The organism is Psychrobacter fozii (assembly GCF_003217155.1).
Lineage (GTDB): Bacteria > Pseudomonadota > Gammaproteobacteria > Pseudomonadales > Moraxellaceae > Psychrobacter > Psychrobacter fozii.
On record NZ_QJSU01000003.1, the window covers coordinates 288,357 to 346,027 of the forward strand.

47 protein-coding genes and 1 tRNA gene (2 of these 48 cut by a window edge) are annotated in these 57,671 nt (G+C 41.9%); 33 read left to right on the plus strand and 15 right to left on the minus strand.

Annotation, left to right across the window (positions count from 1 at the left end; all coding sequences use genetic code 11):
* The 6 genes from yghU to DFP82_RS05825 all read right to left on the minus strand — a co-directional run.
* Positions 1 to 597, minus strand: the 5' portion of a protein-coding gene (gene yghU, locus DFP82_RS05800) for a glutathione-dependent disulfide-bond oxidoreductase (protein ID WP_110922782.1). 261 nt of this gene lie to the left of the window's left edge; 597 of the gene's 858 nt are visible here — the first part of the coding sequence; it begins with the start codon at positions 595 to 597; the stop codon falls past the left edge of the window.
* Between the two features lie 20 nt (positions 598 to 617).
* Complete coding sequence (locus tag DFP82_RS05805) at positions 618 to 1,298, minus strand: glutathione S-transferase family protein (protein WP_110922783.1); 681 nt, start codon at positions 1,296 to 1,298, stop codon at positions 618 to 620.
* A 168-nt stretch (positions 1,299 to 1,466) separates the two neighbouring features.
* On the minus strand, positions 1,467 to 2,747 hold the full coding sequence (locus DFP82_RS05810) for an MFS transporter (RefSeq protein WP_110922784.1): 1,281 nt from the start codon (positions 2,745 to 2,747) through the stop codon (positions 1,467 to 1,469).
* 330 nt (positions 2,748 to 3,077) lie between these two features.
* Complete coding sequence (locus tag DFP82_RS05815) at positions 3,078 to 4,277, minus strand: sugar transporter (RefSeq protein WP_110922785.1); 1,200 nt, start codon at positions 4,275 to 4,277, stop codon at positions 3,078 to 3,080.
* A gap of 223 nt (positions 4,278 to 4,500) precedes the next feature.
* Positions 4,501 to 7,164 (minus strand): DUF2357 domain-containing protein, encoded by a 2,664-nt coding sequence (locus DFP82_RS05820; protein ID WP_110922786.1) that lies wholly within the window; start codon positions 7,162 to 7,164, stop codon positions 4,501 to 4,503.
* A 31-nt stretch (positions 7,165 to 7,195) separates the two neighbouring features.
* Entirely contained in the window at positions 7,196 to 9,136 is a 1,941-nt protein-coding gene (locus DFP82_RS05825) for an MrcB family domain-containing protein (RefSeq protein ID WP_220034718.1), read from the minus strand.
* Between the two features lie 354 nt (positions 9,137 to 9,490).
* Here DFP82_RS05825 and DFP82_RS05830 point away from each other — a divergent pair, with 354 nt between their 5' ends.
* From DFP82_RS05830 to DFP82_RS05855, 7 genes are all read left to right on the plus strand, one after another.
* A complete protein-coding gene (locus tag DFP82_RS05830) occupies positions 9,491 to 10,093 on the plus strand; it encodes a hypothetical protein (RefSeq protein WP_110922787.1) in 603 nt (200 codons plus the stop codon).
* Positions 10,094 to 10,640: 547 nt separating this feature from the next.
* Positions 10,641 to 11,555, plus strand: a complete 915-nt coding sequence (locus DFP82_RS05835; protein WP_110922788.1) for a hypothetical protein — start codon at positions 10,641 to 10,643, stop codon at positions 11,553 to 11,555.
* Between the two features lie 55 nt (positions 11,556 to 11,610).
* Positions 11,611 to 12,195 carry an alpha/beta hydrolase gene (locus DFP82_RS05840; protein WP_110922789.1) on the plus strand — a complete coding sequence of 195 codons (585 nt, stop codon included), beginning with the start codon at positions 11,611 to 11,613 and terminating at the stop codon, positions 12,193 to 12,195.
* Positions 12,196 to 12,306: 111 nt separating this feature from the next.
* The gene (acuR, locus tag DFP82_RS05845; RefSeq protein WP_245905651.1) at positions 12,307 to 12,933 is read left to right on the plus strand and encodes an acrylate utilization transcriptional regulator AcuR; all 627 of its coding nucleotides are present in this window, start codon (positions 12,307 to 12,309) and stop codon (positions 12,931 to 12,933) included.
* Positions 12,934 to 13,013: 80 nt separating this feature from the next.
* Positions 13,014 to 13,838, plus strand: a complete 825-nt coding sequence (gene acuI / locus DFP82_RS05850) for an acrylyl-CoA reductase (NADPH) (RefSeq protein ID WP_281269545.1) — start codon at positions 13,014 to 13,016, stop codon at positions 13,836 to 13,838.
* A complete protein-coding gene (locus DFP82_RS14870) occupies positions 13,835 to 14,011 on the plus strand; it encodes a hypothetical protein (protein ID WP_281269546.1) in 177 nt (58 codons plus the stop codon). Before acuI ends, DFP82_RS14870 begins: the two co-directional genes overlap by 4 nt.
* Before the next feature lie 395 nt (positions 14,012 to 14,406).
* Positions 14,407 to 15,039 (plus strand): hypothetical protein, encoded by a 633-nt coding sequence (locus tag DFP82_RS05855; RefSeq protein WP_110922791.1) that lies wholly within the window; start codon positions 14,407 to 14,409, stop codon positions 15,037 to 15,039.
* Positions 15,040 to 15,173: 134 nt separating this feature from the next.
* Here DFP82_RS05855 and DFP82_RS05860 read toward each other — a convergent pair whose 3' ends face one another.
* Together DFP82_RS05860 and DFP82_RS05865 are read right to left on the minus strand one after the other, a co-directional pair.
* Positions 15,174 to 17,459 (minus strand): TonB-dependent receptor, encoded by a 2,286-nt coding sequence (locus DFP82_RS05860; RefSeq protein ID WP_220034719.1) that lies wholly within the window; start codon positions 17,457 to 17,459, stop codon positions 15,174 to 15,176.
* Between the two features lie 443 nt (positions 17,460 to 17,902).
* Positions 17,903 to 19,777, minus strand: a complete 1,875-nt coding sequence (locus DFP82_RS05865) for an autotransporter domain-containing protein (RefSeq protein WP_110922792.1) — start codon at positions 19,775 to 19,777, stop codon at positions 17,903 to 17,905.
* 388 nt (positions 19,778 to 20,165) lie between these two features.
* Between DFP82_RS05865 and arfB the strand changes: the two genes are divergently transcribed.
* Both arfB and DFP82_RS05875 read left to right on the plus strand, forming a co-directional pair.
* Entirely contained in the window at positions 20,166 to 20,579 is a 414-nt protein-coding gene (gene arfB, locus DFP82_RS05870; RefSeq protein ID WP_110922793.1) for an alternative ribosome rescue aminoacyl-tRNA hydrolase ArfB, read from the plus strand.
* Between the two features lie 182 nt (positions 20,580 to 20,761).
* Positions 20,762 to 21,466 carry a hypothetical protein gene (locus DFP82_RS05875; protein ID WP_110922794.1) on the plus strand — a complete coding sequence of 235 codons (705 nt, stop codon included), beginning with the start codon at positions 20,762 to 20,764 and terminating at the stop codon, positions 21,464 to 21,466.
* Positions 21,467 to 21,650: 184 nt separating this feature from the next.
* Here DFP82_RS05875 and DFP82_RS05880 read toward each other — a convergent pair whose 3' ends face one another.
* Entirely contained in the window at positions 21,651 to 22,199 is a 549-nt protein-coding gene (locus DFP82_RS05880) for an RNA 2'-phosphotransferase (protein WP_110922795.1), read from the minus strand.
* Between the two features lie 608 nt (positions 22,200 to 22,807).
* Between DFP82_RS05880 and DFP82_RS05885 the strand changes: the two genes are divergently transcribed.
* The 10 genes from DFP82_RS05885 to DFP82_RS05930 all read left to right on the plus strand — a co-directional run bounded on the left by DFP82_RS05885 (position 22,808) and on the right by DFP82_RS05930 (position 36,644).
* On the plus strand, positions 22,808 to 23,716 hold the full coding sequence (locus DFP82_RS05885; RefSeq protein ID WP_110922796.1) for a LysR substrate-binding domain-containing protein: 909 nt from the start codon (positions 22,808 to 22,810) through the stop codon (positions 23,714 to 23,716).
* 214 nt (positions 23,717 to 23,930) lie between these two features.
* Positions 23,931 to 25,208 carry a 2-aminoadipate transaminase gene (locus DFP82_RS05890; protein ID WP_110922797.1) on the plus strand — a complete coding sequence of 426 codons (1,278 nt, stop codon included), beginning with the start codon at positions 23,931 to 23,933 and terminating at the stop codon, positions 25,206 to 25,208.
* 63 nt (positions 25,209 to 25,271) lie between these two features.
* A complete protein-coding gene (hglS, locus tag DFP82_RS05895; protein ID WP_110922798.1) occupies positions 25,272 to 26,720 on the plus strand; it encodes a 2-oxoadipate dioxygenase/decarboxylase HglS in 1,449 nt (482 codons plus the stop codon).
* Between the two features lie 148 nt (positions 26,721 to 26,868).
* Positions 26,869 to 28,359 carry an L-piperidine-6-carboxylate dehydrogenase gene (gene amaB, locus DFP82_RS05900; protein WP_110922799.1) on the plus strand — a complete coding sequence of 497 codons (1,491 nt, stop codon included), beginning with the start codon at positions 26,869 to 26,871 and terminating at the stop codon, positions 28,357 to 28,359.
* A gap of 106 nt (positions 28,360 to 28,465) precedes the next feature.
* The gene (nhaC, locus tag DFP82_RS05905; protein WP_110922800.1) at positions 28,466 to 29,923 is read left to right on the plus strand and encodes a Na+/H+ antiporter NhaC; all 1,458 of its coding nucleotides are present in this window, start codon (positions 28,466 to 28,468) and stop codon (positions 29,921 to 29,923) included.
* A gap of 17 nt (positions 29,924 to 29,940) precedes the next feature.
* Positions 29,941 to 31,227 (plus strand): L-pipecolate oxidase, encoded by a 1,287-nt coding sequence (gene amaA, locus DFP82_RS05910; protein WP_110922801.1) that lies wholly within the window; start codon positions 29,941 to 29,943, stop codon positions 31,225 to 31,227.
* Between the two features lie 167 nt (positions 31,228 to 31,394).
* Positions 31,395 to 32,792, plus strand: a complete 1,398-nt coding sequence (locus tag DFP82_RS05915; RefSeq protein WP_197100182.1) for an FAD-binding oxidoreductase — start codon at positions 31,395 to 31,397, stop codon at positions 32,790 to 32,792.
* A 93-nt stretch (positions 32,793 to 32,885) separates the two neighbouring features.
* Positions 32,886 to 33,914 (plus strand): ornithine cyclodeaminase family protein, encoded by a 1,029-nt coding sequence (locus DFP82_RS05920; RefSeq protein WP_110922803.1) that lies wholly within the window; start codon positions 32,886 to 32,888, stop codon positions 33,912 to 33,914.
* Between the two features lie 96 nt (positions 33,915 to 34,010).
* Positions 34,011 to 35,264, plus strand: a complete 1,254-nt coding sequence (locus DFP82_RS05925; protein WP_110922804.1) for an NAD(P)/FAD-dependent oxidoreductase — start codon at positions 34,011 to 34,013, stop codon at positions 35,262 to 35,264.
* Positions 35,265 to 35,765: 501 nt separating this feature from the next.
* The gene (locus DFP82_RS05930) at positions 35,766 to 36,644 is read left to right on the plus strand and encodes a DMT family transporter (protein ID WP_110922805.1); all 879 of its coding nucleotides are present in this window, start codon (positions 35,766 to 35,768) and stop codon (positions 36,642 to 36,644) included.
* Positions 36,645 to 36,870: 226 nt separating this feature from the next.
* On the opposite strand, the gene DFP82_RS05935 is transcribed toward DFP82_RS05930, so the two are convergent.
* Positions 36,871 to 37,560: a Crp/Fnr family transcriptional regulator gene (locus DFP82_RS05935; protein WP_181416253.1), complete on the minus strand. Its 690-nt coding sequence runs from the start codon at positions 37,558 to 37,560 to the stop codon at positions 36,871 to 36,873.
* 85 nt (positions 37,561 to 37,645) lie between these two features.
* Here DFP82_RS05935 and DFP82_RS05940 point away from each other — a divergent pair, with 85 nt between their 5' ends.
* The 4 genes from DFP82_RS05940 to DFP82_RS05955 all read left to right on the plus strand — a co-directional run bounded on the left by DFP82_RS05940 (position 37,646) and on the right by DFP82_RS05955 (position 41,276).
* Positions 37,646 to 38,437 carry a class II aldolase/adducin family protein gene (locus DFP82_RS05940; protein ID WP_227680804.1) on the plus strand — a complete coding sequence of 264 codons (792 nt, stop codon included), beginning with the start codon at positions 37,646 to 37,648 and terminating at the stop codon, positions 38,435 to 38,437.
* A gap of 7 nt (positions 38,438 to 38,444) precedes the next feature.
* Positions 38,445 to 39,317 carry an alpha/beta fold hydrolase gene (locus tag DFP82_RS05945; protein ID WP_110922807.1) on the plus strand — a complete coding sequence of 291 codons (873 nt, stop codon included), beginning with the start codon at positions 38,445 to 38,447 and terminating at the stop codon, positions 39,315 to 39,317.
* A 410-nt stretch (positions 39,318 to 39,727) separates the two neighbouring features.
* Entirely contained in the window at positions 39,728 to 40,732 is a 1,005-nt protein-coding gene (gene rluF, locus DFP82_RS05950) for a 23S rRNA pseudouridine(2604) synthase RluF (RefSeq protein ID WP_110922808.1), read from the plus strand.
* A 100-nt stretch (positions 40,733 to 40,832) separates the two neighbouring features.
* On the plus strand, positions 40,833 to 41,276 hold the full coding sequence (locus DFP82_RS05955) for an SRPBCC family protein (RefSeq protein ID WP_110922809.1): 444 nt from the start codon (positions 40,833 to 40,835) through the stop codon (positions 41,274 to 41,276).
* Positions 41,277 to 41,523: 247 nt separating this feature from the next.
* Here DFP82_RS05955 and DFP82_RS05960 read toward each other — a convergent pair whose 3' ends face one another.
* The 3 genes from DFP82_RS05960 to DFP82_RS05970 all read right to left on the minus strand — a co-directional run bounded on the left by DFP82_RS05960 (position 41,524) and on the right by DFP82_RS05970 (position 44,713).
* Positions 41,524 to 41,835 carry a DUF1244 domain-containing protein gene (locus DFP82_RS05960; protein WP_110922810.1) on the minus strand — a complete coding sequence of 104 codons (312 nt, stop codon included), beginning with the start codon at positions 41,833 to 41,835 and terminating at the stop codon, positions 41,524 to 41,526.
* Between the two features lie 224 nt (positions 41,836 to 42,059).
* Positions 42,060 to 43,346 (minus strand): aminotransferase class V-fold PLP-dependent enzyme, encoded by a 1,287-nt coding sequence (locus DFP82_RS05965; RefSeq protein WP_110922811.1) that lies wholly within the window; start codon positions 43,344 to 43,346, stop codon positions 42,060 to 42,062.
* A 122-nt stretch (positions 43,347 to 43,468) separates the two neighbouring features.
* Positions 43,469 to 44,713 carry a dicarboxylate/amino acid:cation symporter gene (locus DFP82_RS05970; RefSeq protein WP_110922812.1) on the minus strand — a complete coding sequence of 415 codons (1,245 nt, stop codon included), beginning with the start codon at positions 44,711 to 44,713 and terminating at the stop codon, positions 43,469 to 43,471.
* A gap of 194 nt (positions 44,714 to 44,907) precedes the next feature.
* On the opposite strand from DFP82_RS05970, the gene DFP82_RS05975 reads away from it, so the two are divergent.
* On the plus strand, positions 44,908 to 45,840 hold the full coding sequence (locus DFP82_RS05975; RefSeq protein WP_110922813.1) for a LysR family transcriptional regulator: 933 nt from the start codon (positions 44,908 to 44,910) through the stop codon (positions 45,838 to 45,840).
* Between the two features lie 363 nt (positions 45,841 to 46,203).
* On the opposite strand, the gene DFP82_RS05980 is transcribed toward DFP82_RS05975, so the two are convergent.
* Positions 46,204 to 46,278, minus strand: a tRNA-Gly gene (locus tag DFP82_RS05980).
* Positions 46,279 to 46,537: 259 nt separating this feature from the next.
* Here DFP82_RS05980 and DFP82_RS05985 point away from each other — a divergent pair.
* The 3 genes from DFP82_RS05985 to DFP82_RS05995 all read left to right on the plus strand — a co-directional run bounded on the left by DFP82_RS05985 (position 46,538) and on the right by DFP82_RS05995 (position 50,923).
* Positions 46,538 to 48,202, plus strand: a complete 1,665-nt coding sequence (locus tag DFP82_RS05985; protein ID WP_110922814.1) for an alpha-keto acid decarboxylase family protein — start codon at positions 46,538 to 46,540, stop codon at positions 48,200 to 48,202.
* Positions 48,203 to 48,404: 202 nt separating this feature from the next.
* A complete protein-coding gene (locus tag DFP82_RS05990) occupies positions 48,405 to 48,740 on the plus strand; it encodes a GlpM family protein (RefSeq protein ID WP_110922815.1) in 336 nt (111 codons plus the stop codon).
* 392 nt (positions 48,741 to 49,132) lie between these two features.
* Positions 49,133 to 50,923 carry a potassium/proton antiporter gene (locus tag DFP82_RS05995; RefSeq protein ID WP_110922816.1) on the plus strand — a complete coding sequence of 597 codons (1,791 nt, stop codon included), beginning with the start codon at positions 49,133 to 49,135 and terminating at the stop codon, positions 50,921 to 50,923.
* A 17-nt stretch (positions 50,924 to 50,940) separates the two neighbouring features.
* On the opposite strand, the gene DFP82_RS06000 is transcribed toward DFP82_RS05995, so the two are convergent.
* The gene (locus tag DFP82_RS06000) at positions 50,941 to 51,843 is read right to left on the minus strand and encodes a LysR family transcriptional regulator (protein ID WP_227680805.1); all 903 of its coding nucleotides are present in this window, start codon (positions 51,841 to 51,843) and stop codon (positions 50,941 to 50,943) included.
* A gap of 185 nt (positions 51,844 to 52,028) precedes the next feature.
* Here DFP82_RS06000 and speB point away from each other — a divergent pair, with 185 nt between their 5' ends.
* The 6 genes from speB to DFP82_RS06030 form a co-directional block, all read left to right on the plus strand.
* Complete coding sequence (speB, locus tag DFP82_RS06005) at positions 52,029 to 52,985, plus strand: agmatinase (protein ID WP_110922817.1); 957 nt, start codon at positions 52,029 to 52,031, stop codon at positions 52,983 to 52,985.
* Between the two features lie 184 nt (positions 52,986 to 53,169).
* The gene (locus DFP82_RS06010) at positions 53,170 to 54,516 is read left to right on the plus strand and encodes a purine-cytosine permease family protein (RefSeq protein WP_110922818.1); all 1,347 of its coding nucleotides are present in this window, start codon (positions 53,170 to 53,172) and stop codon (positions 54,514 to 54,516) included.
* Entirely contained in the window at positions 54,513 to 55,100 is a 588-nt protein-coding gene (locus DFP82_RS06015) for a carbon-nitrogen hydrolase family protein (protein ID WP_110922819.1), read from the plus strand. Before DFP82_RS06010 ends, DFP82_RS06015 begins: the two co-directional genes overlap by 4 nt.
* Before the next feature lie 11 nt (positions 55,101 to 55,111).
* Positions 55,112 to 55,315 (plus strand): carbon-nitrogen hydrolase family protein, encoded by a 204-nt coding sequence (locus DFP82_RS14875; RefSeq protein WP_281269547.1) that lies wholly within the window; start codon positions 55,112 to 55,114, stop codon positions 55,313 to 55,315.
* On the plus strand, positions 55,312 to 56,055 hold the full coding sequence (locus tag DFP82_RS06025; protein ID WP_110922821.1) for an MBL fold metallo-hydrolase: 744 nt from the start codon (positions 55,312 to 55,314) through the stop codon (positions 56,053 to 56,055). Before DFP82_RS14875 ends, DFP82_RS06025 begins: the two co-directional genes overlap by 4 nt.
* A gap of 91 nt (positions 56,056 to 56,146) precedes the next feature.
* Positions 56,147 to 57,671: the 5' portion of a 5-guanidino-2-oxopentanoate decarboxylase gene (locus DFP82_RS06030; RefSeq protein WP_110922822.1), read on the plus strand. The gene runs 197 nt beyond the window's last position; the window shows 1,525 of its 1,722 coding nt (coding positions 1-1,525); it begins with the start codon at positions 56,147 to 56,149; its stop codon lies off the right edge, out of view.

Below are 57,671 nucleotides of genomic sequence, written 5' to 3' on the forward strand. Positions count from 1 at the left end.
AGCGATAAACTCATTTTTTGCCAGTTGTTTATCTAGTACATCCAACTGACGCTTGGTTTCCATCGTAAAGCGATTGATCGCATATTCGAATTTTTCAGGCGCGTAAGCATAAAAGTGACCGAAACCACCACCCAAATATGGTGCAGAACCATGTAACCAAAATAACCAGTTAAAAACCTTGGTACGTTCGCTACCTTTTTCCGGCAGTAGTACCCCAAATTTTTCAGCAAGATATACTAAAATAGATGCGGATTCAAATACAGCTTCAGAATCTTCACCACTTTGATAAACTAGGGCCGGAATTTTCGAGTTAGGGTTAACATCTACAAACCCCGATCCAAACTGGTCGCCTTCGCCAATCTGAATCATATGGGCATCATACTCTGCCGCTTTGCCCAGTGCCAGTAACTCTTCTAACATAATCGTTACTTTCTGGCCATTAGGGGTGGCGATAGAATACAGTTGTAGCTCATGCTCGCCCACTGGTAGCGCTTGCTCATGAGTAGCGCCTGAAACGGGACGATTGACAATGGCCCATTTGCCGCCACTTTCTGCGTCATGTGTCCAGACTTTTGGTGGTACGTATTGGTCTGTCATTTTTATAACTCCTAGCGCAATTATGCGTCTTTTGCGAAGTTTTGTGGATATAGTGCACGTGCAGCGACTTCATCAAAGTCAGACTTGAACTCAACGCCTTTAGCGATATTTCGTGCTTTTTCTACGGCAGGGCGAGCGTTAATGCTAGCAAACCAACGTTTCAGATTAGGGTAGTTATCTAAGCCTGGTTCGCCTAATATAAACGCGGCCTTATCAACCCAGCCCCATGCTGAAATATCAGCGATAGAGTAGTCGTCACCAACCAAATACTCACGACCTTCCATGTGTTTATCTAGCACTTCGTAATGACGCTCTGCTTCGCGAAGATAGCGATTGATAGCATAAGGGATTTTTTCTGGTGCTTTATGACTAAAGTGTACTGATTGACCAGAGAAAGGACCTAAACCTGTCGCTACAAACATGAGCCATGACAACATCTCACCGCGATCTTCTGGTGCGCCTGCTAGCTGACCTGTTTTTTCGGCCAAGTACATCAATATAGCCGTTGAATCAAAGACACGTTTGCCATCATCTTCGAGAGCAGGGGCTTTACCATTAGGATTGATAGCGCGGTATTCAGGCGTATGCTGTTCACCTTTTAGCGTATCTACTGGTACTAACTCGTATGGTAAGCCTGTCTCCATAAGATATAGAGCGACTTTCAGAGGGTTGGGGGTCTGGTGAAAATAGAACTTAAGCATTATCTTATCCTTATGATATTGAAGTATGGGTCGTAGATCTGAACGGGTTTAGATTATATAAATATCGTTTTGTTAGAGCTACTATAAACAAAAATGAACGACCGTTCAAGTTTATTTGTAGTTGTTCGTTATCTTACAGCTTAGAGTAAGGTTAAAAATGGGTCTTCATTAAGCTGATTTCTGTGGACGTAATAATAAGGCAAGTCCAAGCGCGACAAAAGCGGCGATGCCAGATACCATATAGCTGATACTAAAATCTCCAGTGATTTCTGCGAGATAGCCTGCTGCCACTGGCCCGAGAGCCTGTCCACCTGAAAAGGCAAAAGTCAGCGCCGCGAGTGCACTTGCTGCTGCTTCAGGCCCGAAATAATCGCCCGCCGAGGCAGCCATAATGACAGGCACACTCCACACCACTAAGCCAAACAAGATAATGGACAAATACAGTCCTGAATGCCAATCAGTTAATCCGACCAAGAGATAAGCGATGGCAAGGAAGACAAAAGCCAAAGCAAGACCAAGACGTCTGCCAATGTGGTCAGAAATCCAGCCAAACAACATACCTGAGAAGACGCTAAGCAGTCCAATCCATGCCCAAACACCACCCGCAGTCGCTTCACTCAGTTGATATGCTCCAACCATGCTAGTGACGATAAAGGTGACGTAAACCATATAAGTAGCACCATAAATGGCAAAGATAATACCCAAATGTACGAGCAATTTAATGTTGCTGCGTTCTAGCTTTTTCTTATTTTTAATAGGTAGAGTAGGTGCGCGCCCAAAAGGATTTTGACTGACATCGTCTGGATGATTGCGAATCAACGTAAAAGTAAGACAAGCCACCACGATGTTAATCACAGCAAAAATTAGCCAACCTGTCTGCCAAGACAGTAGATTAGAGATGGGTAAGAGTTTGGGTACGACAAAGCCCGATAGAATAATGCCAAACCCAGGACCAGCCATGACCAGTCCTAAAGCAAGCCCACGGTGAGAAGGGAAAAACCAATGCGACATGACACTCATCATCGGTAAGACCACACCGCCGCTACCGATACCTGTTAGCACGTAGAGTGCGCAGAGTATTGGAAAACTGGTGGTAAAAGCCATGCCGAACATCGAGACAGCAATTAAGAGAAGACTGCCCGTCGCAGTAGCTCGAGTACCAAACCGAGGTAGAATGAACGGACTTAGAAGTACCGCAACGAGATAGCCTATCAGGTTAGTGAATCCCAATATTCCGCTTTGAGTATAATTTAATCCCAAAGAAGATGACATAGACGGCAGTAACATACCGAATGCGAATCTTCCCAACCCAAGTCCACAGAACATTGCCACAGAACCTGTCGCAGCGACTATCCAAGCATAATGTAACTTGCCTAGCTTGAGAGGTGCGGTGCTATCCTGATTTTCTCGATCTTCATTGTCTTGTTGAATCATTTCATCAGCCATCATGAACCTCCAACAAGTCGAAAGTTCTTGATAGCCATCGTAGCTGTATTTAGACCGAAGACGACTTCCTTGTTTTGAATATTATCCATTTCACACGCATCCTTTTGTGCTTAATCCCTGTCAGTATTTCATCGACTATGTTTATGGCCTAACCATATTGATAGTCTAAGCATACTTATGTCCAATAAAAATCAGTATAGCCTTACCTGAACGTTCGTTCAATAGGTGTTTAAGCAAATAGCTAAAATGATTTTGTAGACCACATTAAAGAAAATGCCAGCTCACTTATGTGGCTGGCATTTTAACTGCTATTTTTTGACATCGTCTGCTTAGCTAGCCGAGTCTTTTACTCAGTTCAGGAAAGCGCTTGATCATAAACAGCATCAGTAGCAGCGCTACAACGGCGATAGCTGCACCGACATATCCGACACTTGATAGTGAAATATGAGTCACGGCATAGCCACCGAATAGCGCACCCGTACCAATGCCTAAGTTGATAATGCCGGAAAACATCGACATTAACATGTCTTGCGCATTGATATCGACCATAATTACTTTGGCTTGCATCGAGATAATAAGCAGCATGAGCGCTGCGCCCCAAAGTAAGGCAATAAAGCTGAGCGCCCATACGGATGTTACTGCTAGCAATAGTGTGAGCATAGACACGAGCATCAGTATCGTCGATATCAGCATCAATCTGGTATTGAACCTATCGCCCCAGCGACTAAATATCACGCTGCCGATAATCCCTGCTATACCGAATAGCAGCAATACAAGCGTTGCGGAGTTTTCACTGATTGAGCCAACGTGGCGCATGAAAGGTTCAATATACGAATAAGCCGTATAGTGCGCGGTGAAAACAAGCAATATGAGCAAGTATAAGCAAACCAATAAGGGATTTTTGAGCAGCTCTGGAATCTTTCTAAAAGACCCTTCAAACATACTAGGCAGCGTTGGTAATAGTCTAGCTTGTAGTACAAATACAATAAAAGCAATCACGCCAATACCACCAAATGTCGCTCGCCAACCAAACCATTGGCCGACCAAGCGCCCTAAAGGCACCCCTAATACCATCGCTAACGACGTACCAGTCGCCAGCACGCTAAGCGCCAAGGCCTTTTTGCCTTCAGGTGCCACGCGTATAGCGATTGCCGCTGTGATGGACCAAAATATCGCATGCGATAGCGCAATCCCGACTCGGCTGATGAGCAGTACATCAAAGCTCCATGCAAATACGGAAAGCACATGACTGGCAATGAACACCGCGAAAAGCCCCAAGAGCAAACGTTTACGCTCAAAACGACTGGTCAGCAGCATCAGTGGTAATGACATGGCCGCGACAATCCAAGCATAGAGTGTCAGCATCCAGCCAGTCTCTGCTGTAGTGATAGAGAAGTCTTGGGCAATATCACTCAACAAGGCGACAGGGACGAATTCGGTGGTATTCATAATAAAGGCACTGACGCCCATCAAGAATACTTGAAAATACTGAGTCCGGCGAGCATCAGAGCTCGCCTCAAGGTTGTATTTCATAAGATCCAATATAAAGCAGATGTTGGTACGATGTGTGATAGGTCAAAGTGGGGGCAGACGTTCTTAGAATAAAAGGGTCGCGGGGCAAGATAGCAAGTCACAGTCATTAGATAAAGGGCTTTTTTGCTAATGATTGTTAATTAGCTGTTCATTCGAAGGGTTTGAAGCACATGATGTCCGTCTTTATAGTCCGTCTGTAAGTAATACTTAAGTCTAGGCCTGGTTAGATTAATGCTTGTTGATAGACAGTCTGCAGCCCACTAAAATTGGCTGCTTGTTGTAAGTGCTCTAGAGTGGTGAGCTTCATTGAATTTTTGAAATCACGCAAGGGTACGTTATCAATCTTATCTTTTATGGTTAGGGGCTTGCCTAGCTTAAATAAGTAGTATAATTTCGTATCATTAGCGCTCTTACCAGCTTGTTCAGCAGTTATCACGCTTCTAGGGACAAGAATAACACTCTCAATTGGCCATAATTTGCTTATTTGTTTACTCGTTGGCTGAGCATCATTGGTCGTAGCAATGGCTAAATAGCGTATTTCATTGACGATATGTTGTTTGTATTTATCTAAAAACGTAGTTTGGGGTAAGTGATACCACTGAGCGGTACTGTGTTCAAAACCATCAATATACTCTTTATGACGTCCTGCTTTTGGCGCTAGTGCAATGGTCAAGGTCAAATCTGGATAGAGTATTTGCTCCATACCTGAATATGGTATGCGTGCGGCTTCTTGCAAATACAAACGCTCTTCGAGCTGATGATTATGCTTAGTAACTTTATCAACTTGATAGTTATTAGCTTGATAAGCGACAGCCTTGCTGTTCACCTCGTTCTTTCTTAACTTATTATTTGTCAACTCGATAGTGGTTGATTGGGTATTATTAGATTGAGGTCTGATGCCTGTACCAATCTGTTGGCGAAGAAAATCTAATAGCCAATAATGTCCATTGCTGATTTTTGAGTCCGGCTGTAGGGGGCTTGGTAATAGAGCAAATGCACCGATACTGACTTCGTCAATAGAGTTGAGATAAGGGTTATTGGTATTTACTTGATCAAAATAACCTGGATATAGAGCAAAAGCGCCAAATATTGGACGGCTTTTTTGCGTTCTAGCTGTTTCTTTATTGGTGATTTCTTCATTAAGAGCGTTTTTATCTCGTTCAATACGAATCAGCGCATCACGATAACGATGCATTTGATTAATCGCATCATCCGGCACAAAATCCATAGTATCAATATTTTGTTCAGGGTCATCATAGCGACTTTTAAGTGTCTTAATACGGTATTTGGCATCGAATAACCAAATAAAGCGTTTGTTGTTTGGCAGGATAACTTCTAAGACAATATCAGGCTTTTGGCTAACCGAGTAAGTCCGAATGTTTTTGGTGGTTTTATTAAATGGTGGTTCGTGTGCTAGCCTTGCTGTAATACCATCATTACGTTCAAACTCAAATGCTCCAGCGAAGCCATCTTGGAGCTGATATTCAAAAAAGTCTTTAAGCTTTAACGTTTGCTTGTTAGCCGATAGCTCTTTAAAGCCCAACTCATCTATCAAGATGTTTCTGAGGGTCAAAAAGCACCAAACTTCATAAATTTCTGCGACAGACTTCATAGAGATGCTAGATTGGTTGTCAAAGACATCTAGGTAAAGCTTTAACTCTTGCCAAATGCGATATACGGAGCTGTAGCCGACTTTCTGCTGCAATACCAATGATTCACGGTTGCGACCATTATAATCACCCACATCGGTCATGAAGCTTTGTTTCAACGTTTTTTGTAGTGGCTGTTGCCATTGATGCAGCTCATCTAAGAATGTATCAGATAGCCGTTGCTTATCTGGCGCTGCATTGCTTTGCCTAAGTTTATATTCAAAGTCAGCCAGTCGTTTCTTAGCGGTAGAGACCACCATTTTAATAAAGCGGTTCTCTGGAGTATCGACACTTAGCTGCTTTTTGGTGACCTGATAACGCTGCTCATGTAGACCATTTGCAAAGTCCTCTTTTATTTTTGCACCCAGTCGCGCAGGGACCTTACCTTTTAGCCGTGTTGCTTTGTTATAAGAGGTATGAGCCTGCAATCGGCTATGCGGTGTTTGATTAATGACTTTTAGCGCATGGGTCAGTTGGTTGCGTAAATGACTAAAGTTAGCGAGCCAAAGGAGGGGGAACTGATGGCGTTGTTTGGTTTGTGCACTGTTCTGTTCGGTTTTTTCGACTAGACTAAAGCGCCATAGCGGAAATACGGTATCAATCGCTTGATACATCGCTGGCAAGTCATCGTGTAGACTCATCTTGGTGGGCAGTACTTCAAAAGCGATGTTGCTTTTATAGGTTTGGTTTGATTTGACGTAATTGAGTGGCAGGCGCAGCCAACCAACATCATTTGCGGTATTGATAGTGCCTGTCAGATGCGCAGGCATTCGAGAGCGAGACTGGCTAAACCGGAAGTTTTCATTAATTAAATGGCTACGATGGGTTAGATAAGCTTGCTCAACGTCACTAATATTATTGATACTGTCCGTAGCTTGGCTTCCAATTGCTTGATTAGACTCATCTACGCCAGTTTCATTAAGGCGTTTATTATTCAAAAAAATCCATTCAAAGTGGTATTGGATATTTTCAAAGAAAATAAAATCACCCAACTCAAGCGCTTCTACCAATCCAGAATGAGTGACGATGCCTTTTATCTCTATGGGCTGATCCATAAAGGTAGCTTCAGTAATGGCTAAGGGCGGAGAGAAACGTATCATAGGCTGCCCAGCGCTGTGATGGCTGATGGCCTGACGCTTAGCTAAGGTCGCTTCATAAGTCGCTTGGCGTTTGCTGACATCGTTACACCAAATCGACAGCTCAAAATCAGCGGTTTGTATCCTTAATAGATCTGGCATTACCACTCCATTCGTTCAGCTATGTCTATTTTTAAGGCCAAAAACTGGTGAAACCTGAACGCTCTAGACGCTGCTGCATCCAAGCCAATTTAGCCTTGCTACGACAAGCAATATTCAACGCATTACCTTCTTTATTTTTGCGGTATAAGTCAGGACGCTGTTTATTCGTATCATTCGTGGTAGACCAAATATCAGATAGCGCTTGCTGTAAGATAACGGCTAATTCTGTGAGTAATGATTGCTCATTGCTGCTAATGGCTTTATTGATAATTGCTAACTTGTCGTAATCGCCCTCAATACGCGGCAATACCTTGCACATTAAAAAGTCATCCCAAACCGCTTGTAGCTGTCGCTCATCTGTAGGTTGGGTGCTAATAACAGCTAGTAGTAGCTCGTTGAGCGCTCTAAAAGCCAGTTTAAATGGGGTATTATCCAATACTTTATTGATTGATTTTAGAAAATTAATGCTCTTACTGCCATCACTATCTATATCTATTGCTGATAAGTTCTCAATAGTGGCTTGAGAGTCAATAGGGTAGCTCAAGGCGTTATGAGTGACCGTCGGTTCAAAGAAGTCATCAAATTCATTGGGAAAAAAATCGCCAAAGTCAAAACTCAAAGCACGATCGATAACTTTACGTGAGAAGCCATGGGTAGTTTCATCCATGTTCACCGTACCAGCGACGACTAAGTTAAAAGGCAGGCTTAAACCATGCTTGCAGAATAACTCCCACTCTCTGTCGTATTTACCATCTGCAAAACCTAACGCATTACGCAACTCGTTTTTATTTTTGTCTTTTAGCTGTCCAATAGTTGCTGACTTCAAAAGCGGATCACAGCGATAATCAAAACTTTCATTATCATGCCATTGCCACTCACGAGTTTCTAAAATGGATAGATAATCAGCAAAGTATTGCTCGACAGGGGCCAAGTTCATTTCATCCAAACATAGCCAATAAGGTCGCACTTTATTAAGCTCGTCTTTATTTCCCGTTACGGTGAGGGGACAGTCGTCATCAACTGTTAGCTCAAGCTTTGCATCAATAATTTCTCGCCAGGCTTTGGCAATGAATTGCAGCACATCAGTGGTGATGTATTCGGCGTTACCATCTCCACCCAAGCGTGATATATAACCAAGTATGTCACTAGGTTCATGCCAGTCAGGACGTACGGAAGTGAGGCAGTAGGTATCGCTAAGGCTACCTGTGGCTTTGGCTTGCTCACGGACAAAACGAGTTTTACCAGTACCAGAGATACCAGCTAACAGTAGGAAAGGTTTTGATAGGGGAGTTATATCATCAGGAAGAGATTTTTTCATAACAGCGCTGGCATTAAGTTGCGTCTGTAGTTTTGGCTGCGAGTCAAAATCAGTTGTTTTTAACTCTTTATAAATTGGTTGTATTTGCTTATAAATATTTAAAAGTTCTAAAAAGTCATTTTTAAGTTGAGTACTATTTAGGTCTGTACTTATATCATAATATTTTGCAACTATATTATATGTTTCATACGACTTACCTAAGGCTGTGTCCGCATATAAATCTATTTTTTTCTGCCCCCAAACATTAAGCTTTGGCAACTGAGTAAGGAGATATTGTTTAATCGACTCAGCTCTACGTTCTGCTTTGGCTTTTCCTAACTCTTTGGTAGGTATTGTTGTTCCTTGATTTAATGACAAATAAAAACCTGAACCATCTGCTCTAAATAAATAAACTGGATAAATACCATCTTGGGTGCTGGTTGTGATTTCAGGATTAAGTATTGATATCCAAGGAATATTTGCCCAGTTCCCAGCTCCAGCGCTGGCATTTATCCCATAAGTTTTATCAAACTTTTTAACAATAGTTGCTATTTCTTCTTTTAAGTCGTTTCTCAAAAAATTGGCGGTAGGGTGACTTGTAAAAGGCTCTTTAGTTGCTTGAACCCAATTAGAAGTAAATTCTATTAATTTTTCTGCGAGGTTCATATCAGTCATTAACTCATTCATCCAAAATTCAACAAATTATTAGCTCAAGTTTATGCGCCAGTCTACACAATACGTATGGATTAGGCTAGATGAGGGAAGAGAAGGTATATTATAAAGAGAAGCGTAAAAACAACTACTATAAGCGACATTAACTGTCGTATTATATCAACATCCATCTATACAGACAGTATCACCCTTGCTACTATATAAGCACATCGTGGGTTTAACGCTACTTCCAGCACGATGAAAAACAACCACTGGTAAAACGCACAACACCTTATTACTCTGCAACTTTCAGCAAAGTAACTGTGCTTTTACCTTTATCGGCACAGTTAAATACGCCAGAGTATAAGGACACCTCCCATGACTCATTCTAGTCAGTATACAAACACATTGCAGGCTTTAATCCTACAGCGCATTGACCAAAAAAACTTATCATACGCTCAAATTGTCCAGTCTATGGGCTATCAGAAAATGGTTAAAACCCAAACTAAAGCTATAAAGCGTCTAGAGCATGTCTTATCGTCGACAGAGTTAGGGCTAACCAAAACCGATTATGATTTTAAATACTCATCCACTGAGTTTGTTTACGCGCTCTGCCGCGTATTGGATATTGAAAAAAGTGACTATTTGGCACACGTACAACAGTTGGAGCGGTACGCTCACAAGGTGCTCAGTGCTACTACGCCCATCGTCCATGCGGATGTGATTTTTAGTGATGATTTCCACCCTTCGTTTATGAGTATGATGGCGGTTTCTAAGTTTACGAGAATAGGGTTGGACGATAAGGTGCGCCTACTTGATAGTTGCCAACAGCGACAAGTGATTGACCAGTTGATTAGAGCGCATTATATGACTATGACAGGAAACATCCCATTTGATGGGATTATCAATGGCTATCGAGTGTCGTTTAACAATGATGATGGTCAGCAGGAGTATTTTTATATTCCTGCTGATTTTTCTTAGCGGCTCTCACGGTAGACAAGTATAAGCTCAGAGTATGGTGAGTAACTGTTAAGCGAAGCTAGGCGACATCAGTTGTCGCAAACGATAGCAAAACCCTTTATTTTTAGATAGGTTTATATTATAGTTATTGAGTCAGGCAAAAATAACAGGGCAAACAGTTAACCCTCGGGGCGCAACGCTTCACTTCTTAACTGAGCTGTCTTTAACACACTATTTTAGTTATGTTATTTTCGTTAAATTCTATGCTTCTTCGCCTGTATAAACTCTACAAACCATCATTGTTAATACACAAAAAACCGAACCGTAAAAATGCCCGTTGATATGCTAATGCTATTGGCAATACGACAATGAAAAACTGTGGCTAAAAACCAATTAAAACTAAAAACTACTGCCCAACCAAATCGACTAATTTACTTAAATTTATAGATAATGACGTCATCTAGACAATGGCGAATAGACTCGGCTGGCTTAAAATTGGTATTCAGAATAAAGCAAAAATGAAAAGCTGCAGCTAAACAATCGAAATCAAAATAATAAGGACATGACAATGACCAAGTTAACGTATCAATTTGAGCAAAAACGTATAGATAGTTTTAAGTGGTCGGGTGGATCAAAGCTATCTGGCATAACGGCGCTGGCAAATGATGAGAAAGGCCGAATACGAAAACAGCCATTGTTTTACCTCGAAACGGTTTCTATAGACAGTTATGAAGATGACATTTACTTTGTAAACAATACTGATGAGACGCTCAGATGGGTAGCGCCGTTTAAACCGTATCGAAACATAGAGGAAGCAAGGGCCACGTTGGGTGATGTCAGTGATGAAAATTTGAATAAAGTAAAGCTTTATAGTGATGACATGGATCGTTTATATACGAACGTACTACCCAATCAGGGGGTGCGGATTGGTAGTACTCATATCATGTATGACAGTGATGCGATGATGCAGTGGTGGATACATTTGCCTTATAAAGGGCTAGACACGCATTATGCCATTTGGCGTTTTAATGTGGTAGAAAAGGGTGTGATTAGTGGGACTTATCCATTGCTGTGGGAAGATTTTAGTAAGCCTTCACACATGGTCAGTGCTGATTGTTTGTTTGAGCGAGCTGATATGCCGATAGAGGTTAGCGTTTATGAGGAACGCTGTGAGGTGCTGGAGAGTCTTATTGGCTTATATGGTGTATCAAATGCCATATTCGTATTGGCCATTAATGATGTGCTGTATCGTTATTGTGTGGGCTGGAGCGCGCCCTATAGCGAGTCGGATATACAGGCAAAAGAGATTGCGATAAAGTTAGAAGCATTAAAGCCAAAAGATACTGAAGCAGTGAAAAATATTATCCAAGCTGTTTACTATTTTTGGTTTGGCAAAGGTTTTGCAAAAAATATCTCAATGCAAGCTTGTGGGGAGATTTTAAGCTTTTACCAAGCGCAGATTGCCAATCAAAGCGCACTCTAAATCACAAATAAGCCAGTAGAATAAAACCAAACAATAATTAAAAAAGGATTGCCTTATGATGTTTCCTATCGAAAATAATGACACATTTTTACTATTTTTTCACGGCCTTGATTCAAGTAATGAGACCAGTAAATACACCTGTATCACGCGTGAGCCAAAATACTGTCAAACGGTCAATTATCGAGAAAATTTTGCAGAAATATTTGAGATCTACGATGCCTTAATCCGCGAAAAAATGACAGACTATCCTCGAGTGGTATTGGCAGGGCATTCGCTTGGTGGTTGGTTTGCCAATCATTTTGCTCATAAATATCACTTGCGGGCGCTATTGATTGCGCCTTGTATCTATCCTAGTGAAGTGTTGGCCGATCGTATTCCAGTAGTGGCTGATATGAAGCTGTCGTTCCCCACATCTAACACTGAGATGGTGCGGGTCATGGTAGAAGTTGATGATGAAAGTCTCGATGTGGCAGTTGCTAGACGAACTTTAGTGGATTTACCTGAAAGCTGGGAAGTCGATTATTTCGAAGGAGGCCATCATCGTATCGCCCGTAGCAGTGATATCTGGTATCACTTAACTCATTTGTGCGAAGATCCCATCGTTTGGATGGATGAGGCGACGTATCATGGTGAAGACTGATAGCGATGCGATGACAGTCAAAAAAAAATTAGAGCGGCTGATGGGTAAATAAACCACTAAAAATAATTGATTGACATTAAAGACGATCGGTCATAATATCTATGCATGACAATGACTAAGCCAAAAGCCCGACGAGGGCGTCCACCCAATGTTGAACGAGAGTTTACGGATACCCGTGAAGCTCTGTTGAGATCTGGGATGGAGATGCTAACAGAGCAAGGTTTTGCGACTACTGGTATCAATGCCATACTCAAACGTATCAATGTACCTAAGGGTTCCTTCTACAATTATTTCAAAAACAAAGAAGCATTTGGACAGGAAGTGTTGCAGCAGTACGCGTTATATTTCGCTCGTAAGCTAGATCATTGTTTTTTGAATGAGCAAGTGTCTCCTATGCAGCGTATTAGTGACTTTGTTGAAGATGCTAAGTCGGGCATGATTAAGCATGAATTTCGGCGCGGCTGCTTAGTAGGCAACTTAGGTCAAGAGATTGTCGTGTTGCCTGACAGTTTTCGTTGTGAGTTAGAAAACATATTGCTTGATTGGCAGGAGCGTTTAGCGGCTTGCTTGCGTCTTGCAGTACAACAAGGACAAATACCTTCTAATAGTGATTGTGATGAGCTTGCTGCTTTCTTTTGGATTGGTTGGGAAGGTGCTGTTTTGCGTGCTAAGTTGACGCAAGATGTCAGTCCGTTAGATACTTTTTTCCGAGGATTTTCGGCAGGGGTACAGAAGTAATTTTTTTATCTATATTTTTAGACGACCGGTCTAAATTATTTTTACTCATTTATAGACGATTGGTCTAAATAGGAGCTGTTATGTTTAAAGCAATATTAATTGAAAAAAATGACGATGTTTATCAGTCTAGTCTGACTGAGATACAGGACACGCAATTGCCTGAGGGTGATGTCACGGTTCGTGTGGCATTTAGCACGCTCAATTACAAGGACGGATTAGCCATTACTGGCCGTAGTCCTGTGGTACGCACATTCCCCATGGTTCCAGGTATAGATTTAGCGGGCACCGTCGAAACAAGCAGCCATCCTCGCTACAAAGCTGGTGACAAGGTACTGTTGAATGGTTGGAGCGTGGGCGAGAAGTATTGGGGCGGTCTGTCACAAAAAGCGCGATTAAACGGTGACTGGCTTATCCCGCTCCCTGAGTCGATGACTGAACGTCAGGCGATGGCAATTGGCACAGCAGGATATACCGCGATGCTTTGTCTAATTGCATTAGAGCGTCACGGACTCACACCAGAGCGCGGTGAAGTATTGGTGACGGGTGCTAATGGCGGCGTTGGTAGTTTTGCCATCGCACTTTTAGCAAACCAAGGTTACTCTGTCACAGCCTCTACGGGACGTCTAGAGGAAGCAAAATACTTAAAAAGCCTTGGTGCAACGACGATCATTGACCGAGCGGAGTTAAGTAGTCCGGGACGCGCACTTGGTAAAGAGAAATGGGCCGCTGCAATTGATTCTGTTGGCAGTCATACGCTTGCCAATGTTTGTGCCAGTACCTGTGAGGATGGTGTAGTCGCTACCTGTGGACTGGCTCAAGGCATGGATTTCCCAGCTACTGTTGCGCCATTTATTTTGCGCCATTTATTTTGCGCGGTGTTAGTTTGCTTGGTATCAATAGCGTGACGCGACCTTATGATGAGCGTATAGAAGCTTGGAAGCGCTTGAGTACGAGTCTGGATATGACACAGTTGGATGCAATCACGAGAGAGATTGGCCTAAGCGAAGTCATTCCGACAGCAAGCGAGTTGTTAGATGGCAAAATTCGTGGTCGAATAGTCGTTGATGTAAATCGTTAGGACATAGGTGATATGCTTCAAAACCTTAATACTGCAACATCTGCTTCGTACTAGCATATGAACAAGTGACGTATAGAAATACCGAAAACTGAGTGTTTAAAGTGAAAAACAATTATTCACACACAGGCACACACATCGGTATTTATTTTTTATCATTTAATATGCTATCATTATTGCGTTGTCCATCGTGGGTTTAACAGTTTTGTCATCATCGACTATTCTTGTAATAGCAGTGGTGTGCAAACCTTGCAACTTCCAGCACGATATAAAAAAACTCTGGTAAAGCGCATGAGCCTGTACTCCGACATCCTCATTTGTGCCTGATTTTATTTGCCCATATGGGCTTATATCATACTTTTTTGTCGGAGTTACAGGAGTCTAAGGTGTTTAATCTCATGAGCCACGTTGCCAACCAATCCAAATATACCCGTCGTTATCATCCACATCATCTTTTAGCGCAATACGTGATCAATCAAATAGACACGCTTGAGCTGCGTTCGCAAGATATTATCAAAAAGATGGGTTATCCGCTAAAGCATACTATTCCTGCGTGTGAGCGCCTGCGTCATGTATTGTCGAGCAAATTTCTTGGGCTAGATGGCAGCTATATTGATAAATATTTTACCGCTGACGAATTTTTAGCGACGCTATTTTCAGTGCTTGATATCCCTTATGAACCCTTTGCAGATGATATTGCTCAAATCAAACACGACTTAGTCAATCCTCCAAAGTCCTTATGTACATATAGTTTACGAGCAGAGATAGATTTTGAGTTTGTGAATGCGAATTGGATGGTTCGTTGCGGAGTATCGCGTTTGGCTCATATACGTCTACCCAATGATTTTGCTGAAATGAATAAAGCAAAACGGACATCGATCATAAAAAATGCTATCTATGATCATTATCAGCAGTATGTGAGTGGTTTGCCCTATGATGGTGTGATCAAGGGCTATCAACTAATTGCTGAGCAGAACAATGAGGTGATTGAGACCATAGCGTATGGATTGCCAAAATCTAGCAATGTTTAAGCATGAAGGTTTTGATGGAACGAGAGTTAACGATTAGCAAGTATTAGATGTTGTAAAACAAAAAAGTCCCTATTCACATGAATAGGGACTTTTTTTGGTCTACATTATCTATATGATATAAACTGACCTATCACTTAAAAACGATGGGTATAGCCAACCGTATAAGTACGTCCTAGACCTTTGTAATCAAATGCTGATGCAGGTGCGTAGCTACCATAATATATTTGCGCTTGTTGCCCCCAAACGGTGGTGTAATCTTTGTCCAATAGGTTTTGAACACCTAGACTAAACTCACCTGAAGGTAAGAAGTAAGTGTAATCAAGGTCAACCGTAGTATAGCCATCTAGCTCTTGAGTAGAGTCGCTACTTGAATCATAACCTGAGACGTCACGCATCATATTTGCTTGTAGCTTAAGCGCTTGGTTGTCATCTTCCCAACGTGTCCACAGAGCGTATTTGGCTGGGCTGGTGTCAGTCACGACAGTATCTTCGTAGCTACCATCAACCTGCGTCTCGCTTTTGACCCAATGTGCCAGTACGCCGATGCTCACATTGTCATTAATCGCATAGTCACCTTTTGCTTCAACACCATACACACGTTTTTTATTATCACTTTGAGTGATTAGCAGTGTGCTGCGATCATAATCGATACTGCCATCCGATAGGCTATAGTAACCAGTCAGCTGACCCGTCAAATTGTTGTGATTGAACGACGTGCCTAACTCGTAGCTATCAGTTTTGATGCCATCAAGTTCGGTACCAGAGACATTAGAGCCATTAACAAGCTCATAATAGTTTGCTGCATTTTTTGCATAGATGCCTTGACCATAAAACTTAGCAGGATCAGGCAACTCAAAACCTTGTGAGAAGTTTGCGAAGTAGCGTAGGTTACTGGTAGGTTTATAGTTAAGTCCCAGATTAAATAAGTTGACATTATAGTCAGTGCTACCGCCAGGGATAGCGTCACCACCAGTGGCATTGCCTAAAGCAATATCAGTCTGTACTGTGCTAGAGACAAAGTCATCGATTTTATTATTTAGGTGTTGGTAGCGCATACCAGCTGTCGCGCTTAGCTTATCGGTTAGCTCATAATCACCTTGAATGAAACCAGCGATAGAATTTACCTCAGTGCCAGGGTAGCGTCCAACGATGGCAAACTCATCATTGACCAGACCACCAGTAGCAATGCTCGTACCCTGACTAAATATCATTTTATTACTGTCAAGTTTGTCTTGATAGCCATCGATACCATAGGTTAACTTGAGCTTGTCAGTCCAATCCTTGCTTAGTGCGACACGTGCTGAAGTCACGTCAGTTGACTGCTCTGAAGCGGCAAAGTAAGTGCCATAGATGAATGGGATAAAGCTCAGCTCTTCGGTACGATGTGATAGCTGAGCATACACTTCATGACCGAATAGCTCAGTATTGTGGTAATTGGCATTGTATTGCTGACGTTCCGTGCTGGCTTGTCGATCACTCTCAAAACCGTCACTAATCTCGGCACCGAATGGACGGGTGGTTAGATCATACTGAATACCGTAATCTGTGTCTTGCTCACTATTATAGTACTGTGCTGACAAGTCTAAGGTTTGCTTCTCATCAATCTGTAGTTGTGTGCTGGCCAAGATATCAATGGTCTCATTGTCTTGCAACGAACCCTGAGTGGTATCAGGAACCAGCATTTTACCACTGCCATCAAAGAAAGAGCCGGTCTGTTCATAAGTGACGGCTAGCTTACTTTTGATAGTTTCTGTACCACCGCCGATTGAGGCGTGACCTTTGTAAGAGATGTCATCCTCATCTTGGAAACCTGATGTTGCTTGTATAGAAGTGGTGATTTGTGGTTCACCAGCTTGTGCTTTTTTGGTCTTGATATTGATAATACCACCAGTTGCACCACCACCATAGACTGCCGATGCACCAGACAATACTTCGATACTCTCGATATTCTCCATGCTGATCGAGTCTAGATAACGACTGATAGCACGTGATGAATTGAGTGATACCCCATCAATCATTACTTGCATACTACGCCCACGCAAGTTTTGACCTGCGCTCGTACGACCGCCGCTACCCAAATCGAGGGAAGGTACTTCTTGAGCGATAAAGTCGCCTAAGCGCTTACCCGTACGTGCCGCTTCATCGACTTTGTACTCATCGATATACCAGACAGTCGCCGGAATATCAGAGATTGCTTTTGGCGTTTGGTTGGCAACCACCACGATAGGATCAAGCGTGACACTTGGCTGAGCACTTTGGTCGGTATCAATCGTTGTGTCAGCAAATGCTGAACTGAACTGCAATAGCGTTCCTACAGCTAGAACCATAGGCGCTTTTTTAGAAGTCTGTAGGGTGGTTAGAATGGCGCTATACAAACGAGAGTAGGGCAAAGTACGAGATAAAGTATGGCGCTTAGACATAGTAATGGAACCGTAGTGTAAATGATAATTGTTAATGATACCTTTATCATCTAAGTATGTCTATAGGTTATGGTTTGGTAAATAAAGCTGACCGAATATGTCTTAGAAGGTGACGAGTATGATGAATATGTAACTAGGGCGTGTCCTCATTTTAAAAATGGTGATAAATCGCAGTCAAACAAGGAAAATGGCGCAGATAATATCGAGATATTAGTCAGCTATTTGACGCCATTTGACAAGATTTAGCCATTTTTAACCCATTTAGATAACTATCGATTGAATTGAGGACACGCCCTAATGGAAGAGAGTAGCTATTGAAAATAGTCTCAGACACACAGAGAAAAACCGTCTGATGCTCTTTGCATTAGACGGTTTTATAAGATTTTCAATGTAGTGATTTTACACTCTACACTTTACATTTTAGGCTTTAATGACAGAGCTATTTAAAATGCGCCGCTAAGCCCAACAAATAAACTCGTTGATTTATCATCATCACCTTGTGAATGCGTAACACCTGCATTGGCACTCAGTTGACCAAAGTTCTTAGATAGCCCAAGTGTCATTGCAAAGTTGTCATCGTCAGTTTGTGCCATTGGTGTGCTAAAGCTAATGTTAGACAACGTGTTTAGGCGTGCTGTTACGGCTTCACGATTGTCGCTTAGCTGCTTTTGATAATGGATATCACCGAACACGTTTAGTTTTTCCATGACATTGTGATTGGCTTTGACCCCAAGCTTGCCATAAGTCGTGGTATATTTTTGCTCATCGAACTGCATGGCGATACCAGAATTTTCTTGTTCTTCAAGTTCACTAATCTTTACACGGCTAGCAGTTGCACCAATATATGGAGTGATAGCAACACTGCTTACTTGCATTGGGTAGCCGGCTTGTACGTTGGCATAAAAACGTTTGCCATCAGCATTTGATTTAAATTCTTGTTTATAGCTGCCGAGCGTGACGGCGCGTGTGACATCCACATCCATATTGCCAAAACCAACAGCACCGTTAATTTGTACGCCACCAAAATTGTCTAGCGTATTGCTATGATAGACACCAAAACCTACTTCATCTAATTCAATATTGCTTAAACCCGTGGCGACACCTGAGTTATCAAATTCTTTTTGAGTAATGTTGCCATATAAGCCAGTGACTGCGTTTGCTGAATTGGGATGAGCAAAGTCTACGCCGAACAGTACTTGTGTATTGTTATCACTATCAAACCCTGCGATGTCTTGATCTTCAAACTCACCTACCGCCCATAACGTACGGTCAGGCTTTTGCTCACTGCTTTGGATTTGGTTGACGTGAGATTGTAAGCGCTCATTGGTTGCCAGTCCTGTGGTAGTTGCAATATGTGGCAGGACACCGATTAGGCTAGGCGCAGTCACAACAGCATTTGCATAGTCAGCAATCATTTGATGCGCACTACCGGTCGGATGTATGCCATCCGCAAAAAAGTAGGTTTCGTTGGCATCTGGAGTGACTAAGTCGCTTGATCCACAAGTGAGGGAGCTGTCTGTATTACAAGCAGGTGTCGTGATATTAGTAAAGCCGTAGGCGGTAGGGTTGTCTGCGACTTCTTGCAATAAGCTAAACATATCTAACGGTATGATATTAGCCCCAGTATTTGCCACACCACTGAGCATAAATTGATTATATAGACTGGTTACACCAGTACTTTGCGCTTGTGCTACAGCTCCTTGCTCGATAGCTCTAGGTGTTAGACCGATATCAGGAATATTGGGTACTAAAATATAGTTTGCACCATTGTCTTTTAGTGTATTGATGGTGTCGACCTGACTAGCCACTGCGCCAAGTATCGTAGTTTGGGCATTATCAGGATCTGTAGCCGCAGCAAGTAGGTCGTTTGCACCTGCCCAAACAACATATAGTCCATTAGGATCTACTTTGTTATTGGCGACATAGCTATCGACTTGGCTATTGGCAGAAGCCACTGGAATGCCAAAAGCAGTGACGTCTACGCCTGCTCTTGCGCCGCCAATGGCATAGTTATTACCCGTTTGACTACCATCGTAGGTATTGGCAACAGCAGTTGTACCCAGTTGTTCAGCGAATGAGGTTGCCCATGTATTGTCAGGGTTAGTAGTGAATTGACCTGATTCCTCAAGTCCAAAAGTGCCTTGAGTAAGTGGGCTGAAGTATCCACCATCCGTTAAACTGTCACCAAAAAATGTCACGCTACTATAGTCATTAGCATGAGCGAGTCCGGCCGTACATAGTGTAATGGCTAGTATGCTCTGAGTAAGGGTTTTTAGAGTAGGGCGTTTAATAACAGCACGAGGTGTATGATGAGACATATCGACTTCCTTGTCGTAAATATGGCGGGATTATTAACCGATTGTAACTACTTTTTAAAAAGCTGGCAATCTATTTGACTGTAGAGTCCTATCTTATTTTAATGGGTCTTGTTAATCTTTAGGTCAATATAATCTCAAAATTCTAAGCAATACTTAATGCCAGCGAGCTTTAAAACGTCACTCTTTAACGCTTGCTGTCATTATTAATATTACATAGTTGATTCAGTCTAAAAGAGAAACAAGGTAACCGACTGCAGATGTAACTGTGATACTGCAAGCGAGGTTAATGCTGTCACTCTTTTATAGAGGATTGACTATAAAGTAGCTGCTTTATCGATAATGATTTATGATGAACAGACATTATGGATTATTTATATAAAAGCAAATCATGATTTTCATTAGCAACACTATCAGACTCAATGACCACGAAGTAGAGATTAGCGCCATACGTGCGCAAGGTGCTGGCGGGCAAAATGTCAATAAAGTCTCTTCTGCTATTCATCTGCGTTTTGATATAACGACATCAAGTCTCAGCGCTCCGCAAAAAGAGCGTCTTTTGGCCAGTAATGATAATCGCATTAGTAAAGAAGGCGTGTTTATACTAAAAGCGCAGCAATTTCGCACGCAAGAAAGAAATAAGGCAGATGCTCTTGAGCGCCTGCAACAATTTATCATACAGGCCACTTCTATCAGCAAAAACAGAAAGCCTACAAGGCCCAGTAGAAATGCCAAGCGTAAACGTGTAGATAAAAAAACCCAGCGAGGTAAAACCAAGGCACTGCGAGGTAAGGTAGACTTTTAACCTGCTATAAATACTTCTATTTTGAGCCGAATATATATCTAAAAGTGTCTGAATAAGAGACAATACGCCCATAGATTTTAAGGCACTGTGACATTGCAAATAGTCGTGCACTTATAAGCTATTACAAATAAGTAATGGCACACATTTAACAACGTTAATCCAAATAAAAAAGGCAGTTCTGAATGACCAATGATAACCCGTTTAACTTTTTACCCTTGCAGCCTATCGGTAGGAACGAGACTGATAGTGCTAATGCCTATGCTCCTGAAGACATGATTAAAATATACGAACAGCAGTTTCTCATTCAAGTACCTGAAGAGCAGCTGACTGAGTTTTTGCCAGCACTAAAAAGATTTTATGACATTGATAATAATACATTAGACGTCAGTGCTATCATTTTTGAAGCCATCGCGGAATCCAGTATCATTTACAACCACAAAATCAAAGTAGGCGACTATCAAATACTAGGTGGGTTGATAGAAGAAGCGATTGAGTATGATGAAGACAATAAAAATGAAGAAGGTGTTGAAAACGAAGACATTCAAGCTTACACACTAGAATGTAAACGTGCTTTTTTCATCAATGATGTAGAGATACCTTATCATTTCAATTTATTTATTTATGGTGATGGCTATTCTACGTTAACCAAAAAAGAAAGCTTGTTAGAAAAAATGTATTGGTTCGTCAGAGGTAGATTCGAAGAGCATCTACTGGATGACGCTGAAGATAATGAAAGCTTAGAATCTATCAATGAGCAACTAGCCAGCTTAGGTATTCGTGAAATGGATCTGTCGACTATAGATGGGATAGTCAACTATGTAGAAGACAACATCATAGATGATGCCATGGTAGAGGCGCTGAACAAGTTATTAGATGATGCCGAGTAGTATAAAAAATAAGCCTATAAACTAGGCTGTCGCGGCGCATTCTATATGAGCTGTGTCTAAGGCGTGTTGAGCATTCACCGATAGCTGCTATTAGGGCTATTATTGAATGTTCAACACGCCTTTATAATGAGGGTATATCATAAGCTCATCAGGGTTTTAGTTGATGTAATCTAAAGAGTCTGTACTATTTATAGACGTTTATATAAGCGGGTGGCACTGCTAAAGTAAGCCAAACATTATTTTCTGCTTGATAAAACTTGCACCCATCTTCTTGCATTTTTTGACTATCAATATTTAATACAACAGGTCTACCATAACGCATGCCAGTTTTTACGGCTGTCTCATAATCTGCTGTCAAATGAACATATTGTCTGTCTTTTGATATAAGCCCTTCAGCGTTAATACTCTCAATGAACCGCTGAGCCGTACCATGAAACAAGCTTGCAGGAGGCGTTGTTTCTTCTAACTTCAAATCTACTGATTGCAATGAGTGACCTTGCACGGCTCTAATATACTGACCATCGCTAGCAACTGAAAAACGTCCCTTCTTATCGTTCTCTACAATAGAATGTATTTGCTCTAAAGTAATATTATTGCCTGATGTATTGGCCAGTTGAATTAGGTCATTGATATCAGCCCATCCTTCGCTATCAAGTGTTAAACCTATAGACTCAGGCTCATGTCTTAGAATGTAGCTTAGAAACTTACTGGTTTCGATGTTAGTTTTTTTCATGAGATTTTTCCAATAGGAATAATGGTTTCTATATTAACACTTATTCATTAGCATGCTGATTTGACATGGCTCTGTCAGCCTTATGACAGGTATCTATAGTAATGAAAATTTTTTAATTAAAACCACAGCACATAAACTTGAACATGTAAGGGAGGGGGAAACTAGCAACTGTCTTTTTACATAGTGATTTTGATAAATAATCTAAATAGGGAGTAACTTCAATGAATAAGCATAACCTTAATGCTGATTGCTAAAATTGCATCAAACTAGGCGCAAGCCGACGATAATGTCGAGACCTTAGCTAGATTTGCAACAACGTTTGGGGTGATTTTAGCATCAGCCTTTCAGGGCAGTACTCTTTTTTGCCAATACATGGCAAAATTGTTTCACCTAGAATGACTAGGCATCAAAAATTTCACTGCCTATTGTCTAAAAAATAGTGACTGCCAGCACTACATTTGAATGTTCAACAGACTCTATAATAAGCTAGGTATTGTTTAGCTCGCTGAGATGTAATACATATTCAAACTATGCAGGATTCATCATTTCCATCAACTGAATTTACTTCTTATACTTCAATTTATATGGCATACAAGAATAAATAAACTATGAAAACTGAAATCAAAACCCCACTAGCTTTTAGGAAGTATCCTTCAACGACTGCTTTACAGTGTTTTGAGACGGCAGCTCGACATTTAAGTTTCACTAATGCTGCGCAAGAAATGCATATGACTCAAAGTGCCGTTAGCAAGCAAGTTTCTCAGCTAGAAGAGATGTTAAACCTTTCTCTCTTTTACCGTACACATCAACGAATATCTTTAACACCTGCTGGAAAAGCTTATTACATCGAAGTTTTAGGTATTCTTAAGCATATTGAATTAGCGACTACGAACTTGATGTCACATAGTAGTAATACAGAAATACTCAAAATAGTAGCACATCCAACTTTTTGCTCACGTTGGTTGATCCCTGCATTGAAGGGATTTAGCAAAGAATACCCGTTAATTACATTAGATATTAAGGAAGAGGTTTGTCCATTTTTTCCTGAAGACCAAAATGTTGATATCGCTTTTCTATATGGCGATGGTGTTTGGGGAGGCATGGAAACTATCAAATTGTTTGATGAATATTGTGTTGCAGTTTGTCAGCCCGAATACCTACAGGATAAGTCCTTGTGTCTCGATAATTTAGATGCATTTACATTATTGCAATTAAGCTCTCGCCCTAGTGCATGGTATGAGTATTTTAAACAGCAAAATATCAGCGTTGATGGAACATTTAGAGGTCCAAGGTTTGATACTTTTCATGCCTGTATTGCTTCCGCTTTACTTGGATATGGTATTGCCCTCGTACCGTTACGTTTGGTAGAACCGGAGCTGAAACTAGGAACATTAGTAACGGTGTGGAATTATGAATCAAAGGGTAGAGGAGCGTATTATATGTCTTATCCTTTATCATTAGGTAATTCACATAAAGTGAAGGCTATTTCAGAATGGATTACAGAGTCTATGGCTTGATATTCTCATATGATTCAATAAAGGCTAGCTTTTTCAGTTAAATAAATGCTGCTTAATTTTCACACAAAAAAATCTAGGTTTATGCCTAGATTTTTTTATTTAAACAACAGTCGTACTGACAAAAAGGAATGAAAGCACAACTATTATTCGTTTGCTGAGCGCATCAGGTTTTGCTGAAATGAGGGTCACACTTAAGGAAGATAAGAGACTCTTAATGGACAAGTTATACAACGTCACTGATGCTTTTACCATGGTACATCCTATCACTCTAATTAAAGGTAAAAATGCAAAAGTATGGGACGATAATGATCAATGCTACATCGATTTTGTGGGTGGCATTGGTGTCTTGAACTTTGGACATTGCCACCCTCACATCGTGACAGCCATTATCAATCAAACCCAATCGCTCATTCATTATGCTTACAATGCAGCTGCTCACACTCCCTATCAAACCTTCATGCCGCGATTGTGCGAGCTCATTCCTATCAGTGGGGAGCTATCGGGCATGCTCACCAATTCTGGTGCAGAAGCCACTGAAAACGCTATAAAGATTGCCCGTCTCAAAACTCAGCGCGTTGGTGTCATAGCGTTTGATGGTGGGTTCCATGGACGTACACTCGCTGCTGTCAACTTGAATGGCAAAGTTGCTCCCTACAAGCGAGGATTAGGGCCTTTGGCCGGTAGCGTCTACCATATTCCTTTCCCCAGTCCAGACAATGAGGTGAGTGACCAACAGGCAATCGATGCGCTAACTCGTTTGTTTGAAGTAGAAACTGACATCAATAATATTGGTGCGATTATCGCAGAGCCCATACAAGGGGAGGGTGGGTTTCAATTAATGTCGCCATCTTTCGCTCAGTATCTGCGCGCCTTTTGTGATGAGCACGGTATCTTACTGATTATGGATGAGATTCAATCAGGTTATGGACGTACTGGCTCACCATTCGCCTTTTCATATTTAGGCATTGAGCCAGATATGATACTGCTTGGCAAAAGTATTGCAGGCGGCTTGCCCTTAGGTGCGGTTGTAGGCAAGGCCAGTGTGATAAATGGCTTGGCTAAAGGCAGTTTGGGCGGTACGTATTCTGGTAACCCAGTGGCGTGCGCAGCGGCAAATGCCACGATAGACATCATGCAAGAGGATGATGTATGGGCATCTGCCAAGCACTATGCGCAAGTGATTGAAACAAGTATCGCGCAATGGCAGGCGGAAGGCGTTTCCCCTTGGCTGTATGGTCTCACAGGTATTGGGGCGATGCGCGGTATTGAGCTTCGTCATACGGAGTATGGATCTCATCCTAGTGTGATGACTCACGTACTAACCCAAGCGCGGAAACAAGGCCTACTGCTCATGCCAAGTGGCAAGCACCGTCATATCATTCGATTGTTACCACCACTGACCATCGAGCATGAAACACTAAAAGCTGGCCTTGATATTTTAAGAGACGTATTACGTACGATTCCTAATCAAAATCCAGTCGACTGGTCTTAAATATACAGATTAATTATTAATGGGATTCAAGCCCACCGTAGATGTAAAAAAGGATAAATATCTATGAGTAATCACAATTTTATGAACAGTGATGATATTCGACATGAGTTTTCTATAGCCATGTCAGTAATGTATCAAGCAGAAGTTCCGTTATATGGGGATCTGATTAATTTGGTCAGTAAAGTGAATGCTGAGGTCTTGGCCACGCAACCTGAGATCAAATCTCAATTATTACATACTGGAGAAATTGAGCGATTGAATATGGAGCGGCACGGCGCGATTCGGTTGGGTACAGCATCAGAATTGAGTATGATGCGCCGTCTTTTTGCTGTTATGGGTATGTATCCTGTGGGCTACTATGACTTAGCTCCTGCTGGAGTGCCAGTGCATTCGACTGCGTTCCGGACTCTGGACTCTCATTCGTTGCACAAAAGCCCCTTTCGAGTATTTACCTCGTTATTACGTCTAGATCTCATTGGTGATGTGGCTCTTGAAAGAGAGGCTATTAAGACACTACAAAAGCGCCGTATTTTCACTGATGATGTGATTGAACTTATTGAACGTTTTGAGGTGCAAGAGGGCTTAATCCCTGAGGATGCTCAACATTTTATAAAAGAAGCGTTAGAGACTTTTCGCTGGCATGACAAAACCCCTGTGACAAAAGAGCTATACCAGAAATTATTACACCAGCATCCGCTTATTGCTGATGTGGTGGGTTTTAAAGGCCCTCATATTAATCATCTAACACCCAGAACACTGGATATTGATGTGGCTCAACAGAAAATGCAGACAGGAGGTATACCATCAAAAGCCATTATCGAAGGACCACCTCGAAGAGCGTGCCCAATCTTGCTAAGACAAACAAGTTTCAAAGCGTTAGAAGAGGCTGTGAGCTTTAGAACTGCCAATATAGGTGACTCAGATGAGTGCTGTGATGGCTATGAGCAAGGGTCTCATACGGCACGCTTCGGTGAAATTGAGCAACGCGGAGTAGCGTTAACCCCAAAAGGTAGAGCGTTATATGACACGTTGCTTAACGAAGCTCGTAACCGGTTGGGGGTGACACCTAATGAAGATAATGCATTACAGTACTATCAGATTCTAGATGAGACATTTAGCAAATTCCCTGACAACTATCAAACCCTACATGATGCCGATCTAGCATACTTTTATTATCAGCTAACTGACAACACACATGATTCTGGTCAAGCACAAGCATTGCTATCAGCCACATTTCACAAAGTTGATTTGAGCACAATATCTCGTGCTGAGCTGAGCACGCTTATTGATGATGGTGTCATTCGTATTGAGCCAATTGTGTATGAAGATTTTTTGCCTGTGAGTGCAGCAGGAATTTTTCAATCTAACCTTAACCAGAGTAAAAACAATAGCTATGATCATTCTTCAAGTCAACAGGATTTTGAACAAGCATTAGGAACTACGGTCTATGACGAGCTTAAATTATATGAAGAAATACAGGCTCAAAGTCTGAAGCAATGTCTTGCTGTTTGAAGTTGACAGTAATATTAACGTGTACATTTAAGGGCCATTCCTAAATGGAATGACTGCAAGAATTTTATTATTTTGCAAGTTATTAGGTTGCAAGGTAATTTAATAAGTGTGTTGAGAAACTAATAAACCATTATACAAAGGATTGATTATGATTAAGCAATATATGTCTGCAATGGGCGTACAAGAAGAACACTATCAAAATGGTGACTTTGAAATAAATACTCCGATTGATGGCACTGTTATTGGCAAGGTTACTTTAGACAGTGTTGCTGAGGTTAATACCAAAATTCAAAATGCCAAAACTGCTTTTCAAGCATGGCGCACAGTTCCTGCACCAAAGCGTGGTGAGTTGATTCGTTTGTTAGGTGAAGTGCTGCGCGAGCATAAAGAAGATTTGGGTTTCTTAGTATCGCTAGAAGCTGGCAAGATTAAAGAAGAAGGCCTTGGTGAAGTGCAAGAGATGATAGATATCTGTGACTTTGCAGTAGGTGTGTCACGTCAGCTATATGGTTTGACTATCGCATCAGAGCGTCCAGGTCACCATATGCGTGAAACTTGGCACCCACTTGGCGTTATTGGTGTTATTTCTGCCTTTAACTTTCCAGTGGCAGTTTGGGCTTGGAATACAGCACTTGCTATTGTCTGTGGTAACCCAGTTATTTGGAAGCCATCAGAAAAAGCACCGCTTGTCGCATTGGCTTGTCAGGCGATGTTTGAAAAAGCATTAGCGAAGTTTGGTGATGCGCCATCTCATTTGTCGCAAGTCCTGTTAGGTAAGACAGATGTTGGTAATGCTTTAGTCGAAAGTAAAGACATTGCATTGGTCAGCGCGACAGGCAGTACGCGCATGGGTAAAACGGTTGGACCTAAAGTTGCTGAGCGATTTGGTAAATGCTTGCTAGAGCTTGGTGGCAATAATGCGATGATCTTGGCCCCAACTGCTGATTTGGATTTAGCACTCCGCGGCATTCTATTTTCGGCAGTGGGTACAGCTGGTCAGCGCTGTACTACATTGCGCCGTTTGTTTGTTCATGAATCAGTCAAAGATGATATTTTGCCAAGGGTTAAGGCCGCATACTCGACAGTCAGTATCGGGCACCCATTAGAAGGAAATCTAGTAGGCCCATTGATTGACCAAGACAGTTTTGAAAACATGCAAGAAGCATTGGAAAAAGCAAGAAATGCTGGTGGTAAAGTTACAGGCGGCGAGCGTGTATTGTCAGATAAATACCCCAATGCTTACTATGTAACGCCTGCTATTGTCGAATTTGATGAACAAAACGATGTCGTACGAACTGAAACCTTTGCACCTATCCTATATGTCATGACTTACAAAAAATTTGATGATGCACTAGAGATGCAAAACGATGTTCCACAAGGATTATCGTCATGTGTTTTCACCAACGATTTACGTGAAGCTGAAATATTTTTGAGTGATCGTGGCAGTGATTGTGGTATTGCCAACGTCAATATTGGTACTAGTGGTGCTGAAATTGGTGGAGCATTCGGTGGTGAAAAGGAAACAGGTGGTGGTCGCGAGTCAGGCTCAGATGCTTGGAAGAACTATATGCGTCGTCAGACCAATACCGTTAATTATTCAACAGAGTTGCCACTTGCTCAAGGTATTAATTTTGGCTAAGCGATATAGAAGCTAAGCATTGATGATGCTGACTATTGATAGCAGTACTTATAGCTATCAATAGTCAGTACTAATAGTAGTTATTACTAAGGAAGGTAGAACTATCATGATTGATGACACACAGAACGATCCTGCTAAAGATGGCTATGGTGCCTCTTCTAGCTTCTTACTCGATATCGCCCCACTTGTCTTGACCGCCATGATTTTAATGGTACAGTTTTTTGTGTTTAAAGACTTTACCCCCCACATTCCATTGGCTTGCGGTATTCTAATCACGGGCTTGTTTATGAAGCTGCGTGGCCGAGACTGGGCTGGCATGGAAGAGCGATTTTTAAAAGTGGTAAAAATAGGCTTACCCGCAATGATTATTCTAATGGGCGTGGGCATGCTGATTGGGTCTTGGATTATAGCAGGGACAGTGCCGACCATTCTTTATTATGGATTTAGCATTTTTTCGCCGTCTTCATTTTTGGTCTCTGTCTGTCTTATTTGTGCCATTATCTCGGTTGCTACCGGTACATCTTGGGGTACTGTGGGCACAGTAGGGCTTGCCATGATGGGTATTGGTATGGGCCTTGGTATTCCGGCACATTTTACAGGCGGAGCTATTGTCTCTGGTGCTTTCTTTGGTGACAAAATGTCGCCATTGTCTGATACAACCAATTTAACCCCTGCCGCCGCTGGTGTGGATCTTTGGGACCATATCAAAGGTATGTTACCGACGACAATTCCTGCGATGCTCACAGCTTTAGCGCTGTATGCTTGGATTGGCATTAGTTACGGTGATGATAGTGTCGATCTATCTTCTATTCAAGCATTGCAAAGCACACTAGCGGATAATTATAGCTTAAGTATTATTACTCTATTACCTGCTGTAGTAGTAGTTGGTGCTGCCATTATGAAAATACCCGCTATACCTACGGTGTTAAGTGGTGTAGTGGTCGCCTCATTAGTAGCTTTTTTCATGCAAGGTATTGGTGTTAGCGAAATTTTCAATGTTTTGCAAAACGGCTTTAAGAGTGAGACGGGTTTTGAGGTTGTTGATAAATTATTATCAAAAGGTGGCCTAATGTCGATGACATGGGTTGTCACTCTAACTATTTTTGCACTAGCGTTTGTGGGTTCGCTTGAGCATTACGGTACGCTCAAAGCCATTATGGTAAAAGTAGATAAAATAGTGAAATCGCGTTTAGGCTTGATTCTCACAACCTATGCCAGTGTTCTTGGAGTAGGAACGATTATTGGTGATGTCTATACCACGTTGGTACTCCCAGGACGTCTGCTCAAAGATAAGTATAAGGAAATGGGTTATAAACGAACCACACTGACACGATCTATTGAAGATGCGGGTACGCTATTATCACCGCTAATTCCTTGGAACATGGGTGGTAGTTTTGTCGCCGCCACGCTAGGTATAGCAACATTAACCTATGCACCTTTTGCCTTTGCCTGTTGGTTGTCTCCTTTATTTGGTTTGCTATGGGCTGTGTTGGATAAATTCATACCGCGTGACGAACCTGTTGCGGCTACAGATACCACAGTACCTTCTCTCAATAAATTATAACTTCACCGGAGTACGAAATGTTGCAAGAGCAATGTTTGTGGAGCGTAACTGCGCCCAAAATTCATCCCTATGATGAGCTTCGTAGCGATACCCGGACCAGTGTTTGCATCATTGGTGGCGGTTATACAGGATTATCAGCTGCTATCCATTTAGCAGAAAAAGGGGTCAAAGTCACCCTGTTAGAGAGCCAGAGTATTGGTAGTGGTGGCTCTGGGAAAAGTGTTGGTCTGGTCAATGCAGGCACTTGGGCACGTCCTGATGATTTAAATATAGCTTTGGGCGAAGTTGAAGGTGAGCGTTTGACAGAAGCATTAGGACATGCGCCCAGTCTCGTATTTGACTTGATTTCACGCTACGGAATTGATGCCCAAGCCACCCAAAATGGCAATATTCATATGGCTCATAATGCCAAAGGCGAAGCTGATGTTGATATTAGATATGAGCAACTAAAGCGCCGCGGTGTGAATGTAGAAGTATTAACGGGTAGCCGTTGCCATGAATATTGTGGTACTACTAGCATTAATAAGGCGCTATTAGATCACCGCACAGGCACGTTGAACCCATTAGCTTATGTAAATGGTCTTGCAAAAGTAGCAACTGAATTAGGAGTGACGATTTATGAGCACTCTACGGTTAATACTTTAGAAAAATCTGATGGAGAGTGGTATGTAAGAACGCCTAAAGCTAGCGTAAAAGCAGAGCGCGTCATTATCGCAACCAATGCTTACACTGAAGGTGAATGGACCGAAGTATCCAAGACCTTTTACTTCGTCTCTTATTACCAAATAGCTTCTGAACCTCTGACGGGTGAGTTGGCCGATCGTATCTTACCTCATAAAAATGGGGCTTGGGATACCCGCTTGGCCTTGTCTAGTTTTCGCCGCGATCATGACGACCGTCTGCTACTCGGTACAGTAGGTGGTAGAGCTTGTAAGCCCAAATCTTTTTATCAGTCATGGGCAAATTGTGTGCAAAAAAGCTATTACCCCGATTTACCTAAGTTTAATTGGCAATATGAATGGTATGGAAATTTTGGCTTTACGCAAGACCATATTTTTCGGGTATTAGAGCCTGATGAAGGCATTCTAACAGCCACAGCTTATAATGGCCGTGGTATCACTACTGGTACACTAATGGGCAAATGCTTTGCTGATTATATTCTAACGGGAGATAGAAGCAGTATCCCACTGCCTTTTAAAACGCTAAAGGAATCCAAAGTCGCTTTATCGAGCATGAAGTCTGTATTTACCGAGGTAGGCCTTACTTTATATCATGCAGGGCAATGCTTAAAAATTATTCGCTAACGTAAATATCAGGTAGCAATAATAGATATTTCATTAAAGGTATCACTGATAATTATCAATATAAACACCATTGGTATGGTACGTGGTAATTAGGTGGTCTGTTCTATCTTTCATCATAGTAGGGAATACATCTGGTGCATGAACTTTTAGAATCATCTCAAGTCGTTATCAATACCCTAATACAGTCGCTATTACATGACTATAAATACGATGCTAGCCAAATCAAAACTGACGCTGAGAGTTTAGAGCATTGGGGCAAAGACTGGACCAAGCATTTTGCCCCAGCTGCATCTGCTATCGTCTTTCCAAAGAGCACAGAGCAAGTGCAATCCATCGTACTTCTTGCCAATGAACACAATATTGTCTTGACCCCCAGTGGTGGTCGTACAGGACTCTCTGCTGGTGCTGTCGCTGCCAACGGTGAAATCGTCGTCAGCATGGATAAAATGAATCATATCGGACAGTTCTATCCTGCAGATCGCATGGTTGAAGTTGAAGCAGGCGTGATCACTCAGCAGCTGCAACAGTTCGCAGATTCCAAAGACTTGTACTATCCTGTCGACTTTGCCTCAGCAGGATCAAGTCAAATCGGTGGCAATATCGGAACCAATGCTGGCGGTATCAAAGTCATTCGTTATGGTATGACGCGCCAATGGATTATGGGACTGACTGTCGTCACAGGTAAAGGTGATATCTTGCATCTCAACCGCGGTATGGTAAAGAACGCCACGGGTTATGACTTACGTCAATTATTTATCGGTAGCGAAGGCACGCTTGGCCTAGTCACTCATGCACAAATCAAGCTTGAGCGTCAGCCACAAGACTTAAACGTCATGGTGCTGGGTATGGATAGCTTTAACGATGTCATGAATGTACTGGCAGCGTTTCAAGCGAAGATTGATTTGACCGCCTTTGAGTTCTTTGATGGTGTGGCCATTGATAAGCTGATGGCACATGGTCAAGTGCAAGAGCCGTTTGAATCTCGCACCAAATTTTATACTCTATTAGAGTTTGAAACACCCTACGAGCCCATCATGGATAAAGCCATGGCCATATTTGAGGATTGCATGGAACAAGGTTGGGTTGTAGATGGTGTCATGAGCCAAAACATCACGCAAGCAGGCGAGCTTTGGAAGCTGCGAGAGTATATCTCAGAGACTATCTCGGTATTTACGCCTTATAAAAATGATGTCTCTGTGCTTATCAGCCATGTGCCAGAGTTTATAGAACAGATTGATCATATTGTCAGCAGTAAATATCCTGACTTTGAAGTGTGTTGGTTCGGTCATATTGGTGATGGTAATCTGCATCTCAACATCTTAAAGCCTGAGAATATGAGCAAAGACGATTTCTTTGCCGAGTGTCAGATTGTCAATAAGTATGTGTTTGAGACGGTACAGAAGTATGGCGGTTCGGTGTCTGCTGAACACGGTATGGGCATGACGAAAAAGCCTTATCTACACTATAGTCGCAGCGAGACTGAGATTGATTATTTACGAGAGGTCAAAAAAGTCTTTGACCCTAATAATATTATGAACCGCGGTAAGATTTTTGATATTAAATAGAAGAATTTAGCTATTAACAATGTTTAATTTCTATGCTTTATAACATCTTTATAATCCGTAATAACAAATTAACAGGGCAGTTTGGGGATAATTATGCAAATTTTAGATATTAATACGGTAAAAAAACAACTGACGATGTCAATGGCAATCAACGCCATTGAGGATTTACTCAAAGTACAAGGCGATCATCCAACGTGGATTAAGACACCTGAGCGCTTAGTGATTCCTACTTTTGAGGAAAGTAACAAAAACACATCTGGCTCACATCTATCTATGCCCTCAGTGGTTTTTGATGGTGATAACGAGTATGCAGTGGTAAAGCTGGTAAATATCTGTCCAGACAACCCTAAACGTGATAAGCCAACAACCATGGCAGTCATTACTGTATCAGATAATGCGACAGGAGAGCTCTTGGCATTTTTGGATGGTATATATATCACTCAAGTACGAACCGCGGCGCTGTCTGGAATTGCGACTAAATATTTAGCGAATCCAGCCAGTAGAGAGGCGGCGGTAATAGGCACTGGAGGAATGGCATATGAACAACTCAATGCGATACTCACTGTGCGTCCAAATATTCAAAAAGTAACGGTTTGGAACAGGACGCCTCAGACGGCACATGAGTTTCAGAATAAATTTGAGCAAGAATATCCACAATGGCAAGTCGATTTTAGAGTTTGTGAAAGTGTCGAAGAGGCTATTAAAAGCGCTGATATTATTAATCTTGCGACACGAGCGATGACAGGATTGTTTGAAGCTTCTCAAATAAAGCCGGATGCTCATATTAATGCGGTTGGTGCTTATCAAGCAACGATGAAAGAAGTCAGCAACTCGGTTATAGAAGCCAGTACTGCTATTATTATCGATGATGCAGAAGGTGGTTTACATGAAGCAGGTGATTTAATACAAGCTCATAATGACATTCAGAGCACTTGGACATGGGATCAACTGACAGGTACGTTAGGCGATCTGGTCAATAAAAAAATCAGTATTGATGCGAATGAGGGTAAAGGTATTACGCTATTTAAATCAGTGGGCGCAGCAAGCTTTGATGCAGCAGTTGCCATAAAGATTGCCCAAAAAGCTGAAAAAGAAGGTTTAGGTCAGTCTATTGAGCTATAAAAATATTTAGCCAATAAATTGATTTTTTTATGAAAATCAATGTAAAGACAATTATTTTAAATTAATGAAATGGGCTTACTATTTAAGGGTATTAATATGCGCTATGACGTGATCGTTATTGGTGCAGGTATGGTGGGAACATCTATAGCCTGGCACCTTCAAAAAAGCAACTCTCAAGTTCTCTTGCTCGATAAAAAGCAACCAGGAGAAGAAACGTCATATGGTAATGCAGGTATTATCACAAGAGAAGCCGTAAATATTAAACCATTTCCTAGAAGTTTTAGAGAATTTTTTAGAGTGTTACCAAATAATAGTACCGATATTCGATACCGTTGGTCTGCTATATATCATCTTAAAAGCCCATTATTACAGTACTGGATGAGCTCTAGCCCAAAAAAAGTCAAAGAAATCGATAAAGCATGGTCTGCTCTTATTCAGCATTGCACAAATGAGCATGACCCTATGATTAAGGCGTCAGGCGCTGATGGCCTAGTTAGAAAGATAGGCTGGATTGAGCTTCATCGTATATCTAATAGTTATGAATACGCCATTGGTAAAGCAAAAAAAGCGGCTGATCAAGGAGTTGAGTACGAAGTTTTATCGCTAGCAGCGCTAAAAGAGTTAGAGCCAAACATAAATTTTGAAGACTACGTCGGTGGTATTCATTGGAAAAATTCTTGGCAAATAAAAAATCCCAGTAATCTTGTAAAAGCATACGCTGAAAATTTTGAACAAATGGCTGGTGAGATAAAGCAGTCAACAGTAAACAGTGTTATACAGACGGAAGAGGGTTGGCAGGTTACGACAGATGGCGAAACCTATTTATGTCAGGATTTAGTCATTGCTGCAGGTCCATGGTCAACTAGCCTAATCGAGCCATTGGGTTATAAGATACCGCTGTTTCCTATGCGTGGTTATCATCAACACTTTAAAATGACGGATAAGAATGAATTCTCTCACAGCTTGTTTGATGCAAACAAAGGTTTTGTAATGGGAGCAATGGATCAAGGTATTAGAATTACGACTGGAGCTGAAATGGCAATGTCAGATGACCCAAAAAACTTTAATCAGCTAGAATCAGTACTGACGTATGCACGCAACGTTCTACCGCTTGACGTAGCTGTGGAGTCTGAGGCATGGTGTGGCACAAGACCTTGTCTACCAGATATGAAGCCAATTATTGGGCCAGCATATAAACACGATAATTTATGGTTTGCCTTTGGTCATGCACATCAAGGTATGACACTTGGGCCAGTGACAGGGCGTCTCATTGAAGAGATGATTAATGGTAAACCCTTACTGATTGATGCAAAGCCATTTAGTAGTGAGCGCTTTGCTTCCAAGATTTAAAAAACGTAAATTAGGAATCGTGCTGATAGTGACAGAGAAATACCGTCAATATTTGGATCTCAATATTAGGGCGTGTCTTCAATTCACTCGATAGTTATCTAAATGGGCTAAATCTTGCCAAACATCGTCAAATAGCTGGTTAATATCCCGATATTATCTACACTATTTTTCTTGTTTGACGGCAATTTATCTCATTTTTATCACCATTTTTGAAATAAAGACACGCCCTAACAGTATTTCATACCAGTCTTAATATTTTTACCTATATTTTTTCAGACAATTATGCCGCACACGGTATTTTTATTAATAATGTTTTACCTAGCTGATAGCTTCCCTAAAATTGCTGTGCGCTGTAAAAATCTACCAATGGGACATTATTATCAGAAGGCGCTGGGTATCACTGGCCAGAGCATATAAGTTAATGGTAGTTTGATTCGTTCTATCTAATGAGCTGATTAATGTCTCTACCCTTAAGCTAATTGCCTTATAAAGGGTTATTCTATGTTCCGAGCATATGCTGTACTGGTTTTGCTAGGTATTATTTGGGGTTCAAATTTCATTTTTATGAAATGGGCGATAGCTCTAATTACACCCTCTCAAACCGTATTTTTAAGAGTATTATTTGGCTTTTTACCTTTGGCATTAATTGCATGGCATAGAAAAGTCATTACTCGCAAACAGCTGAGATATTTACCTCACTTTATCGTAATGTCGGTGCTTGCAACCTCGTTCTATTATTACGGGTTTGTTGCGGGTACAGCATTATTGCCCACCAGTATTGCTGGATTACTAAGCGGATCAATCCCTATATTTACGTTTTTAGGTGCGGCATTATTCTTACCAGAAGAACGCCCCACCAAGCAGATGGCGATAGGGATTATTTTAGGGTTTGCTGGTATTGTATTGAGTGCGCAACCATGGCAAGGAGATGCAGGAGTATCTATTATAGGTGTTTTGTGGATGCTTACTGGCTCTTTGAGTATTGGTGCGTCGTTCGTATATGCACGTCGTTTCTTATCTCATCTAAAGCTGCCACCACTTGCATTAGCCACATGGCAAATAGGTATCGCTGTTATAACGCTTGCGGTATTGATTGATTTTGATGGTATTACTAATATAGCAACAGACAGTCAAGCCATGTGGGGAACTTTTTTTGGGCTTGGTATATTAGGAACGGGAGCCGCTTTTTTGATTTATTACTATATCATTGAAACGCTAGGCTCGGTGCGTGCGGCTGGCGCAACTTATATTGCCCCAGTTGTTGCTGTTATTATTGGCGCAATAATAGGAGAGGATATTAGTCGTTTAGAGATTATAGCTTTACTATTGATTCTTGGTGGCGTTCTGCTTATTCAGACTGGCAGGAACAAAGTAGCATAGCTCAAATCTTGCACATTAAAATATCTCTATAGTCAATCCACTATGATAATGAGATATCTGAGATTTATCTCACACTCATAGAGCTTGCTACGATAGCTGGTCTTTGTGTTGGCGTTGAGTGCTTTGACTTTGAGTCATATTGGTCTTAATGACTGGAGATATTGACAGATTATAATAAGCTATGTATTGAGTGGTTTGCTAAGAAGTTGTTTAATCTATATTCGAGTTAGGCAGGATTCATCATTGCCATTAATTGAGACTTGTCTTTTATAGTGATAAAACCATAATGCATCTCGATAATGTTCTGTTTTTGCCACGATTGGATGATTTTATTGATAGTTTGTCTGGTAGTGCCAAGCATAAAGCCAAGCTCTTCTTGCGATAAGCGCAGATCTATTTTGATATCATCTCCCGTCTGCTTGCCATAAGTATCGATCAGTCCAATCAGCATACTAGCCAGTCGCGCTGAGGTGTTGAGTGAGGTAGCATCATCAATCCAATCAAATGCTCGGCGAATTCGCTGGCAAGTAATAAGGGCGAGATGCTTGTATAAAATCGGATGCAATTGCGCTGTCTGAATCACTAGATTTCTAGGGATAGAGATTAGCGTTACTTTGTTAATCGTCCACGCATCATGGGTGCGAGGATTGTCATCTATGATAGATATCTCACCAAACCACTCGCCACTGGATAGATGCGCCAGTGTCATGGCATGCCCACTAGCACTAACATTACACACTCTAATCGTACCCGACACAACAAAGTGTAGAGCGGCATCATCGCCATCACCGATGGCATGAATCATTTGACCTTTTTGGTATACCTTTAGCACAGCATCGCCCGCCAGTAGCGGCTGCACAATGGCTGGTAGTTGACTAAACCATGGGTCGTTATTTAAATAATGATTAATATTCATAAGTGTAATGTTTTTGACAGATTTGGTTTTATAAAATGGTGTAAAGTAATCATTCGGGAGATTTAACACAGTAAAGGAATACACCATGCAAACAGCTATGCAAACCGCGACATCAATGGATTCAACATCGAGTGTACACCATAATATGAGCGAACAAGAGTGGCAGATGCGCGTAAATCTTGCTGCCTGTTATCGAATGATTGCCTCTTATGGTTGGGATGATCTGGTATTCACTCATATCTCTGCGCGCGTACCAGGTACTGAGGATGAGTTTTTAATCAATCCGTATGGCATGTTATTTGAAGAAATTACCGCTTCTAGCTTAGTTAAAGTCAACAAAGCAGGCGAAAAAGTAGCACCATCAGAGTTTGAGGTCAATCCAGCTGGATTTATCATTCACAGTGCTGTGCATGAAGCTCGTGAAGATGCGCACTGCGTCATTCATCTGCACACAAATGATGGTGTTGCCGTCTCAGCGCAAGAAAAAGGCTTACTACCCATCTCGCAACAATCATTATTTCCGCTATCTAACTTGGCATACCATGACTACGAAGGCGTTGCATTAAACCCTGAAGAAAAGGTCCGTTTGGTTGCTGATTTAGGCGATGCTAACTTTATGATTTTGCGCAATCATGGTCTGCTCACCTGTGCCGATACGGTTGCCAATGCGTTCTTGTACATGTATATCATGCAAAGAGCTTGTGAGATTCAGATCAAAGCGCAGAGCGGAGGAGGTGCCTTGACGCTGATACCAGCACAAATATTGGCAGGTATCCAAGCTGCATCAGAGCAAGTGACCCGAGGTGCGAATGGCGATATAGCATGGCCTGCATTGTTGAGGAAGTTGCGCCGCACTGACCCATCATTTGAGGAGTAAGTTTCTAATGATAACTCTTGATGAGTGGCAACGGCAGGGGCAATATGAATCCATTCATGGGTATCAAATATTCACTCGGTATGCAGGGGATAAAAGTGCGCCTGTATTGCTATTGATTCATGGTTATCCTAGTGCCAGTTGGGACTGGGAGGGCATGTGGGATACGCTAACCGAGCATTATTATGTCATCACCCTCGATATGCTGGGGTTTGGGTTATCAGCCAAACCCAAAAACGCGCGCTATCTAATCAGTGAGCAGGCCGATATTTATCAAGCGGTTTTAGAAAGGCTGGGCATCAGTGATTATCATATCTTAGCGCATGACTATGGTGATACAGTGGCTCAGGAGTTGCTGGCAAGACAAGTTGAGGATAGTATTGAGCTACGCATTGCCAGCGTATGCTTCTTAAACGGTGGTTTATTCCCTGAGACGCACAAACCTATCTTGGTGCAGAAACTACTGCTATCGCCATTGGGTCCTCTGGTATCAAAGCTGATTAATAAACAGAAATTTGCGGGCAGTCTACAACGGATATTTGGCCCCGATACACAGCCTACGTCAGAGGTGATAGACACGTTATGGCAGTTGTTAAATCACAATAACGGATTGGGTGTGATGCATAAGTTGATTAACTATATCCCCCAACGCCAGCAGTACCGTGAGCGATGGGTAGGTGCCATTATCAACAGTACCGTACCTGTGAAATTGATTGCTGGTGCCAGAGATCCTATCTCAGGACAGCATATGATTGATCGTTATCGTCAGTTGATACCCGATGCTAATGTAACCAATATGCCTATGTTAGGTCATTATCCGCAGATAGAGGATGCAGCGGCAATCACAGCGGCCTATCTACAATTTAGACGCAGTATTCTGTAAATACCGTTTAATCTAAAACACGCAAGGCATCAAGTGGTGCTCTGCGTTTTTTATTCTATTCTCATTGCTTGAGTCTCAAGCGCGTATAAGCTATTAGCTGAGTTAGAAAAACGCATCACGAAATGAATCGCATAGGTCAAAGTGAATTAAGTTCAGAAAATGAAGAGACAAGCTCAATCTGTTCCATGTTTTTCAATGCTTATCTGTTTTTTAAACCTTTGATATGATGAACAAGTAATTTTGACGCCACTCTGATTGACATAACTCTGGATATATTTCTAACTCTTCGCTCATCTCTCCTCAAAGGGACACTGAATTTCCTATATAATGAGAGCTATTTCGTTATTGATAATCCATTCAATTTAGGCTTTTTGAGCAAAAAAGCTTTTCCTCAGGTAAAACGGTGCTCTATGTTTAACGCTTCCTCGACTCGTTTAAATAAATACATCAGCGAAAGCGGTATCTGCTCCAGGCGAGATGCTGATCGCTTTATTGAACAAGGTAATGTGTACATTAATGGCAAGCGCGCTTCGGTGGGTGACCAAGTGGCTGCTGGAGATGCGGTAAAGGTTAATGGGCAGCTTATTGAGCCACGAGAGCCCGATGATTTTGTGTTTATTGTCTTGAATAAGCCAGTGGGCATTGTGAGCACCACAGAAAGCTCCGAGAAAAATAACATTGTCGATTTTGTGAGACATAGTTTACGTATTTTCCCGATTGGACGTTTGGATAAAGATTCCCAAGGGTTAATATTTTTGACCAATAATGGCGATCTGGTCAACAAGGTGCTACGTGCTGGTAATAACCATGAAAAAGAGTATCTGGTCACGGTCAATAAGCCGTTAACCGATAGTGTTATTGAGGGTTTGGCGGGCGGTGTACCAATGCTTGGCAAGATGACGAAAAAATGCCCAGTGACTAAAGTAGCGCCTAATGTGTTTAACATTACGCTAGTTCAAGGTCTGAATCGTCAAATTCGCCGTATGTGTGAGCATTTTGGCTATGAAGTCGTAAAACTTGAGCGTACACGGATTATGAATGTAAGTCTCAAGGGTACGCCCGTTGGAGACTGGCGAGACTTAACGCCAAAAGAGTTGTCTGTGTTACTTAAATCTGTAGAAGACTCTTCTTCGCAAGATAATAAATCACCTAAGAAATCTAGTAATGCATCACGAAAAAAACCTCGTACTGATGCCTCATCAAAGTCAAAACCGTCTTCAAAATCGGCGGGTGCGGCAAAGGGGCGTAACAAATACGCTAAGGATGATGCTAAAAAGCCAGCAGGTTCTAAAGGTAGAGATGGACGTCCTGCTGGTCGTGGTAAGCCGTCAGGGGGTAATGGTAAGTCTGGAGGCAATGGCAAACCTGCTAACAATGGCAGGCGTCCTTCAAAAGGCCGAGGGTCTAAGCGGTAGTAGTTTCGCGATCATAAGTTTTTAACGTGCGACTGCTTTATTCATTTTTAAATGTCAGTAAGCTAAATAATTTTAACTTTGACCTTAACAGGATAATATTATGTTTAAAATAAAAGTAGAACGCATTGTCAAAAAACCGATTGATGAGGTATTTGAGGCACTGAGTGACCACGCCAGTTATGGCTCATTTAAAGCCGTAGGTGTAGCTAAGTTGGTGAATGAAGGTGACGAGGAGCGCAATGGCGTTGGGGCTTTACGTACCATTCAATCGGGACCTGTTAAGTTTTGGGAGCGCATCACGGCGTTCGAGCGTCCTACTCACATGCAATACCAAATCGAAAAATCTAGACCTATAAAAATGCAACATGATAAAGGCGTCATTGATTTAAAAGACTTGGGCGATGGCACCACACACGTGACTTGGGTATCTGAGGGTCGATTGACTGTACCATTGCCATTATTCGGTCGCCTATTTGACCGTCAAATGCAGAAGCAAGGAACCATAGGGTTTAGCAGTATACTCAAATCTATAGAAAGCCGCTAATCTAGCGGCAGTATTGGCTTTTTTGATATAACTATCTAGGGCGTGTCCTCAATTCAAACGAGTGCCCTCTAAATGGGCTAAAAATAGCTAAATTTTGCCAAACATCGTCAAATATCTGGTCAATATCCTGATATTATCTGCGCTATTTTCCTCGTTTGACTGCAATTTATCTTATTTTGATCATCATTTTTAAAATGAGGACACACCCTAGTGATGGCTTATTTTATTTGAGCCATCACTGTCAGCTTTAATCTGCTTTGTTCTTAGCAGCTTCTATCTCGTTAAAACGTGCTAACTGCTCGGGCGTTGCTTTCTGTTGATACTTCTCTTTCCACTCAGAGTAAGGCATACCATAAACAAGCTCGCGCGCATCTTCGTATTCGATTTCAATACCACGCTCTTCACCAGCCGCTTTATACCATTTGGATAAACAGTTACGACAAAAGTCAGCAAGGTTCATCAGTTCGATATTTTGTACATCTTTACGCTCGTCTAAATGAGCCAATAAGCGACGAAATGCCGCGGCTTCTAATTCGATGTTTGATTCTAATTTTGCCATAAGGTTTTCCTAGTTATAATTGAGTCATTTCAAAACTGAAATGATACTAACGATATAAATATTGCGCAACCTATGTCGTTCTATATTAAAAAAGGTATACAAGAAAACTTGGCAAACTCGTTGTATTAGCTATATTTTGACTAAAATGAGGTGAATGATATAACTTCATTTCAGTCAAAACTGTTATATGTCGGAATGATTAAAAGCCTTTAAGCTAAGTTAAATTACTGCATCTGACAAAGTGTTTTGGTAACTTCTAAAAATTCTTCTATATCTTGTAGATTATGGCAGTGGATAGGTGATACACGAATTGATCCTTTCAAACCAAATGATTCCAACATTCTTGAGGAGTAAGGGCTTGATAGTAAACGTTCGAAAGTGACTACCCCTGCGGCTTCATAATGATCTACGGCTTTCTTATATTCTAAATTGTCAAAACCAATAGCCATAATAAAGTCTTTTTGGGTCAAGTCTTTGCAATCTAAATAGACGTTTACGCCGTCTATATGTCTTAATCCTTGCACATTTTCAGTGCCTTCTAACATTGCGTGCATTAAAGCTCTTTCATGCAATTTGATACGGGTCATACCTTCTACAAAAAGATATCTTCTTTTCGTTGAAGTAATGAACTGCTCTCCTAACCAACACACGTAATTGACGACTTCAGTGACTGCTGCAAAATGTGCTGGGGCAGGGCTACCAAGTTGCCAATAATCATGTGGCTTCGCAATTAACTTATTGTGTGGTAATTTCGCCAATCGCTCTGATACATAACCAACTCCAAAACCACGTGGACCAAAAAACTTATAAGGCGCAAAATTAATCCCGTCAACGGCTACCTTGCTCACATCGATAATCCCATGTGGTGCATGTTGTACGGCATCAGCCACAATATACAGATCAGGTTTAATTTTTCTTGCTTCGGCCACTATTTTGGCTTCATCTAACAAGGCACCAGACACATTTGATGCATACATAAAGCTTAATAAACACGTATCTTGGTCAATCAGTTTGATCACTTCCTCAACATCGACGCCACCTGTCACAGGGTTAGTCTTAGCCACTCTTAACTCTTTCCCTGTTGCCTTGGCATAAGAAGCCATTGCGTCATAAGCCGAAGGGTGCTCTAACAAGGTTGTCACCACATTATTGCCAGGTACATTCTCCATCACAGTTCTGACTATATCAAACATGACCATAGAGGCAGTGAGCGATGTAACGATACTGCCTTTATCAATATTTAAGATGGTTTCTATGGAACGATACCCTTCTTCTTGGATATCCATCAGCCATTTCGCAGTTGTATTGCCATGCTCTGGACAGTCTGGCAATTCATCTAGTTCTTTAAAAATATTACTGGCCGCTTTTAATCTAAATGAGCCACCTGAGTTATCAAAGAAAAGCCTTTTTGTTTTATTAATTGGGTCGATATCCACGTGATAAAACTTGTCTTTAATCATCTCACTCAAGGACTCACTAAAAAGCTCACCTTGTTCAATGTTGTATTTCATGACGATTATCCTATTATTTTTTTGAAAATTAAGAGTGAGTAAGCAAGGCAGATAATAAAGTCACAACACCGTATTCTCTGCTTTGTTTAATAGTTTTAGCTCTATTGTGTAATGTAAGAGAGTTATGTTTTGGCTAATTTTACTTCCTGATTGGGTTCAATCTCGTCTTCAAATAAGTTTTCTATTCTGGCAATACAAAGCATTGAAACCATGTCGCCTGTTACGTTGAGTGTGGTATGTCCCATATCAATTATTCTGTAGATTGCCGCAATTAAGCCGATAATATCAGCAGGTAACCCAATTGAGTCCAATAGAATAACCATCATCACGATGCCACCACCTGGAATCCCCGGCGAACCAATTGCTATTAGCGTTGCCATAGTGATGGTCATAAATTGTTGAAAGAGTGTCATCTCAATGCCATATATCTGAGCAACAAACATAGTCCCAACGGCGAAATAAACGGCTGCGCCATTCATATTAATCGTTGCACCCAGAGGAAGAGAAAAACCTGCTAGCTCCTTTGTCACACCAAATTTTTCTTCTGCTACTTTCATGGTGACTGGAAGAGAGCCTGAACTGCTTGTTGTACTTGCCGTGATAGCCCAAACGGCAGGGATATGTTTGAAAAATTCTTTTAAACTTACTTTAGCTACGAACTTTAATAGGAAGATATATAAGAATAAAACAACGCAGATCATCGCTACATAATCAGCCAAAATAAATTTAGCCAACGGTCCAAATATCTCCAAGCCATACTCACCAACTGAGGCAGCGATTAGTGCAGCAACACCATAAGGAGAAAATCCCATAATAATGTCAGTAACCTTAAGCATTATTTCCGTTCCACTATCAACAACTTTCTTGAAGGGCTCGCTTTGTTTGCCTAGTATTGTCATTCCAATACCAAAAAAGGAAGAGAAGATAATAATTTGCATTAAGTTACCCTCAGCAAGCGCTTGAATAGGGTTAGTCGGTACCATGCTTAACAGGGTTTCAGAGACACTAGCCATCTCTTTTATTACAACTGGATCTGTTGAAATAATATTCATCTCAAAACCTTGTCCAGGCATTAATAAATTTGCAACAATAAGTCCAATGACTCCTGATAACAAAGTGGTTACGACATAAAATAGTAACGTTTTACTACCCACACGTTTTAACTTTTGTATGTCTCCCATATTGGAGATTCCACTTGCTATTGAGAAAGCCACGAGTGGTACAACTATCATCTTGATTAGGTTTAAGAACAGATCTCCAATGGGCTTTGCGATCAGCGCTTGTTCTTTAAAGAAGATACCTGCGGCTATACCTATGGCAAATCCAATGAATACTTTAGTACTTAGTTGCATCCTTTTTTTTCTCATAATGACACTTCCTATGTGTTACGTTCATGTGAGGTTCTAACCTGCAAGGCTAGTTAATGCTGTAGGAACAATGTTGCAACTATTGGTACAAAATTTATCCACCCCTAAATCTACCATTACAGTTAATATTATAATAATGAATTAAAGAGGTTAGATATATTCAAACTATTAATATATAAACATGAGGTAATCTAATGAAGACTGAGCAAATAGAAACATTTTTGATGATCACAGAAACAAAGAACTTATCTTTAGCGAGCAAAAATCTGTTCATCTCTCAATCGGCAGTTAGTCATCGTTTGCGCGCTCTAGAGGAACATCTTGACTGTGAGTTATTCATACGTGGCCGTGGTGAAAAGCTAGTCACCTTGACACAAAAGGGAGAGGAGTTTGTTGAAATAGCAATGCGTTGGAAAGCGTTATGGCGGGAAACGAAAATATGGGCATTACAAGAGTCTAAAATGAACTTAAGTGTAGCTAGTATTGATAGTTTAAATACTTGTGTGTTTTCAAATCTATATAAAGAATTGATTAATAACAATAATACAGATGATAAGAAAGCTAGTGAAAGCAGCAATGGGATTACTTTAAATGTGAGTTCTCACTGGAGCAAAACTATTTATGACCTCATTGAGAATAACGATATCGATATCGGCTTCACACTTAATTCATTAAAATATCCAAATGCTATATCTAAACCTTTATTTAAATCTAGAGGAGTTATTATTTCTTCCATCTCATCAAAATATGCTAGATTGGTTCACCCGCATGATTTAGATACAGCTGATGAAATTCTTTTTTCAAGTGTTTCTGAATACCATATATGGCACAATTTTTGGTGGGAAAAAAATCAGAATGAGTATTCTAGTGTTGATACGGTTTCACTATTATTCACTGTTTTTGACTTTGAAGAAAAATGGGCTATCGTCCCTGTTTGGATTGCACGTGTATTTGAAAGAATCCACCCTGTTAAAATATCTGAGCTTAGCGTACTTGCACCCGAATATACTTGTTATCAAGTGACGAATCGCTACCCTAAGTCAAGTAGGTTGAAAGCCATTGAAAGGTTTACAACGGCCTTAGAAGATTATATGAAGACAGATGCTTTCATTAATAGTGTGCAGTAAGAGGTTGAATGTTAAAAAATCACAATCTCATATAAAATCTTAATAGTATCTCTTTCGAGCGCAATTTATTAGCCCACTAAGCTCAAACTATATTTAAGAGAAGTTGTTATAGAAATTTTACATTCATCACATTATGCTTAATAGCTGATATAGCCAAAGTATGGTCAGTTATGTATGTGAGGTTTTAGGGTAGGGCACAGTTTGGGCACCACCATGGAAACGGGATTTTTTTTGAGTAGTTAGACTTAACTATATTCAAAACGATATTTCGAGAATTTCTCTAAAAGCCCCGAAAATCAGGCAAAAAAAATCCTTACTTCTTAAATAAGAAGTAAGGATTTTAGTGCTCTTTCAAGCCATATTTGGAGCGGGAAAAGAGATTCGAACTCTCGACCCCAACCTTGGCAAGGTTATGCTCTACCACTGAGCTATTCCCGCTAATTATCAATTAACTATCGTCAGTTGATGAAGGCGTATTATACGCAGTTTTTTTTACCTGTCAACACTTACGTTAAAAAAAAGTAAAGTTAGTAAAACAGGCATGTCATCCAACTGCATAGATATGTTATAACAGTTTCTTATAAAAACTATTCCAAAAGCTTTGCATTGAATAAATAGGCTGGAATACGATTTATAATTTACTTCAATTATATAAACAATCGTCAATACTTATAATGATAAGTCATAAGGATATAAAATGAGTCAACAATATACCATCGCTGATTATTTGTTTGATCGCATCGCAGAAGCGGGTGCATCGGAGATATTTGGTGTCCCTGGTGATTTTAATTTAACTTTTTTGGATAACATTCTTGCCTCTGATAAATTGCGTTGGGTGGGTAATACCAATGAGCTAAATGCTGGTTATGCTGCAGATGGATACGCCCGTGAGCGTGGGTTTGCGGCGATGGTCACGACTTTCGGTGTGGGGGAGTTGTCAGCGATTAATGCGACGGCAGGCTCTTTTGCTGAGTACGCACCTGTATTGCATGTTGTGGGAGCGCCAAGTACCGCTCTACAAGACTCAAAGCGCCGTATTCATCACTCGCTTGGTGATGGCGTATTCAATCACTTTATTAAAATGGTAGAGCCAGTAACCGTGGCACGGGCGCAACTCACACCAGAAAACGCAGCCTCAGAGATTGATCGTGTCATCCGCTTGATTCTTAAGAAACATCGTCCTGGCTATCTGCTGCTATCACCTGATGTGGCAAAAATGCCCATTTACCCACCAACTACAAAACTGATTGACAGCCAAGAAGATATCACTAGCCAAGCGGCATTGGCGGATTTCAAGCAAGCGCTTATAGCGTTTTTACCGAATAAAACCACGACGCTTATGGCAGATTTAATGGTGCATCGTTTAGGGTTGCAAAATCAGCTCAAAGCACTGATTGCTGATACGGATATTCCTTATACCACGCTGTCTTGGGGTAAAACGCTACTTGATGAAAACAGTAATCGCTGGGCAGGAACTTATGCAGGCGTCGCCTCACGCCCTGTGGTCAAGGACGTAGTAGAAAACTGCGAATGCCTGATCAAAATAGGGGTGCAATATACGGATACAACTACGGCAGGGTTCAGTCAAGATATCAACGAAGATGTGGTAGTAGATTTGCATTATGAGCGTGCATCAATCAGCGGTCAAAATTTTGCACCGATTGCGCTAAAAGATGCGCTGCAAGTCTTGCATGAAGTCATGACCTCTGGTATCAAAATCGTGCCAAAACCTTTCTGTGAGCCTGTCAACCCTCACGAGCAAAACGGCAAAGACGATGAGGCCATTCGCCAAGACGATCTGTGGCATATTATTGCAGACCATTTAGATCATAATAACTTGGTTTTTTCTGAACAAGGTACGGCTTACTTTGGTATTAGTGATGTGCGTTTGCCACAGGGTGTTACGTCTTACGGGCAACCAATGTGGGGTTCGATTGGCTACACGCTGCCCGCAAGTTTGGGTGCTGCCATTGCGTCGCCAGACAAGCGTAGTGTGTTGTTGATTGGTGATGGTTCTGCCTTACTCACTATTCAAGAAATCGCGGTGATGATCCAAGAGCGTACCAATCCAGTCATCGTGTTGATTAATAATGATGGCTACACGGTAGAGCGTGCAATTCATGGTGAAAATCAAGCTTACAATGATATTCCTAAATGCAATTGGCAGTTGATGCCACAAGCCTTTGGTGCGACTGAAGAAAACAGCTTGATGATCAAAGTAGAGACCGCTGGTGAGTTGAAAGCAGCACTCGAAAAAGCAGCAGTGACCACGGATAAGTTGGTGATGCTAGAAGTCATCGCCGACAAACATGATATCCCGCCATTATTAGCAGACATCAGCGCGGCACTAAAGCCTTCTTAAATGAATAGCAGTGCATAAAGAAAATTAGTTTTTATATCAATTTTTTTTAGTTTTTAGACAGTGAAAGCTCTATTTGGCACAATGCTAAGTAGGGCTTTTTTTGTATTTTAGGATTCTCATTATTTATTATCAGCTATTTTGTTCTGTGCGTTCATTATCGTGATAAATTAAGCGATTAATATGCGATAGGAGAGAACGCATCATGATTTGGCTAAAAATGCTTATTGGTGCCTTGATGGTATTGGCGATTCAATTATTTGCACAAACTCGATTTTTCTATTTGGCAGCACTTGCGCCACTTTTTCCCACGTTTACTTTGATCAGCCATTTCATTGTTGGTACCGAGCGTAGCCCTGCTGATTTAAAAGTCGCCTTGATATTTAGCATGCTCGGCGTCATACCTCATCTTATCTATACTTTTGTGGTGTTTTTTAGCATTGGCTATGTCAGCTTATATAAAGCATTGATGCTGGGAGTTGTCGCTTGGATGATTGCTGCCGCTATCTTAGTGCTTACGTGGCAATATATACAAGCGTAGTCAGTATTGAAGAGAGTCTCTAAAATAGTATGCAAAACAGTTCCAACTGTATTTATAGGGCTTAAGACGTGTCATCACACTCACTTATACAACCATGATCAAAGTGAAAGAAAATGCTAGTAAAAATATTTATAGATAGTTTTTATAGACATGATAGTAGATGTTATTCTTAATGATATTTTTAGTACAGTTAATCCTATATAAAAGAGTGACGGCGTCAACCTCGCTTGAAGTATCACAGTTACAGCTACACTCGGTTACCCTGACTCTTTTTTAAATTGAATCAACTATATTTAGATCTGGATCTTACTAGTAAAGGTAAAAGATTAAATTGTAATATTTTCGCACCAACTTAATTCATCACCATTGATAAAAATAGGGCTTAAAAAAAGATGGATACCTTAAATATCCTATATCTCGTAGGAGCATTGTTAATTTTCGCCAGTATTATGGCCAGTACATTGTCAGCGCGCTTGGGCGTTCCCTTGTTACTATTGTTTTTGATAGTAGGCATGTTGGCTGGCGAGCAAGGTATCTTAGGGATTGAGTTTTCTCAATACGCGTTGGCCAATTTCGTCGGGCAGGCAGCTTTAGCCTGTATTTTGCTAGATGGTGGTCTACGTACTTCTTTTAAGTCATTCCGAGTCGGACTCAAGCCCGCGATTACGCTGGCCACGTGGGGTGTGCTAGCCACGGTCATGGTGCTAGGGGTATTCGTCACTTGGTTGCTCGATGTCGATTGGCGTTTTGGTCTATTGATGGCGGCCATTGTTGGTTCGACCGATGCGGCAGCAGTATTTTCTCTATTACGTAATGGCGGTGTCAAGCTCAACGATCGCGTCCAAGCCACGCTTGAGCTAGAGTCCGGTGGCAACGATCCATTGGCTATTTTATTGGTCACTGGTTTGATTGCCCTAAACGTTGATCCGGATGGTCAGAGCGTACTTGGATTTTTAGGTTTGCTGTTGCAGCAGTTAGGCGTTGGTTTGGGCATGGGTTTGCTCTTTGGTTATTTGTTGTCGCGGCTATTGCCCAAGGTGCACTTGGCAGAGGGTATGTATGCTATTTTGATACTGTCTGCTGGCTTGGCGGTTTTTGCGGCTACCAACATGCTAGGCGGTAGTGGGTTTTTGGCGGTATATCTCACGGGTGTCATGATTGGCAATCACAAAGTGCGCTCGACTGAGCATGTGATGCGAGTGATGGATAGCTTTGCATGGCTATCACAAGCGGTGCTATTTGTCGTATTAGGGCTACTAGTCACACCATCGAATGTTCTCAATGTTTGGCACTATTCAGTAGCGATAGCGGCCTTTATGATCTTCGTTGCTCGTCCTATTGCCGTATATACCAGCGTGAAACCATTCAAATTTAAAGACAGAGAAATTGGCTTTATTTCTTGGGTTGGACTGCGTGGTGCGGTACCTATTACATTGGCTCTCTTACCGGTGATGGCAGGCATAGACAATGCCTTTATGCTGTTCGATATTGCTTTTGGCGTAGTCGTTGTGTCTTTGATTTTGCAAGGAACGACCATTCCTATCATGGCGAATTTGTTTAAAGTGCGTATTCCAACGAACAAAGACCCAAAAGAAGAACACGAAGTTTGGGTGTCTGATAAAGCCAGTATTACTCTGTATGAGTTCGAAGTTCAATCCGGTGCTTTTGCTATCGGTCGACATCCCTTGGAGATCTCTAAGCGTGTCAACCCTGACGAGATTCGTATTTTTGCGTTGGTCCGTGGACAGCAGATTGTCGTTACTGATGAAGAGACGAAGCTCAAATTTGGTGATAGCGTTTGGTATGCAATGCGAGGCAATCACGCCAGCAAGATTGCCAAAATCTTTAATGACACGACTTTGAATCATAAAGCGATTGACGACTTTTATGGAGATTGGCTGCTATCACCCAGTGTCAAGCTCGGCGATTTGCCATTTTTTACTGGAGCGATGACGTCCGAATCTCTAGTAGATAATCTAAAGCCAAAGCCTAAAGATGGTTCAAAAAGCATGTGGGATCAGACGGTCGCTGAGTATGTAAAGCAACGTTTAGCTACCGCACCAGTCTCTGGTGACACTGTCGTCATAAGCGACGAGTGGTCACTGGTCATCAAAGAAGTCGATGACAAAGGCAGGCTGAGAACCATTGGCTTAAAGCATCGAGAGCTACCAACAGCAGTTTAGTTGTGTGCAGTGATTTTTTATAATAAATTCATCATTTTATTCAAAAAGTCAGCAATGTGTTTGTGCTGGTTCTGCCGATACGCCCAATGGTGCTCGACGGCATAACTGGCTTCTTCCCGCAGTAATATTTTCATCAAACCTTCTCTTTCGTAGCGCATGGCTAGGTCACGAGGCAAGTAGCCAACATGGTGACCTGCAAGGATAAGCTGTGCAGTAGCCTCCATATGATACGTCGTAGCGCTTAATGTTTTGGGGCGTACATGATGGATGCTGACATCAGTAATATAGCCTCTTTTTATCCACGGATGGTTTTGTTCTAAGTCCTCTAATGTCAAACCTTCTGAATTATAAAATAACCGGTGCTCGCGTCCGCAGCACACGACCTGTCTCTCTACAAATGCTGGCTTAAACGTCAGTAATGGTGGAAAACTGCCAAAATAACCAACTCCAATATCACTCTCATTACTTAAGAGCTTTTCTATCATGCTTTCAGGACTTTGCACGTCAATAGAAAAGTGTATCAATGGGTTATTACGGTAGCTGTTAGCCAGCCGTTGTCTAAGTACGTCATAAAAAAATTTGGGCATTTGATCGGTTAGGCACAGTCTAATGTGCCCGCCATGAACGGAGTCTAGTTGCTGAATATAATGCAGCTGATGTTGAAAGTTGGCGACTGATTCGGTAAAGGCAACGCAAGCCTCATAAACCGCTGCACCATCCTCTGTCAGCTTAAATCCTGCACGACCACGATGGCATAACGTCATGCCCAACCGGTCTTCTAGATGCGTTAAATGACCGCTAATCACCGAAGGGGTGACGTTTAGGCGTGTCTGAGCTGCCGTTACCCCCTGACAGTCTACGATGGCCATAAAGCTACGTAGGGTTTTTACGTCTATTTTTATCAACTCATCTAATATCAAAAACCATCCTCCGATAAATACTCTCTTCAACAAACTTCTGCTAATAACGTATAAGTCTATTTTACTACGAAAATTTAGAAGTTTACTTCTGAATTTTACCATGGTTTGCCATCTTATATTTAGGTATTGTCAAGGGTATGTAGCAAATTGTGTATTTTAATTAACAGATAATAAGGACGTAATTTATGAGCTTCAATCAGCCACTAAGCGGTAACGAGATGCCAAGATTTGGCGGTTTCGCCACTATGATGCGCCTGCCAACTCAAGCCGACGCCGAAGGACTAGATGTGGCGTTCGTTGGCGTGCCTTTGGATATCGGTGCATCGAACCGTAGCGGTGCGAGACTAGGCCCAAGACAGATTCGTGATGAGTCACGCATGATTCGTCCTTACAACGTGGCAACTCGTGCTGCCCCTTTTGAGTCATTACAAGTTGCTGATATTGGTGATGTGCCTATCAATACTTTTAACCTCCTAAAAAGCGTCGATATCATCGAAAAATTCTATACCGATAAAATCGTTAAACACGGCGCGATTCCACTGACGTTGGGTGGCGATCATACCATTGCACTTCCTATCTTACGCGCACTTGCCAAAAAACACGGCCCTGTCGGTATGGTGCATATCGATGCTCATGCAGATATCAATGATGATATGTTTGGCGAAAAAATCGCTCACGGCACACCGTTTCGCCGTGCTGTCGAAGAAAACCTAATCGATGGCAACCGTGTGGTACAGATTGGTTTACGTGGTACAGGCTATAGTGCTGAAGAGTTTGATTGGTCGACCGAGCAGGGCTTTCGCGTTGTGCCTGCTGAGGAATGCTGGTACAAGTCATTGGCTCCATTGATGGCAGAAGTACGCGAAAAGCTAGGCGATGGTCCTGTCTATCTAAGCTTTGATATTGATGGTATTGACCCTGCATTTGCCCCTGGTACTGGTACTGCGGAAATCGGTGGTTTGACATCAACTCAAGGTATCGAAATCATTCGTGGTATGCGCGGTCTAGATGTAGTCGGCGGTGATTTGGTCGAAGTATCACCACCTTATGATCCATTTGGTAACACCTCTGTACTCGCTGCAAATTTATTGTTTGAGATGCTATGTATTCTACCGGGTGTGCGTTACGACGATAATGTCTAAGTTGTTTGCTAATAGGAGTATCTCGCAATGATAACTACAAAGGGATGGGGTAGTAGCTCTCTCTTATTGGTTAAATTGGGAGCATAGGGTAGCTATCCAAATATGGTATATGACCGGATAGCTGCATCGTCACCAGTGCAATTGGCTTGCTGGTATTAATACAACTCGGTTAAGGAAGACGCTCATGAGTAAACCTTCTTCATTTTTTGGTCAAGATACGCTCTCTCCAAATGAGGCTGGACACAGTTTAGGTTCGATTGGTACGTTTGCGCTGTGGTTCGGTGCAAATATAGTGGTCACGACTATTTTAACTGGGATGTTGTTAGTACCTGATTTACGGTTTACCACCGCTATAACGACAGTACTCATTGGCTCATTGATCGGTGCAATTCCTTTACTCCTAGTTGGTCTGATGGGTCAGCGTACTGGTCTGCCATCAATGGCACTAACGCGTAGAGCTTATGGGCCACTGGGTAGTCAGTTGATTTCACTGGTCAACATGGGTGTGCTCATCGCGTGGAGCTGTATTCAGGCTTTGCTCGCCGGTATGAGCCTGAACTATGCCGTTGAAGCCACAACAGGCTATAGTAATCTGCCGCTATTTGTCATTCTGTGCGAGACAGTCGTGGTGTTGATTGTATTACGTGGTCATCTTGGTATCGAGCTTGTTGAACGCTGGGCAGCACTAGCAATGGCAGGTCTTACCGTTGTGGTGCTCTATCAGTTAAATCAGCATTATGACGTTTCTACACTATTTGAGATGCCAGTTGAATCGCGTAATGGTATTACGCTAGGTATCGCTTTTGATATCGTCATCGCCACTGCATTTTCTTGGATGTCTTCGGCAGCTGATTACAACCGCAATTGTAAGACATCTAAAATCGCAGTCTGGGGTACCTACTTTGGTTATATCATAGCGGCCATCGTTGCTATGGGCTTGGGTGCGACAATCTCAGGGCTCTCTATCCTAAACGGCATGGAGCAGACTTACGATCCGACACGCTTGCTCGCTGAATTTGGTTTTGGTCTACCAGCAGCATTGGTTATTTTCTTCTCAGTCATGACAACCAATGTGATGGCCGTGTATAGCGCCACGCTATCCTGTATGAACATCGCGCCTAATATGAGCTTTTGGAAACCTGCACTTATCATCGGTTTAGTCACTATCTTTGGTGCGCTGATTCCCGGTATTTTAGATCAATTCCAAAACTTCTTGTTAATCGTCGGTGCATTGTTCATCCCAGCATTCTCAGTCATGATTGTTGATTACTATCTTGTTGGTCAAGAAGGCTATACAGAAAAGCTGCTTAATTCTACTAAGCAATTGGGCCGTCCTACTGCAAAAATTGCTATCGTGGCCTACATAATGGGGGCAGCGCTTGCCGCTTACTGGACCTTGATAGCACCGCCATCTTTTGGAGCCTCGTTACCCGTCTTTATCATCACTGGTGGACTTTACTGGTTAGGTGCTACTTTATTCACTCGTCCTAGTAGTGCTATCACTTCTGCTCAAAAGGAGCCTTCATTATGAGATTGATGATTGCTCAAACGGACCCTTTATGGGCTGAGCCTACTGTTAATTTAGCAGCATTGGAGTCACTCTGTCGACTAGCAGTAGAGGCAAAAGTAGATCTGCTCGCATTACCAGAGCTTGCATTCACAGGCTACAATATCTTTGAGCGCCTTGATGATCTAGCTGAAGCGATCGATGGTCCAATCGTCACCGAAGCCAGTAAACTTGCTGATAAATACAATTTGCATTTGCTGTTTGGACTGGCTGAGCAGGGGGCTAATGGCGAGTTGGCTAACGCTGCAGTATTGCTAGATGACAATGGTCAGCACCTTGCCACTTATCATAAGCGGCATCTATGGGATCGCGAAAACGAGTTTTTTGTTGCAGGCAAGAAATTCTGTGTGGTTGATACTCGATTTGGTAAATTAGGATTGATGATTTGCTATGACAATGAATTTCCAGAAGTAGCAAGAGAGCTGGCTCAAGCAGGTGCTCAAATCATATTATCACCTACGGCAAATATGTTGCCGAATGCAGAGCGTCAGGTGCTACAAATCCGCGCGCGCGCGCAATGGACAATCAATGTTTTGTTGCTTGTATAAACCGATCAGGTGTGGAAGAAACGCTCCATTACTGTGGCAATAGCATCGTTGCTGGTCCTGATGGTGAGGTTCTTGGCCGACTTGGTTTAGCAGCTGGCAGCATGATAGTAGACATCGATCTCGCCTGCATCGATGAGAGTCGCACGCACCAAAACTATCTTAAGGACTTGCGTGTTCTTAAAGATACTCATGTCGTTAATGGAGCGGACTCATGAGTGAGCAATCATTACCACGTATCAAACCAGAAAACTGGTATCGAACAACCACGCTCAGTGATGGTATTACGCTCATCGATGAGCCGTGGATCAAGCCATTTTTTCGCTGTAATCTATGGCACGTGCGAGGCAGTCAAAGCGATTTATTAGTAGATTTTGGGTTAGGTGCTGTACCATTGCGCCGCCACGTCGCTCTGCTCGCTGATCGCGATATCATTGGTGTTGCTAGCCATACGCATTTTGACCATATTGGCGCGGCAAACGAGTTTGATTGCTGCCATGTACATTCTGCTGAAGCCCATATTCTTGCTGAGCCAGACAATGCTCGCACCTTGGCTGATATGTTTGTCAACGATGAGATGTTTGATGCGCTACCTCCTGAGCCTTATGCTCATTGCGGCTATAAAATCGCTGCACCAGCGAAAATCATGCAACTTGAGGATGGTGACATGATTGATTTGGGCAATCGTCAATTTGAAGTGATTCATACGCCCGGTCACTCCCCAGGTGGTATCGCCTTATGGGAAGCGGCTAGCGAAACTTTGATTTCTGGTGATCTTATCTATGACGGTCCATTAATCGAAGATACATGGCACAGCAATATGTCTGATTATGCCAAGAGTATGCGCCGCTTAAATGCATTACCTGTACGAGTTGTCCACGGCGGTCATTTTCCTAGTTTTTCAGGTAAACGTTTAAACGTCATGATTGATGATTGGTTACGTCACCATGATTTATGATTGACAGCATTCAAGACATATTTAAAAAAATAGCTAACCAACATAAAAATCTTAACTTAATACTTATTACATTTTTCAGGACGAAAAACTCATGACCCAATTGACGCAAATGCCTTCTGATTTATCTACAGTCCCATCTCTAACCTGCGGTGAGCTGCTAGTGCAATGGCTAGAATATTATGGCGTAGAGACCGTATTTGGTATACCCGGTGTGCACACAGTAGAGCTGTATCGCGGCCTGCCCAATACTGATATTCGTCACGTGACACCGCGTCATGAGCAAGGCGCTGGGTTTATGGCGGATGGTTACTATCGTGCTTCTGGAAAGATTGGGGTTTGTTTCATTATTACCGGCCCTGGTATGACCAATATCATGACAGCGATGGCACAGGCACTCGCTGATTCTATACCGATGCTAGTGATATCTAGTGTGAATAAAGTAAAAGATACCGGTAGTGAGGAAGGGCACTTACATGAATTACATGATCAGCAGGGCATGGTCAGTAAAGTTGCACTCACGAGCAAAACCATCTGGCAGCCTGAGTCGCTACCGAAAGTCATCGCAGAAGCCTTCGCTCTATTTAATGGTGCGCGTCCGGGACCAGTTCACATTCAGTTGCCCATTGATGTTATCACTGCCGATGCCAGCCACGTGGCTAAGCCGCCTAGCATAAACGGCTCTAAAGCTAGCCAAGCTAGTAATATCGCTTTGACGTTACCGCAAGTTATGAGACCACTGCCTAATCCTGCGCAGCTTGATTTAATCGTTGAGACGTTAAAAGCAGCGAAGAATCCAGTGTTACTTTATGGTGGCGGCTGCGTTGATGTCGATAGTTCGGCACAAAAACTGGCAGAGCTGATCGATGCACCGACGTTTTTGACGATTAATGCTAAAGGTCTATTACCACCTGCTCATCCGTTGAGCTTAGGCAGCAACCAGTCATTAGCGGCAGGTCGAGCCGTTATCACCGAGGCTGACTTGGTATTGGCGATTGGCACTGAGCTTGGCGAGACTGACTATGATGTCTTTTTTAATGGCGAGTTTAAGATTAATGGCACGTTGATTCGTATCGATTGCGATGCTCAGCAACTGCATCGTCCTTTTAGAGCCGACATAGCGGTATTGTCCGATGCGCAAATGGCCGTTAGCGGACTCTGCACACGCTTAGAAAGTCAGGAATTGAATAATCAGGCAGCAGTGCGAGTCGCCGAGGCGAAGCAGGCATTGTTAGCAGATATGACGCCAGATTTTGCGGGTCAAAATGCATTGCTTCAACTTATTCGCGATGAAGTCAAAGACGTCATCTTCGTTGGTGACTCGACACAAACTGTCTATAGCGGCAATCTTGGCTTTGAGGCGTTGGCGACCCGTAGATGGTTTAACTCATCGACAGGATTTGGCACGTTAGGTTATGGCTTACCCGCTGCTATTGGTGCCATGGTGGGCTCAAAATCGCCTGTCGTTAGCCTAATGGGTGATGGTGGTATTCAATTTACCATTGCAGAACTCATCTGCGCTGCCGAACTTGAGCTGCCATTGATTGTCCTATTATGGAACAACCAAGGTTATGGTGAAATTCGCCGCTATATGGAAGAGGGCGGACTACCATTGATTG

Excerpts from the sequence above, each read along its gene's own strand:
- amaB (WP_110922799.1), top strand. The coding sequence starts at position 26,869 with ATGATTAAGCAATATATGTCTGCAATGGGCGTACAAGAAGAACACTAT.
- DFP82_RS05985 (WP_110922814.1), top strand. The coding sequence starts at position 46,538 with ATGAGTCAACAATATACCATCGCTGATTATTTGTTTGATCGCATCGCA.
- DFP82_RS05815 (WP_110922785.1), bottom strand. The coding sequence starts at position 4,277 with ATGAAATACAACCTTGAGGCGAGCTCTGATGCTCGCCGGACTCAGTAT.
- DFP82_RS05925 (WP_110922804.1), top strand. The coding sequence starts at position 34,011 with ATGCGCTATGACGTGATCGTTATTGGTGCAGGTATGGTGGGAACATCT.
- DFP82_RS05890 (WP_110922797.1), top strand. The coding sequence starts at position 23,931 with ATGGACAAGTTATACAACGTCACTGATGCTTTTACCATGGTACATCCT.
- acuR (WP_245905651.1), top strand. The coding sequence starts at position 12,307 with ATGACTAAGCCAAAAGCCCGACGAGGGCGTCCACCCAATGTTGAACGA.
- DFP82_RS05820 (WP_110922786.1), bottom strand. The coding sequence starts at position 7,164 with ATGCCAGATCTATTAAGGATACAAACCGCTGATTTTGAGCTGTCGATT.
- speB (WP_110922817.1), top strand. The coding sequence starts at position 52,029 with ATGAGCTTCAATCAGCCACTAAGCGGTAACGAGATGCCAAGATTTGGC.
- DFP82_RS05875 (WP_110922794.1), top strand. The coding sequence starts at position 20,762 with ATGACCAATGATAACCCGTTTAACTTTTTACCCTTGCAGCCTATCGGT.
- DFP82_RS06010 (WP_110922818.1), top strand. The coding sequence starts at position 53,170 with ATGAGTAAACCTTCTTCATTTTTTGGTCAAGATACGCTCTCTCCAAAT.
- DFP82_RS05995 (WP_110922816.1), top strand. The coding sequence starts at position 49,133 with ATGGATACCTTAAATATCCTATATCTCGTAGGAGCATTGTTAATTTTC.
- hglS (WP_110922798.1), top strand. The coding sequence starts at position 25,272 with ATGAGTAATCACAATTTTATGAACAGTGATGATATTCGACATGAGTTT.
- DFP82_RS05885 (WP_110922796.1), top strand. The coding sequence starts at position 22,808 with ATGAAAACTGAAATCAAAACCCCACTAGCTTTTAGGAAGTATCCTTCA.
- DFP82_RS05840 (WP_110922789.1), top strand. The coding sequence starts at position 11,611 with ATGATGTTTCCTATCGAAAATAATGACACATTTTTACTATTTTTTCAC.
- DFP82_RS05990 (WP_110922815.1), top strand. The coding sequence starts at position 48,405 with ATGATTTGGCTAAAAATGCTTATTGGTGCCTTGATGGTATTGGCGATT.
- DFP82_RS05830 (WP_110922787.1), top strand. The coding sequence starts at position 9,491 with ATGACTCATTCTAGTCAGTATACAAACACATTGCAGGCTTTAATCCTA.
- DFP82_RS05880 (WP_110922795.1), bottom strand. The coding sequence starts at position 22,199 with ATGAAAAAAACTAACATCGAAACCAGTAAGTTTCTAAGCTACATTCTA.
- rluF (WP_110922808.1), top strand. The coding sequence starts at position 39,728 with ATGTTTAACGCTTCCTCGACTCGTTTAAATAAATACATCAGCGAAAGC.
- DFP82_RS05955 (WP_110922809.1), top strand. The coding sequence starts at position 40,833 with ATGTTTAAAATAAAAGTAGAACGCATTGTCAAAAAACCGATTGATGAG.
- DFP82_RS05855 (WP_110922791.1), top strand. The coding sequence starts at position 14,407 with ATGAGCCACGTTGCCAACCAATCCAAATATACCCGTCGTTATCATCCA.
- amaA (WP_110922801.1), top strand. The coding sequence starts at position 29,941 with ATGTTGCAAGAGCAATGTTTGTGGAGCGTAACTGCGCCCAAAATTCAT.
- DFP82_RS05920 (WP_110922803.1), top strand. The coding sequence starts at position 32,886 with ATGCAAATTTTAGATATTAATACGGTAAAAAAACAACTGACGATGTCA.
- DFP82_RS05975 (WP_110922813.1), top strand. The coding sequence starts at position 44,908 with ATGAAGACTGAGCAAATAGAAACATTTTTGATGATCACAGAAACAAAG.
- DFP82_RS05805 (WP_110922783.1), bottom strand. The coding sequence starts at position 1,298 with ATGCTTAAGTTCTATTTTCACCAGACCCCCAACCCTCTGAAAGTCGCT.
- DFP82_RS05960 (WP_110922810.1), bottom strand. The coding sequence starts at position 41,835 with ATGGCAAAATTAGAATCAAACATCGAATTAGAAGCCGCGGCATTTCGT.
- DFP82_RS05945 (WP_110922807.1), top strand. The coding sequence starts at position 38,445 with ATGATAACTCTTGATGAGTGGCAACGGCAGGGGCAATATGAATCCATT.
- arfB (WP_110922793.1), top strand. The coding sequence starts at position 20,166 with ATGATTTTCATTAGCAACACTATCAGACTCAATGACCACGAAGTAGAG.
- acuI (WP_281269545.1), top strand. The coding sequence starts at position 13,014 with ATGTTTAAAGCAATATTAATTGAAAAAAATGACGATGTTTATCAGTCT.
- DFP82_RS05930 (WP_110922805.1), top strand. The coding sequence starts at position 35,766 with ATGTTCCGAGCATATGCTGTACTGGTTTTGCTAGGTATTATTTGGGGT.
- DFP82_RS05865 (WP_110922792.1), bottom strand. The coding sequence starts at position 19,777 with ATGTCTCATCATACACCTCGTGCTGTTATTAAACGCCCTACTCTAAAA.
- DFP82_RS06025 (WP_110922821.1), top strand. The coding sequence starts at position 55,312 with ATGAGTGAGCAATCATTACCACGTATCAAACCAGAAAACTGGTATCGA.
- DFP82_RS05970 (WP_110922812.1), bottom strand. The coding sequence starts at position 44,713 with ATGAGAAAAAAAAGGATGCAACTAAGTACTAAAGTATTCATTGGATTT.
- DFP82_RS05935 (WP_181416253.1), bottom strand. The coding sequence starts at position 37,560 with ATGAATATTAATCATTATTTAAATAACGACCCATGGTTTAGTCAACTA.
- DFP82_RS05860 (WP_220034719.1), bottom strand. The coding sequence starts at position 17,459 with ATGTCTAAGCGCCATACTTTATCTCGTACTTTGCCCTACTCTCGTTTG.
- DFP82_RS06015 (WP_110922819.1), top strand. The coding sequence starts at position 54,513 with ATGAGATTGATGATTGCTCAAACGGACCCTTTATGGGCTGAGCCTACT.
- DFP82_RS05835 (WP_110922788.1), top strand. The coding sequence starts at position 10,641 with ATGACCAAGTTAACGTATCAATTTGAGCAAAAACGTATAGATAGTTTT.
- DFP82_RS05825 (WP_220034718.1), bottom strand. The coding sequence starts at position 9,136 with ATGACTGATATGAACCTCGCAGAAAAATTAATAGAATTTACTTCTAAT.
- DFP82_RS05810 (WP_110922784.1), bottom strand. The coding sequence starts at position 2,747 with ATGATGGCTGATGAAATGATTCAACAAGACAATGAAGATCGAGAAAAT.
- nhaC (WP_110922800.1), top strand. The coding sequence starts at position 28,466 with ATGATTGATGACACACAGAACGATCCTGCTAAAGATGGCTATGGTGCC.
- DFP82_RS05940 (WP_227680804.1), top strand. The coding sequence starts at position 37,646 with ATGCAAACAGCTATGCAAACCGCGACATCAATGGATTCAACATCGAGT.
- DFP82_RS05965 (WP_110922811.1), bottom strand. The coding sequence starts at position 43,346 with ATGAAATACAACATTGAACAAGGTGAGCTTTTTAGTGAGTCCTTGAGT.